Source organism: Rhodococcus sp. NPDC059968 (assembly GCF_042738615.1).
Classification (GTDB): Bacteria; Actinomycetota; Actinomycetes; order Mycobacteriales; family Mycobacteriaceae; genus Rhodococcus_F.
This window is the reverse complement of record NZ_JBHWUE010000069.1, coordinates 1-51099: the sequence shown is the minus strand read 5'-3', so window position 1 is coordinate 51099 and position 51099 is coordinate 1. Positions and strand designations below refer to the sequence as shown.

47 protein-coding genes and 1 pseudogene are annotated in these 51099 nt (G+C 63.6%); 28 read left to right on the top strand and 20 right to left on the bottom strand.

Annotation, left to right across the window (positions count from 1 at the left end):
• Positions 1-189 precede the first annotated feature (189 nt).
• The 4 genes from ACFWAY_RS37940 to ACFWAY_RS37925 all read right to left on the bottom strand — a co-directional run bounded on the left by ACFWAY_RS37940 (position 190) and on the right by ACFWAY_RS37925 (position 4474).
• On the bottom strand, positions 190-1446 hold the full coding sequence (locus ACFWAY_RS37940) for an NAD(P)/FAD-dependent oxidoreductase (RefSeq protein WP_378514189.1): 1257 nt from the start codon (positions 1444-1446) through the stop codon (positions 190-192).
• Between the two features lie 128 nt (positions 1447-1574).
• Positions 1575-2717: a transaldolase gene (tal, locus tag ACFWAY_RS37935; protein ID WP_378514188.1), complete on the bottom strand. Its 1143-nt coding sequence runs from the start codon at positions 2715-2717 to the stop codon at positions 1575-1577.
• Between the two features lie 75 nt (positions 2718-2792).
• Entirely contained in the window at positions 2793-3467 is a 675-nt protein-coding gene (locus ACFWAY_RS37930; RefSeq protein WP_378514187.1) for a hypothetical protein, read from the bottom strand.
• Positions 3468-3763: 296 nt separating this feature from the next.
• Complete coding sequence (locus ACFWAY_RS37925; RefSeq protein ID WP_378514186.1) at positions 3764-4474, bottom strand: helix-turn-helix domain-containing protein; 711 nt, start codon at positions 4472-4474, stop codon at positions 3764-3766.
• 91 nt (positions 4475-4565) lie between these two features.
• Between ACFWAY_RS37925 and ACFWAY_RS37920 the strand changes: the two genes are divergently transcribed.
• Both ACFWAY_RS37920 and folE read left to right on the top strand, forming a co-directional pair.
• The gene (locus ACFWAY_RS37920; RefSeq protein ID WP_378514185.1) at positions 4566-5048 is read left to right on the top strand and encodes a hypothetical protein; all 483 of its coding nucleotides are present in this window, start codon (positions 4566-4568) and stop codon (positions 5046-5048) included.
• 131 nt (positions 5049-5179) lie between these two features.
• On the top strand, positions 5180-5776 hold the full coding sequence (gene folE / locus ACFWAY_RS37915) for a GTP cyclohydrolase I FolE (RefSeq protein WP_378514184.1): 597 nt from the start codon (positions 5180-5182) through the stop codon (positions 5774-5776).
• 132 nt (positions 5777-5908) lie between these two features.
• On the opposite strand, the gene ACFWAY_RS37910 is transcribed toward folE, so the two are convergent.
• Positions 5909-6445, bottom strand: a complete 537-nt coding sequence (locus ACFWAY_RS37910; RefSeq protein ID WP_378514183.1) for a DUF488 family protein — start codon at positions 6443-6445, stop codon at positions 5909-5911.
• Positions 6446-6523: 78 nt separating this feature from the next.
• The gene (locus ACFWAY_RS37905) at positions 6524-7219 is read right to left on the bottom strand and encodes a helix-turn-helix transcriptional regulator (RefSeq protein ID WP_378514182.1); all 696 of its coding nucleotides are present in this window, start codon (positions 7217-7219) and stop codon (positions 6524-6526) included.
• A gap of 60 nt (positions 7220-7279) precedes the next feature.
• Here ACFWAY_RS37905 and fdxA point away from each other — a divergent pair, with 60 nt between their 5' ends.
• From fdxA to ACFWAY_RS37875, 6 genes are all read left to right on the top strand, one after another.
• On the top strand, positions 7280-7663 hold the full coding sequence (fdxA, locus tag ACFWAY_RS37900; RefSeq protein ID WP_378514181.1) for a ferredoxin: 384 nt from the start codon (positions 7280-7282) through the stop codon (positions 7661-7663).
• On the top strand, positions 7660-9408 hold the full coding sequence (gene ctaD / locus ACFWAY_RS37895; RefSeq protein WP_378514180.1) for a cytochrome c oxidase subunit I: 1749 nt from the start codon (positions 7660-7662) through the stop codon (positions 9406-9408). Before fdxA ends, ctaD begins: the two co-directional genes overlap by 4 nt.
• A gap of 182 nt (positions 9409-9590) precedes the next feature.
• Positions 9591-10037 carry a hypothetical protein gene (locus ACFWAY_RS37890; RefSeq protein ID WP_378514179.1) on the top strand — a complete coding sequence of 149 codons (447 nt, stop codon included), beginning with the start codon at positions 9591-9593 and terminating at the stop codon, positions 10035-10037.
• Entirely contained in the window at positions 10025-10693 is a 669-nt protein-coding gene (locus tag ACFWAY_RS37885; RefSeq protein WP_378514178.1) for a group III truncated hemoglobin, read from the top strand. The genes ACFWAY_RS37890 and ACFWAY_RS37885 overlap by 13 nt, the downstream gene beginning before the upstream one ends.
• Positions 10690-11001 carry a dsRBD fold-containing protein gene (locus tag ACFWAY_RS37880; RefSeq protein WP_378514177.1) on the top strand — a complete coding sequence of 104 codons (312 nt, stop codon included), beginning with the start codon at positions 10690-10692 and terminating at the stop codon, positions 10999-11001. Before ACFWAY_RS37885 ends, ACFWAY_RS37880 begins: the two co-directional genes overlap by 4 nt.
• 90 nt (positions 11002-11091) lie before the next feature.
• Positions 11092-11502 carry a DUF952 domain-containing protein gene (locus tag ACFWAY_RS37875; RefSeq protein ID WP_378514176.1) on the top strand — a complete coding sequence of 137 codons (411 nt, stop codon included), beginning with the start codon at positions 11092-11094 and terminating at the stop codon, positions 11500-11502.
• A gap of 328 nt (positions 11503-11830) precedes the next feature.
• On the opposite strand, the gene ACFWAY_RS37870 is transcribed toward ACFWAY_RS37875, so the two are convergent.
• Positions 11831-12526: a helix-turn-helix transcriptional regulator gene (locus ACFWAY_RS37870; RefSeq protein WP_378514194.1), complete on the bottom strand. Its 696-nt coding sequence runs from the start codon at positions 12524-12526 to the stop codon at positions 11831-11833.
• A gap of 157 nt (positions 12527-12683) precedes the next feature.
• On the opposite strand from ACFWAY_RS37870, the pseudogene ACFWAY_RS37865 reads away from it, so the two are divergent.
• From ACFWAY_RS37865 to ACFWAY_RS37855, 3 genes and pseudogenes are all read left to right on the top strand, one after another.
• Positions 12684-13541 (top strand): annotated as a pseudogene (locus ACFWAY_RS37865) (GTP pyrophosphokinase family protein).
• A 159-nt stretch (positions 13542-13700) separates the two neighbouring features.
• Positions 13701-14216, top strand: a complete 516-nt coding sequence (locus ACFWAY_RS37860) for a DUF5994 family protein (protein ID WP_378514193.1) — start codon at positions 13701-13703, stop codon at positions 14214-14216.
• 657 nt (positions 14217-14873) lie between these two features.
• The gene (locus ACFWAY_RS37855; protein ID WP_378514175.1) at positions 14874-15302 is read left to right on the top strand and encodes a hypothetical protein; all 429 of its coding nucleotides are present in this window, start codon (positions 14874-14876) and stop codon (positions 15300-15302) included.
• A 214-nt stretch (positions 15303-15516) separates the two neighbouring features.
• Here ACFWAY_RS37855 and ACFWAY_RS37850 read toward each other — a convergent pair whose 3' ends face one another.
• The 7 genes from ACFWAY_RS37850 to ACFWAY_RS37820 form a co-directional block, all read right to left on the bottom strand.
• Complete coding sequence (locus tag ACFWAY_RS37850; protein WP_378514174.1) at positions 15517-15861, bottom strand: WhiB family transcriptional regulator; 345 nt, start codon at positions 15859-15861, stop codon at positions 15517-15519.
• A 194-nt stretch (positions 15862-16055) separates the two neighbouring features.
• Positions 16056-17249, bottom strand: a complete 1194-nt coding sequence (locus tag ACFWAY_RS37845) for an NADP-dependent malic enzyme (protein ID WP_378514173.1) — start codon at positions 17247-17249, stop codon at positions 16056-16058.
• Positions 17250-17657: 408 nt separating this feature from the next.
• On the bottom strand, positions 17658-17978 hold the full coding sequence (locus ACFWAY_RS37840) for a nuclear transport factor 2 family protein (RefSeq protein ID WP_378514172.1): 321 nt from the start codon (positions 17976-17978) through the stop codon (positions 17658-17660).
• 116 nt (positions 17979-18094) lie between these two features.
• A complete protein-coding gene (locus ACFWAY_RS37835; RefSeq protein ID WP_378514171.1) occupies positions 18095-19219 on the bottom strand; it encodes a maleylacetate reductase in 1125 nt (374 codons plus the stop codon).
• Positions 19220-19604: 385 nt separating this feature from the next.
• Positions 19605-20519, bottom strand: coding sequence for a dioxygenase (locus ACFWAY_RS37830; RefSeq protein ID WP_378514170.1), 915 nt, complete (start codon positions 20517-20519; stop codon positions 19605-19607).
• Between the two features lie 233 nt (positions 20520-20752).
• Positions 20753-22339 carry a 4-nitrophenol 4-monooxygenase/4-nitrocatechol 2-monooxygenase oxygenase component gene (gene npcA, locus ACFWAY_RS37825; RefSeq protein ID WP_378514169.1) on the bottom strand — a complete coding sequence of 529 codons (1587 nt, stop codon included), beginning with the start codon at positions 22337-22339 and terminating at the stop codon, positions 20753-20755.
• Between the two features lie 12 nt (positions 22340-22351).
• Positions 22352-22894, bottom strand: coding sequence for a flavin reductase family protein (locus tag ACFWAY_RS37820; RefSeq protein ID WP_268793176.1), 543 nt, complete (start codon positions 22892-22894; stop codon positions 22352-22354).
• 152 nt (positions 22895-23046) lie between these two features.
• Here ACFWAY_RS37820 and ACFWAY_RS37815 point away from each other — a divergent pair, with 152 nt between their 5' ends.
• From ACFWAY_RS37815 to ACFWAY_RS37765, 11 genes are all read left to right on the top strand, one after another.
• Positions 23047-24069 carry a LysR family transcriptional regulator gene (locus ACFWAY_RS37815; protein WP_378514168.1) on the top strand — a complete coding sequence of 341 codons (1023 nt, stop codon included), beginning with the start codon at positions 23047-23049 and terminating at the stop codon, positions 24067-24069.
• Between the two features lie 310 nt (positions 24070-24379).
• A complete protein-coding gene (locus tag ACFWAY_RS37810) occupies positions 24380-24631 on the top strand; it encodes a ferredoxin (protein ID WP_378514167.1) in 252 nt (83 codons plus the stop codon).
• The gene (locus ACFWAY_RS37805) at positions 24628-25764 is read left to right on the top strand and encodes an NAD(P)/FAD-dependent oxidoreductase (RefSeq protein WP_378514166.1); all 1137 of its coding nucleotides are present in this window, start codon (positions 24628-24630) and stop codon (positions 25762-25764) included. The genes ACFWAY_RS37810 and ACFWAY_RS37805 overlap by 4 nt, the downstream gene beginning before the upstream one ends.
• Entirely contained in the window at positions 25688-26629 is a 942-nt protein-coding gene (locus ACFWAY_RS37800; RefSeq protein WP_378514195.1) for a hypothetical protein, read from the top strand. The genes ACFWAY_RS37805 and ACFWAY_RS37800 overlap by 77 nt, the downstream gene beginning before the upstream one ends.
• A complete protein-coding gene (locus ACFWAY_RS37795; RefSeq protein ID WP_378514192.1) occupies positions 26512-27012 on the top strand; it encodes a cytochrome P450 in 501 nt (166 codons plus the stop codon). Before ACFWAY_RS37800 ends, ACFWAY_RS37795 begins: the two co-directional genes overlap by 118 nt.
• Before the next feature lie 249 nt (positions 27013-27261).
• Positions 27262-27672: an ester cyclase gene (locus ACFWAY_RS37790; protein ID WP_378514165.1), complete on the top strand. Its 411-nt coding sequence runs from the start codon at positions 27262-27264 to the stop codon at positions 27670-27672.
• A gap of 671 nt (positions 27673-28343) precedes the next feature.
• The gene (locus tag ACFWAY_RS37785; protein WP_378514164.1) at positions 28344-28565 is read left to right on the top strand and encodes a hypothetical protein; all 222 of its coding nucleotides are present in this window, start codon (positions 28344-28346) and stop codon (positions 28563-28565) included.
• 25 nt (positions 28566-28590) lie between these two features.
• Entirely contained in the window at positions 28591-29568 is a 978-nt protein-coding gene (locus tag ACFWAY_RS37780) for a nitrilase-related carbon-nitrogen hydrolase (protein ID WP_378514191.1), read from the top strand.
• Positions 29555-30064, top strand: a complete 510-nt coding sequence (locus tag ACFWAY_RS37775) for a DUF302 domain-containing protein (protein ID WP_378514163.1) — start codon at positions 29555-29557, stop codon at positions 30062-30064. Before ACFWAY_RS37780 ends, ACFWAY_RS37775 begins: the two co-directional genes overlap by 14 nt.
• 219 nt (positions 30065-30283) lie before the next feature.
• Positions 30284-30928, top strand: coding sequence for an FMN-dependent NADH-azoreductase (locus ACFWAY_RS37770; protein ID WP_378514162.1), 645 nt, complete (start codon positions 30284-30286; stop codon positions 30926-30928).
• 975 nt (positions 30929-31903) lie between these two features.
• Positions 31904-33142 (top strand): thiolase family protein, encoded by a 1239-nt coding sequence (locus tag ACFWAY_RS37765; RefSeq protein ID WP_378514161.1) that lies wholly within the window; start codon positions 31904-31906, stop codon positions 33140-33142.
• A gap of 7 nt (positions 33143-33149) precedes the next feature.
• Here the strand turns inward: ACFWAY_RS37765 and ACFWAY_RS37760 are convergent, their stop codons facing one another.
• From ACFWAY_RS37760 to ACFWAY_RS37745, 4 genes are all read right to left on the bottom strand, one after another.
• Positions 33150-35498 carry an ATP-binding protein gene (locus ACFWAY_RS37760; RefSeq protein ID WP_378514190.1) on the bottom strand — a complete coding sequence of 783 codons (2349 nt, stop codon included), beginning with the start codon at positions 35496-35498 and terminating at the stop codon, positions 33150-33152.
• Positions 35499-35846: 348 nt separating this feature from the next.
• Positions 35847-36158 (bottom strand): dsRBD fold-containing protein, encoded by a 312-nt coding sequence (locus tag ACFWAY_RS37755; protein WP_378514160.1) that lies wholly within the window; start codon positions 36156-36158, stop codon positions 35847-35849.
• A 636-nt stretch (positions 36159-36794) separates the two neighbouring features.
• Entirely contained in the window at positions 36795-37313 is a 519-nt protein-coding gene (locus tag ACFWAY_RS37750; RefSeq protein ID WP_378514159.1) for a Dps family protein, read from the bottom strand.
• 27 nt (positions 37314-37340) lie between these two features.
• Positions 37341-37808: a hypothetical protein gene (locus tag ACFWAY_RS37745; protein ID WP_378514158.1), complete on the bottom strand. Its 468-nt coding sequence runs from the start codon at positions 37806-37808 to the stop codon at positions 37341-37343.
• Between the two features lie 1370 nt (positions 37809-39178).
• Between ACFWAY_RS37745 and ACFWAY_RS37740 the strand changes: the two genes are divergently transcribed.
• Entirely contained in the window at positions 39179-41980 is a 2802-nt protein-coding gene (locus tag ACFWAY_RS37740; protein ID WP_378514157.1) for an AAA family ATPase, read from the top strand.
• Positions 41981-42892: 912 nt separating this feature from the next.
• Here ACFWAY_RS37740 and ACFWAY_RS37735 read toward each other — a convergent pair.
• Complete coding sequence (locus ACFWAY_RS37735) at positions 42893-43162, bottom strand: hypothetical protein (RefSeq protein ID WP_378514156.1); 270 nt, start codon at positions 43160-43162, stop codon at positions 42893-42895.
• A gap of 172 nt (positions 43163-43334) precedes the next feature.
• Here ACFWAY_RS37735 and ACFWAY_RS37730 point away from each other — a divergent pair, with 172 nt between their 5' ends.
• The 5 genes from ACFWAY_RS37730 to ACFWAY_RS37710 all read left to right on the top strand — a co-directional run bounded on the left by ACFWAY_RS37730 (position 43335) and on the right by ACFWAY_RS37710 (position 49824).
• Complete coding sequence (locus ACFWAY_RS37730) at positions 43335-44750, top strand: aldehyde dehydrogenase family protein (RefSeq protein ID WP_378514155.1); 1416 nt, start codon at positions 43335-43337, stop codon at positions 44748-44750.
• Between the two features lie 1554 nt (positions 44751-46304).
• Complete coding sequence (locus ACFWAY_RS37725) at positions 46305-47258, top strand: sigma-70 family RNA polymerase sigma factor (RefSeq protein WP_378514154.1); 954 nt, start codon at positions 46305-46307, stop codon at positions 47256-47258.
• A 229-nt stretch (positions 47259-47487) separates the two neighbouring features.
• Complete coding sequence (locus ACFWAY_RS37720) at positions 47488-48126, top strand: HD domain-containing protein (protein WP_378514153.1); 639 nt, start codon at positions 47488-47490, stop codon at positions 48124-48126.
• 65 nt (positions 48127-48191) lie between these two features.
• Positions 48192-48872, top strand: a complete 681-nt coding sequence (locus tag ACFWAY_RS37715; protein ID WP_378514152.1) for a glycosyltransferase — start codon at positions 48192-48194, stop codon at positions 48870-48872.
• On the top strand, positions 48823-49824 hold the full coding sequence (locus ACFWAY_RS37710; protein ID WP_378514151.1) for an FHA domain-containing protein: 1002 nt from the start codon (positions 48823-48825) through the stop codon (positions 49822-49824). Before ACFWAY_RS37715 ends, ACFWAY_RS37710 begins: the two co-directional genes overlap by 50 nt.
• Positions 49825-50550: 726 nt before the next feature.
• On the opposite strand, the gene ACFWAY_RS37705 is transcribed toward ACFWAY_RS37710, so the two are convergent.
• The coding region (locus tag ACFWAY_RS37705) for a LuxR C-terminal-related transcriptional regulator (protein ID WP_378514150.1) at positions 50551-51099 on the bottom strand (549 nt) is incomplete at its 5' end.

Here is a 51099-nt window from a genome sequence, read left to right as displayed (position 1 = left end):
GGTACGAGACCCGCTATCGTGAACAGCGTCCCCCGGCTGCCTCAACCCCCGAGGTGGCCTGAACCGGAGTCTCCACTCGATCCAGGGCGATTCAGCCGGGACGAGTTCGAACAGGGCCGTCGACACCACCACCACTGAGACGGGGCGGTGTCTCGGGGGTGCGCGTCCGTGCCTGCTGGGACATGAGCGTCACCGCGCACCTCCGGGCACCCGATCAGCCAGGTACCTCAAGAGCTCGTCCGGGTCGGCCAGTTTCGCCGGGTCGACCCGCTCACCGGAGCGCACCAGCGCCTCGATGGCATCGGTGACACCCCAGGTGTTGACGTTCATGCCAGCCAGCGCCCGCCCGTCCCGCATCCAGAAGGCGATGAACTCGCCGGCGGCCACGTCGCCGCGGAACACGACCGAGTCGTAACTACCGTGCGGGACGTAGCCGGAATACTCCATCCCGCTGTCGTACTGATCGGAGAAGAAGTAGGGCACCTGGTCATAGGCGGTGACACGGCCGCTCATGTTCTCCGCCGCCACCGGTCCCTGGTTGAGGGCGGCCGACCAGTGCTCGAGGCGCAGATGAGTTCCCAACAGCGGGTAGTAGGTGTTGGCGACGTCCCCGGCGGCGAACACGTCGGGGTCGGTCGTGGCCAGGTGTTCGTCGACGACGATCCCGTTGTCGACCGCCAGCCCGGCCGTCTCGGCCAGTGCGGTGTTGGGCACGATACCCACCCCCACGACGATCGCGTCCGCCTCGACCACGGTGCCATCGGTGAGGCGGATTCCGGTGGCCTGGTTGTCCTCACCGACGATCTCGAGCACCCCGGAGTTCAGTCGCAGCTCCACACCGTGGTCGCGGTGCAGGGCGGCGTAGGTTTCGGCGACCTCGGCGCCGAGCACCGCCAGCAACGGCAACTTCGATCTCCCCACCACCGTGACTTCGCAGCCCGCCGCTCGGGCGGCGGCCGCGGTTTCCAAACCGATCCACCCCGCCCCGACGATCGCCACCCGGTCCGCCGCGGCGAACGCGGCCTTCATTGTTTCGCAGTCGGTGACCCGGCGCAGGTAGTGCACCCCGCCCAGATCAGCGCCGGGCACCTGCAGCCGGCGGGGCGACGAACCGGTCGTCAACAGCAACTTGTCGTATCCGCGCCGCTCGACGCCGTCAAGGACCACCTCGTGTTCGGTTAGGTTGAGGGCGGTGACCGGGGTCCCCACCCGCAACTCGATGTCGTGGTCGGTGTACCACCCGGCCGGGTGAAGGTAGATCTTCTCCCGCTCGGTGGTGCCTTGGAGGTAGCCCTTCGACAGTGGGGGTCGGTCGTAAGGGCGGTCGGTCTCGTCGCCGATGAGAACGATCCGTCCGCCGAACCCGCCGGTGCGCAGCGCCTCAGCGGCCTTCGCACCGGCCAGTCCGGCGCCCACGATGACGAATGTCTGCTCTGCAGTGGCCATGTCATGTCCTTCTCTGGTGGGAGGTTTCTCAGGTGTGAGGACCGATTTCATGCGCGCTATGGTTCCTGTTCACCGCACAGCGCCCATATCTCGTAGTGCCGGGTCGCCTCGGCCGGCGCCCGGGGAGGTCATCGTTGCGCCAACTGGTGGGCTTTGGCATGGAGTTCGCTGAGCAGCTCGGCGAACGACCGGTGAAAGGCGGCGACACCCTGGTCTTCGAGGGTGCGGCCGACGTCGTCCATGTCGATGCCCACCGCGGCGAGCTCGCCGAGGACGGCGGCCGCGGCGGCGGGGTCGGTATCGATGGAGCGGGTTAGGGTGCCGTGATCCTCGAATGCCGTGATGGTGGCCTCGGGCAGCGTATTGACGGTGTCCGGGCCGATGAGACTGTCGACGTAGCGGGTGTCCGGGTAATCGGGGTTCTTGGTCGAGGTCGATGCCCACAGTGGCCGTTGCACCCGGGCGCCGCGGGCGGCGAGTGCCTCCCACCGCGCTCCGGTGAAGCGGCCCCGGAAGATCCGGTAGGCGAGGCGGGCCTGGGCGATCGCCGCCCGACCCCGCAACGCCGGGGCCTCGGGGTCGCCGCTGTGCTCGAGACGTCGATCGACCTCCGTATCGACGCGGCTGACGAAGAACGATGCGACGCTGCGCACCGCAGCCAGATCCCCGCCCCGTGCCGCCAGCGTCTCCAGACCCTGCAGGTACGCCTCGATCACCTGTTCGTAGCGGGCGAGGGAGAAGATCAAGGTGATGTTGATGCTGACGCCCTTGCCGATCATGTCCGCGATCGCCGGTATTCCCTCCGCGGTCGCGGGGATCTTCACGAACACGTTCGGTCGGGCGATCCGTTCGTGCAGTCGACCGGCCGCGGCGATGGTGGCGGCGGTGTCCCGTGCGAGTTCCGGGGCGACCTCGATCGAGACGAACCCATCGGTGCCGCCCGAGGTGTCGTAGACGGGCCGCAATATCGCGGCTGCGTCGACGACATCGGCCGCGGCGAGCTCCCAATACGCGTCCTCGACCGCGAGTCCCTCGGCGATGAGTGCCGCGAACTGTGCGTCGTAGGCATCGGAGCCGGCGATGGCCCGCGCGAAGATGGTGGGGTTGGCCGTCACCCCCCGGATCCCGGCGGCCACGAACCCGGCGAGGATGCCATCGCGCAGGTAGGGGCGGGTGAGGTTGTCCAACCAGGGGCTTTGCCCCTGCTCGCGGTACAGGCGATGCAACCGGCTCACCGCTACCCCTACCGGTGGGGGTGGGAATCTGTTCATCGTCAGGCCTCTCGTCGTCCGGGCGTCTCATCCACGCCCACTTCGCTCCCCGCTCTGCGGAGCGTGTGCACCGTGTCACTGCCGGTCGGTCGGTGGTGGCTCTCGTGTGGTGAGAAACTTCGATGGATCGCTGCCCGCCCGGGCCCCGGAGGTGAACCACGCCGCGAAGCCCTGGGGATCGCGGGCCTCGATCTCGTCGAGGTACTGCTGGCGGATCCGGGCCAGTCGCAACCGGTCGGTGACCGACCTGGCGTTCTGCAGCTCCGCGAAACTGGTGCGCCAGCCGCGGCACAACGCATCGCCGGACAATTCCGCACAGCTCGGCGGCGGCGCCGGCAGGGAACCCGGAGCGCTCGCCTCGTCCGGATCACACAGAGCAGAGGGCTGCGGGGAGAGTAACTGCGCCAACGGCGGCCAGCTTCGAAGCCGCCGCGCCACCGGCCGGGCGGTGACCGTCAGCACGAGCACCAGCGGCACGGCCGCCGCGCCGGACAGTGCGATCAGGCCCACAACGCCAATCAGGGCCGCGCCCGCGGTGGCGGCGTGGAGTGCGGCGGTCGGCAGCGATGAACGCGGCGTGGCGGTGGCGGACCTGTCGGCCACCATCGCAGTCAGACCTGCGCCGGTCACTGCCGCCGCGAATGCCGCGGACACGAGGACGTCGGGGTGGACGGTGAAGATCGCGACCGCGAAGCCGACCAACCCCAGTGGCACGGTCACCACCCACCAGAGGATTCGATAGACACCCATGGGATGTGATCCCTTGCAGAGGTATGGTTTTGAGCGATGCGGACCGCACTGGACCCGCGGTGTCACCGAAAAGAAGATGACGAGCGGTGAGCGTCATGGGCCCCCAACGGCGGGGGTTCATGATGCGGTCCCGGTGGTTCGCGGTGTAACGAGGAGCGGCGAGCGCTCCCTGGCACGCAGCGCTTGCGTGGAGCGTCGCGGTCAGCGGTGCGCCGTGATGCCGGGTCGGTTGCGCGCGGGTCCTTCGATCGACGCGCGAGCCGATCCGGCGCCTGTGACATGCCGGTTCGTGTCCGTCAGGGACGGGCGGTGGTGCCCGGGGGCGAGTGCGCATGGGCGGACGCTGCGTGGTGGACCACGACACAGCACCGGTCCGGTCGCGGGTCCAGTTCTGCGTGCGCGTCGTGTTGGGTGCTCCCGGCGATCGCGCCCTCGACGAGGCGTAAATTCAACCCGCACACCACGTCCAGGTGGTCTCGGGCGACATGGTGAAAGGGGCAGTTGCGTAGGTCGATACGGCCGTCGTCGGCGATCTGGGGCAGGTATCCGCAGCCGCGGAGCGCCGCGAGGAGATCTCCCCCGGTGTCGGCGGCGGCCCGCTTGCCGGCGTCGAGCGCGGCCTCGTTCACCGCCGCCCGCACGGTTCCGCTGGTGTCCTGTTCGACCGAGGTGACGAGCAACCGGGCGAGCAGTTCGTAGTCCCGGGGCGGCACGCTGACGGTCATTTCCGTCGTGGCCCGGGTGTAGAGCTTCGCGGGGCGGCCGGCGCCGGGTCCGCCGCGGCCGGCCGGCCGCTGGTAACTGACCGTCAGCAGGTCGGCATCGGCCAGCTTGTCGAGGTGATAGGCCGCGAGGGTCCGGCCGACGTCGACGGCGGCGGCCGCCTGCTCCCGTGAGACCGGTGCGTCGCTTTCGGTCACGTAGTCATACAGCCTGTGCCGCAACGGATCATCGAGGTTGCTCAACGCCGCCAGCACCGCTGGCGCAGCGGATCGCGGAGTGGACATACCCCGACTGTAACACCAAAAAGTATTGACAAATAGGTGTGGAGGGCAGATTCTAAAAATGATTCCTATTACTTTTACAAAGGGGTTTCTGATGACTACTTCCACGCCCGACTCGTCGGCGACCGCACCCACACCCGGCACGGCCCTGCAACGCGCTCGCAGTGACCCCGCCTACGGCGCGTTCCTGTTGCTGCGGATCGGATTCACGGTGCTCCCGATCGTGATGGGCATCGACAAGTTCACGAACGTGCTCACCACCTGGGAGGACTACCTGGCGCCGTGGATCGTTGACCTCAGCCCGTTCAGCGCGCACCAAACCATGCTGGTCGTCGGAGTGATCGAAATCGTCGCCGGCATCGCCGTCGCGATCAAACCACGCTATGCGGCCTACATCGTCGCCGCCTGGCTCGCCGGAATCGTGATCAACCTGCTGAGTTACCCCGGCTTCTACGACGTCGCACTGCGTGACTTCGGACTGATGCTCGCCGCCCTCACCCTCGGCCGGTTGGCCTACGTGTACGACCCGGCCTGGCACCGGCGCACCGTACTCGCCCCGAAACTGAGTGCCGCCTAAGCCGACACCGACGTGCATCCCGTCGTTCCGGGGCGTGCGCCGGTGGCACCCTCATCATTTCGTCCACCCGCCCGAGGCCGCTGCGCTTCGCCGGGTGGACGCCACCCACCACCACTGCGAAGGAACCCGGCATGCCGTCGACCGCGACACTCCACGTTCTCCATCAGGCACCAGGACGAGACCTGGTTGCGGCCGAAGAGGCGGCAGCGGCGTTCCTGGAAGCACTCGGGATCGACCTGGACTCGGAAAGCCTGCGCCAGACGCCCCGGCGCATGGCCCACGGCTACGCCGAACTGTTCACCCCCCGTGCCTTCGATCTGACCACCTTCCCCAACGACGAGGACTACGACGAGCTCGTCCTGGTCCGCAACGTCCCGCTGCGATCGGTGTGCGAGCATCATCTGCTGCCGTTCGCCGGTACCGTGCACATCGGGTATCTGCCCGGCGAACGCATCATCGGATTGTCCAAGCTCGCCCGCGTGGCAGAGCATTTCGCCTGTCGGCCCCAAGTTCAGGAACGGCTCACCAAGCAGATCGCGGGCTGGCTCGACGAACACCTGCATCCTCGGGGTGTCGGGGTGGTCATCGAGGCCGAGCACAGTTGCATGACCCTGCGCGGGGTGCAATCGGTGGGATCGGCCACCGTCACCTCCGCCCTGTCGGGAGCGTTGCGCGATGATCCTCGTTCGCGCCAGGAATTCTTCGCCCTCGCCGGCGTCCACGCCTGACCGGGCGGGATTCGTGCTTCGTCATCCCTTCGGCCGGGCACGCCGAGCGCTTCGCCGCTCCGCGTTGCAGTCTCGGCCCGGCACTGGGCCGGAGAGGAGTCGGGCACGAGTGCGGGCCACCGGGGCTGCCGATCAGGACCGCGCCCGGGGGCGGTCCCAGACCACCTGGCCGTCGGCCCGCACCCGGGCGCCGTCCGCCGGGAGGTGCGGGGTGCGCCGGCCGTCGTGCATGAGGTGCTCGACACTCACCCCGCGCCGCAGAACGACGACGTCGGCGACGAGCCGGCGGTGGCACCGCCACCACACACTCTCACTGCACATCATCGCCGTTCTCTGCCGCGCCGCCCGATCCAACACCTCGGTCAGTGCTACGGCGAACTCGGTGGTGCGGGTGTGTACGGCATAGGCGGCAAACTGATCGACCTGCCACCACGGATCCTCACCCGGCTCGCCGGGCGGCAGGCGGCGGCGACCGCCGAGTCGCGGCTCCACGCGATAGCCGATCCCGGCGTCCGGCAACCAGTGCGTCATCATCTCGCTGCCGACATCGGGATTGCGGCGACTGCCGGGATACCGGCGAATGTCGACCACCGCGTCGACGCCGGCCGCGGTCAGCAGCGTGGTCAGTTCCTCCCGACCGAGCCGGCCGTGCCCCACGGACAGCAACATCGCCTCACCACCTCCACCTGCCGGAGACCACACCGCCCCCGTGCGCGATCGAGGTCGGCGCCGGGCATACTGGGCCGGCTAGCGTCGCGCCAGGTGAGCGACGCAGGTCTGGGGTGTTTCCCACGGGATGAGCCGATTGTCGGTTTCCGGTGCACCGAGCCGGTCGAGGACGCCGCGCATCAGTCCGAGATGCAGCGCGCACACGACGTTCGGGCTCTGCCGGGCGACCGACTCGAACGGGCAGGCATGCAACCGGATTCGCATTTCATCGGATGTGGACTCGAGCTCGGGGTCGAATCCCATCTCCGCGAACAGGGTGGTGAGGGTGCTCGCGGCGTCCTCGATCGATCGGGGTGCCCCGGAGGTGCCGGTGAGGTCGTCGAGCGCCCACGCCCGCCCGGCCGCCTCCGCCCGGCCCACGGGGTCGCCGCCTTCGGCACCGGCCCAGTGCGCCGCCAACACCCGAGCCAACCCCTGGTATCCGGAATCGGCATGGCGGTCCGACCCGAGGGCGGCCAGCGCCCGGTAGAGCCGACGCGGGCGGCCTCGCGCCGGATTCCGCTCGGGCTCGGCCGAGACCAATCCGGCACTGGTCAACGCGTCGAGGTGGAAGCGAACCGTGGTCACGTGCAGCTCGCACAGCGCCGCCAGTTCACCGACGGTCATCGGTGTCGGACTGGCCCGCAAAGCGTCCAGCAACTGGACCCGTCTACGCGAGGCCAACACTGCGTGCGTCCCGGCGCGTCCGGCACCGGTTCCTTTTCGTATCGCCATACTGTATGACTTTAGAGGAAGGGATTCCTCTAAAAAAGGGTTAGCTTCCCGGAGGTGGCCATGACCTATGTGATCGCAGAGCCGTGCATCGATGTGATGGACCGGGCCTGCGTCGAGGAATGCCCGGTGGACTGCATCTACGAGGGCGGCCGGTCGCTGTACATCCATCCCGACGAATGCATCGACTGCGGCGCATGCGAGCCGGTATGCCCGGTGGAGGCCATCTTCTACGAGGACGATCTGCCCGCCCGGTGGGAGGCGTTCACCGACGACAACGCCCGGTTCTTCCACAGTCCGCTCCCCGGCGCGGGTGCCGCACTGGGGATGCCGGGAGGGGCGGGCAAGCTCGGTCCACTCGCCGCCGACACCGAATTAGTCAGTGGGAATCCACATTCGGACCCCGCCGCTACCGGCGAGCCCTCCCACTGCGGCGGTGCATCGTGACTCCCCTCACCGTGGACGTCGCCCCCGCCCGCCCGTACCCACAACGGCGCGGGATCAAGGGATCGTTCCTCTACAAGGCCGCCACCACCACCGACCCCAAGATGCTGGGTCTGATGTACATGGTCACCTCGTTCGTGTTCTTCATGGTCGGCGGGTTGATGGCGCTGCTGATCCGCACCGAACTCGCGGTCCCCGGTCTGCAATTCCTCTCCAACGAGCAGTACAACCAGCTGTTCACGATGCACGGCACCATCATGCTGTTGCTGTACGCGACGCCGATCGTCTTCGGATTCGCGAACTACATTCTGCCGCTGCAGATCGGCGCCCCCGACGTGGCGTTCCCCCGGCTGAACGCGCTGAGCTACTGGCTGTACCTGTTCGGCGCGATCATCACCGTGTCCGGGTTCCTCACCCCGGGAGGGGCCGCGGACTTCGGCTGGACCGGGTATTCCCCCCTGACCAGCGCGGTGCATTCGCCGAGGCTCGGCGGCGACCTGTGGATCACGGGACTGGCGTTGGCCGGTGTGGGCACCATCCTCGGCGGCGTCAACATGATCACCACCGTCATCTGCCTGCGGGCGCCGGGGATGACGATGTTCCGGATGCCGATCTTCACCTGGAACATCTTCATCACCATGATCCTGGTGCTGATCGCCTTCCCGATTCTGGCCGCGGCACTGTTGGGCCTGCTCGTGGATCGGCACCTGGGGGCGCACCTGTTCGATCCGGCCACCGGCGGCGCCCTGCTCTGGCAGCACCTGTTCTGGTTCTTCGGTCACCCCGAGGTGTACATCGTCGCGATCCCGTTCTTCGGCATCGTCTCGGAAATCTTCCCGGTCTTCAGCCGCAAACCGCTCTTCGGCTACACCGGCCTCGTCTACGCGACCATCGCCATCGCCGCACTGTCCACCGCGGTGTGGGCGCACCACATGTTCGCCACCGGCGCCGTTCTGCTGCCGTTCTTCTCGCTGATGAGCTTCTTCATCGCGGTGCCCACCGGGGTGAAGTTCTTCAACTGGATCGGCACGATGTGGAAAGGGCAGCTCACCTTCGAAACCCCCATGCTGTTCTCGCTCGGTTTCCTGGTGACCTTTCTGTTCGGTGGCCTGTCCGGCGTGTTGCTCGCGAGCCCGCCGCTGGACTTCCACGTCACCGACTCCTACTTCCTCGTCGCGCATTTCCACTACGTGCTGTTCGGCACCATCGTGTTCGCCACCTACGCCGGCATCTACTTCTGGTTCCCGAAGATGACCGGACGGCTGATGGATGAACGCCTCGGCAGATGGCACTTCTGGACCACGTTCATCGGCTTCCACACCACCTTCCTGGTCCAACACTGGCTCGGCGCCGAAGGTATGCCCCGCCGCTACGCCGACTACCTCCCCTCGGACGGGTTCACCACCCTCAACACGATCTCGACGATCGGCTCGTTCGTCCTCGGCGGGTCCGTGTTGCCGTTCGTCTGGAATGTTTTCAAGTCCTACCGGTACGGCCAGGTGGTCACGGTCGACGACCCCTGGGGTTACGGGAACTCGCTCGAGTGGGCCACCAGTTGTCCCCCGCCGCGGCACAACTTCACCGAGCTGCCCCGAATCCGTTCCGAGCGCCCCGCGTTCGAATTGCACTACCCCCACATGGTGAAACGGATGCGCGCCGAAACGTACGTCGGCCGACGGCCCAAGTCGGTCACGGTCACCGCGGGCACTGTCCGGGTCCCGAGCGCGAAACGGGCCGGCGATGAGTGACACCGCCGATCGTTCTTACAGTTTCCTGCGGTGTCCCGAAGCCGAGGTGGCCGCGATGCCTGCACGGTCCTGGCCGGTGAACGGCGGCGACCGGCGAATCCCGCGGGGCGACTGCTGCACCCGTCCACCGGAGACCGTCCGTCGAACCCGAACCCGAACCCGCCTGACAAGGGGGGTGGCACATGACTGAGGTGGCGCGCTACACGCAGTTGATCCTGCCGGTGTTCTGGCTCGGGATGGTGGTAGCGATTTCGTTTCTCGAGGCGCCGATCAAATTTCGGGCCCCGGGCGTGACCCTGGCCATCGGGCTCGGGATCGGCCGGAAGGTCTTCCTCGCACTCAATGCGGTGGAGTTGGTTTTGGCACTGGCGCTGTTGGCGTCGTGCGTCGCCGCGCCCCCGGACGCAACCGCGTTGACGGTGCTCGCGCTTGTCACGGTGGTGCTGGTGGTGCAGATCGCGGTGGTCCGCCCGCCCCTGAGTACACGATCGGACCGGATCCTCGCCGGCGAGCACCTGCCACGATCGAGGATGCACCTGGTGTACATCGGACTGGAAGTAGCGAAGGTCGCATTGCTGATCGCGTTGATCTTCCAGCTGTTCCAGGCGGTGGCCTCATGCCTTCATTGACACCAGACGAACACACGCGCACGGATCTGGCCACTCGCACCGACATCGAGGACCTGCTCCGCCGCTTCTACGGGCGCGTGCTCGTCGACGACCTCCTCGCCGATCCGTTCGCCGAGATCCGCGAGAGCGGGCTCGAATCACACCTGCCGATCATGGGCGACTTCTGGGAAACCGTCCTGTTCGGGGCCCGCCTCTACCAGGGCAGCGCCCTGCGGGTGCACCGGAGCGTCCACACCCGGCATCGACTCGAGGCACGGCACTTCCTACGATGGCTCACCCTCTGGTCCACCACGGTCGGGCAGATGTTTCATGGTCCGATCGCCGAACACGCCACAGTCCACGCCACCAGGATCGCCCGGGCGATGCACCGCAACCTGACCGGCACCGACTCCGCCGAACTCGATGCCCTCACCTCCCGACTTCACCATCGGGTCCGCGATGACCACCCATCTGATCGCTGCCCCGGCGGTCACCTCGATGACCGACCGGCGTCTCACCGCCGCGCGCACGGTCAGGCCACGGATTTTACGGAAACCCACCACAATCCGCGCCGAACAGAGCAGACAGTGGCCGAAGACAAGCCCCCCGGGGTCATCAGCGTCGACTCGGATGTGTCCGCGACGGCAGAACACGAAAGGAAAGTGCTTCAACCGTGAACCAGAAGACATGGTCGGTGAACATCGTCATCGACGAGCACAAATCGGCGGAGACCGGCGCCCAGACACGAGCGAGGGCCCGTCTGCGTACCAGCGGCCGGGCCGCCTTCGTGGGAACGGGACTCGCACGGCGCAATCCGCGCCATACCGACGTCCCGGAGGTCAGCGACGACATGGCCGCTGCCCGCGCCCTGGCAGACCTGTCGCATCAACTGTACGAAGCAGCCGCGCAGCGGGAAGCGGTCACGCGCAGCGCGCTTACCTCCGCGCGTGCCGCCGACTTCGGCCGTCGACGTTCCTCCGCCTGAGTCGGCCGCGCACGAAATCCCCTGCCGACCCGGGCGTGGGGCGGCCCGAAACCTGCATTCCCACGGACATTCCTCCACAAGGACATCACGATGAGCGAACAGATCTTTCACATAGCCCTCGCCGACGACTGGGAAGGCGCCGCCCGGTTCGGAGAATACGAAGCGTCCACCCGCGCCCACACACTCGACCAGATCGGATTCATCCACGCCGCGACCGCGGAGCAACTCGAGCACGTCCTCGCCACCGTATACGGTGACGTCAATCTTCCCCTGGCGGTGATTGTGATCGACCAGGACGCACTCCGCGATGCCGGTGTCGACGTTCGATGGGACGAGAGGGCGGGACCGTCGGGTACTCCCGGTCGGTGGGTTCCGCGGATCATGGGAGCGGTGCCGCTGGATCCGGACATCGTTGTGGCGACCATCCCGCTCGAAAAACACGGTGAGAATTGGACCGTCCCCGACCTCTCCGAGTACAGCGTCGGCGAGGCGGCGTCGTAGCAATCCCCCGCCCGTACACCCAGCCCACCGCTGTCGGCACACGGCGGCCGACACGGAGGCCAACTGTGCAGATTCGCGCGCGGCCGCACCGGTAGCGGTGGCGCACAGTGTGGCGCGGGCGTGCACGAGTGCCTCACATCACCGGATGCCGTCGAAAGAAGCCCGGGGCCGACAGATTTCGAGGTGTCGAACATATCCACAGAGTCACTCTCGGAAACAACGTGTCACAGAGCGTTCCGGAGAACGATCGCCACAATCATCCCGGCATCGCCACCCTCCCCCGGCCCAGACCCTGGCACCAGCAGCGCCGCGTTTCGGGCAACCTGACTCACCCCGCCACCAGCCTGGCCACACACAGTTCGGGTTCGACGAACGGCTCGAGGTGAGCCGAGAGGGCCGGTCGCTGCGGCTTTCGGTTTCCCTCGGTCGCTGACGTGTCCAGCAGACCCTGCAGCAACCCCCGATGCACTCCGCACACCACCTCGGGATGCGACCGGGCCAGATCCCGTACCGGGCAGGCGTGCAGGCGAATGATCCGTTCACGTTCGCCTGCGGGGCTGCCGCTGTCCGCCGACGGCGGTGTCGACGGTCCCGCCGCCGAGACCAGCTCGGGGCCGAATCCCATCCGCGCGAAAGCATTCGTGGTGCGCGCCGCCGCGTGATCGAGTGCATCGTCGGCATCCGACTCCGGGGTGTGCCCGCCGTCACCGGTGCCTGCGCTGCGGGAAGCCGCCATCCGCGTGGCCCATTCGTGCCCGGCGTGCTCCGCGCGGCGAGCCCGCGTCTGCACCGTCTGGCCCAGCTCCATCGCGAGGACGTCGGCGAGAGTCCGGTAGTCCACGCGTTCCTCGATCGCCAGATAGCCGGTACGGGGCCGGCCGGCGCCCGGCCTGTTCATTCGGGTGCGCGTGATCGCACCGTCGTCACACAGCGCGTCCAGATGGAACCGCACCGTCGTCACGTGCACACCGATCTGTGATGCCAGCTCGACGGCGTCCACCGCACCCTCGTGCTCACGCACCATCCGAAGAACACGTTCCCGTTGCCGGTTGCGCGGCAGCAAATTTCGCCGCGGCCCCCGGGTATCGCTTTCCTCGTCCACCACGTCACCTTACATTCTACCAATTTAAAGGATATACTTCCGTTAAATACTAACCGCTTCACAACAGCAGAGGTAGGGGATGACGGTCGACACCATCTGCGATTCCGACTTACCGATGACGACGCAGTTCGAGCTCTTCGGTCCCGAATTCACCCAGTTCGTGTTCCCCTACCAATGCGCAATCTCAACGTTGATCACCAAAGTGCAAATCCTGCGAAAGGGTTTCACGCACCTGGATCGGCACTGTCCTGTCGAGCATGTCTCATCACGGGTGAAATCCCCCGACAGCATCATGGCCAAAGCGCAGCGCCTGCGCTGCCCGCTCACGGTCGCCGACATTCGTCAGAACATCCGCGATATCGCCGGAGTCCGCATCACCTGCGGTCTCATCTCGGACACCTACCGCGTTGCGGACCTGATCGGCGGTCAGCCCGGTGTCACTGTGCTCGAGGTCGAAGACTACATCGCGAAGCCGAAATCTAACGGCTACAAGAGTTTGCATGTGGCAGTCGAGATCCCGGTGTTCTTGAGCGACCGGGTCGTCCAAGTGCCAGTCGAGCTGCAGATCCGAACAATCGCCATGGACTTCTGGGCCAGCCTCGAGCACAAGATCTACTACAAGTACTAGCGCTCCGTCCCACGCCGATTGTTGCAGGAGCTGACCGAGGCCGCCGACGTCGCGCACCGACTCGACAGGAAGATGGAGCGGCTGCACAGCGAAGTTGCCGGTCTGAAGTCGGCGGTGGACTCCGACGACGCTCCACTGCGCCTCGGGGCCGTCGACCACGATCATCACGATCGCTCACACTACCGTTGCGGCAAACCCCACAACTCGACCGCCGGGCCGTTCGTGCGATACCCGCCGGATGGTGTGGATGTCTGCCGAAACACCACACATCTCACTGACGCAGTGTTGCAGGGCAACACCCGAGAATGACCCAGCACTGCACCCACAGCATGCCGGCGAAACCCCCACCCGTAAATCCCACGACAACCGTTTCACCAATCATCAACAGGCGGGAGGCCACTCATGTCCACACCAACTTTGCATGTGGATGCCTCGAAGGCGACACCCTCACCCGGTCGAGGACTGCGATTGCGGCTCAAGCCCGCCCAGTCCCGCGGATTCGTACAGGGCGCCTGGTGGCCGCGATCGACTCACCTCACCGATGAACTTCCGGCCCTGCTCGCGGCCCTCTCCCGACGGCTGGATCACATCGACCGGATCATCTACGACGAGAACAGCTGGTCGCCAGCACCGTCGTGTATCAACCACGCAGGCAACACAGTGGCCCTGCGACCCTCCAGCGACCAGTCGAGCAATACACTGGCGATCACCGGCGAGAAGGTCGGACGGCTGGTCCTGCTGGTGGTTCCTCCCTACACCGAACCGGTCTTCGCCTATGCGACCATAATGACGGCGGCGAGTCCGCGCGACGTCTCCACCGCCGACAAACTGCTCGCGATCGGTGCGCGCGAGGCCGAGGATCGCCGGCTGGCACTGCTCGCCCAACACCGCTGGGAGTCCGAAGGCGGAGCACTACGCCACCGTGGAGACAAGTCTGTGCGGCCCCGCAGCACCGGCAAACGCGACGGGGTGCGACGCGGCTGAGTGAGATCCCGCCCAGGGACGCATGGACCACCAGTGCGGCAGCAGCCCGTCGAGCCACACGCGAAACGTTGTCCAATGGAGGCGATGTCCCGCATGCGCTCACCAATCTGCGAGTGGCGACGCGGTCATCTTGTGCCACCATTCTCCTGTTGATAAGCAACTCCACGGCGCAGAGGCGTCCGTACCGCTGAGTGAATTGGACACCTGCTCGCAGGATCGCAAGACGGTGGGCTCAGCGCCTTTTCATGTCCGCGGGTAGTTCGGCGGATTACCGACGGCCACACCGAAGAGGGTGGAACTCCGACCCACACACGCCTCGATGAACCCAAAGTTCGACATCCACAAGATGGCCCACCGTCTGGTGCTGGTGCTGCCTCCTCCAGCGCCACTCCCCCGCCACCAACAGTCGCATAGCCGAGAGGCACTGTCGTTCCGGCCCACTCACACTGCCGAGCACACAGGTGAGACAGCCAGTGCAGGTGTTGCTTGATACAATTGTCGTGCACACCACGGCACGGATACCAACGTCGTTTGCGTGCCGTGGGACGCGAAAAGTCCTCCTCCGATGGGATTCTCACGTCGAGATTCTGTCTCAGTGGAAGTATGACGAGTATGCGAAGACGCTGGCCGGCCGCACCCCCACCCTCGTGGCGCGGGGTGCGTATTGTTCACGGGCGTTCCGTTCTCGCTGCCGGCCTCGGGATCACCGTCGAACTCATCGACCTCCTTCGCTACCCGGCCGGGGTGGAACTGCGTCTTGCCCTCACCGCCTACGGGCACGCGGCCCAGCAGGCACGCTATGAAACACGACCGCTGACCGACCCCGGGGACCCGTCGCCGCGGTGGTCGTTCCTCCGGACGCACGTGCGCGCCGGGGATCTCACGGGCGAGGCCGACCCGTACCAGGCCCCGATCCTGTCGACCGGAACGACGCGGTTACTCGACTTCCGCACCACGCCGCGGTACTGGATAGACGGAATCCCCGCGCCGGTGTTGCTTACGGTGACCGTGGAATGGGCCCGGATCGGTCTGGCGGCAACGTCGTCGACCATCGAGATCGGACCCGTACCCCACGCCCTCCCCTAGTAGGTGCGCCAGGCGGTGTGGAGGCACAGTTGGGAGGTACCGATCCAACGAACAAGTGCGCGTTGCACGTTCGCGGAGGCAGTGGATGCACCGGGATCTCAACTGCCGGAGGCAGCACCACGTGGGGCGGGTCGCCAAGCGCTTTGACCGGCAGATAATGGAACTGTCGCGCGGGTCGTCGGCGAGGGATGGGTCTACAGCAGGTAGCACCGAGTCATGCTTGCCTCACAGGCGCGGTATCGGCGGATGCAATCCGATGGTTTTCCCGCGAGTACCCAGCGCCATCGAGGAGGGCTACGCGTTCGCTCGGAGTAAGGCCACCCCAGATCCCATGCGGCTGCGCTGTCACCAAGGCATATCGACGACACCTGTCCAAGACGAAGCAATGGGAGCAAATCCTGCGTGCCATCCGCTCCCGCGGAAGGCGTGCGGCGGGCGGTTCGTTCTCGGGAGCAAAGAAGTAGTAGTCACCCATAGCTGTGCAGTTGGCAAATTCACGCCATCGGGTGGAGACCGCCCAACGGCGTTGACCGGACGTCGAAGCGACGGTTCGTGCCATGTTTTCCGCCTCGTTGATCTGGATGTGGAGTCGGCTAGGACGACAGGACAGCCAATTCCGCACGACAACCGTGTGACTGCCGAGCGGCCAGAGGTTGTGCCGCCTCTGCGAGTTCGCCGACGGTCTCGTTTCCCGGCCCGCTGGCCGCAAACCGGTATTGACGATGGTTCTGATCCTCCGCGTATGGTCGGCGTTTAGTCGGTGACGCCTTCTGCGTGAGCAGCGGCGGCGACTGCCTCCGCGACAGCGGGGGCGACGCGAGGATCGAGCGGGCTCGGAACGATCTTGTCCACAGCCAACTCGTCACCGACGACCGAGAGGATCGCCTCGGCGGCGGCGAGCTTCATACCTTCGGTGATCCGGCAGGCACCGGCGTCCAGCGCACCACGGAACACCCCGGGGAAGGCCAGCACATTGTTGATCTGGTTCGGGAAATCACTGCGCCCGGTCGCCACGATCGCCGCATGCTTACGGGCGACGTCGGGGTGGATTTCCGGGTCCGGGTTCGACAACGCGAACACGATGGAGTTCTCCGCCATCGTCGCGATCAGCTCCTCCGGCACGGTCCCTGCGGACACCCCGAGGAACACGTCCGCCCCGTCGAGCGCTTCGACGATGCCGCCGCGGCGGCCGGCCGGGTTGGTGCGCGCGGCCAGATCCACCTTGACCTCGTTCAGATCGTGGCGATCCTTGGAGACGATGCCCTTGGAGTCGAGGACCGTCACGTCGGCGATACCCGCGGCGAGCAGGATGTTCGCGCAGGCAACACCGGCGGCGCCGGCACCGGAGATGACCACCCGCAGCTCGGACAGCTCCCGGTTCTGGACCTTGACCGCACCCTTGAGGGCGGCCAGGACGACGATGGCGGTGCCGTGCTGGTCGTCGTGCATGACCGGGCAGTCCAGGGCCTCGATGACCCGCTTCTCGATCTCGAAGCAGCGCGGCGCGGAGATGTCCTCGAGGTTGACCGCACCGAAACTCGGGCGCAGCCGGATCAGGGTTTCGACGATCTCGTCGGGGTCCTTGGTGTCGAGGACCAGCGGGATCGAGTTCAGGCCCGCGAAGTTCTTGAACAGGGCGGACTTGCCCTCCATCACGGGAAGGGAGGCGCGGGGGCCGATGTCCCCGAGGCCGAGCACCGCGGAACCGTCGGAGACGACGACCACGAGGCGGCTGGTCCAGGTGTAACGATCTGCCAGGGTTTCGTCGGCGGCGATGGCGCGGGAGACCTGCGCGACGCCGGGCGTGTAGGCGATGGACAGGGCGCGCTGGGTATCGAGGGCGGTCGTGGTCTCGACCGAGAGCTTCCCCCCGATGTGGCCGGCGAAGATCTCCTCGTCGGTCAGCTCGACCTTCTGCGGTGTGGTGGATTCGGACACGATGGACACGACTACTCCTTGGATATGAGTACTGGCATTTCTGATGGAATCAGCACGGTGCTCGATGCGGAAATGAGTTACACCCCGTTCGAAGAGAACGCGTAAAACCTGTTTTTGCAACTCTTCTCACCCCGACACGAGCTGGTCCGTTGGGTCACCCAAACCTGTCGTTGACAGCCTGCCCAGTGCGAACTGTCACCGGGCCCTGCTTCGGGATTGAAGCCTGGCCAAGTCGCCGTTCATCGGACACTCCGGATCCACAACTGGATGGCACTGCTAACCGGAACCCGCACTAAAGCGATCGGTCCGTCGCGGCCATCACTTGTTCAGTCGACGGATTAAGTTGCTCCGTAGGCGATTTCGGGGTCGGGTGATACGCCAGTAGCTTCCACATGGAATCGATACGGACCCAGACAGCTAGCGATGTGTTGCTGAGCTGCTTCTCGGTGTCCCGATAGTAATCCGGGCATTCATCTTCCCAAGGATGAGCGCGACGTCGTGAACGGTGACGATTCGATCAATCGGGTGCTCGATCGAGTGATAGACGTAGTAGCGCTGGCGCAACTTCGACGTGTAGGACTCCAGTGTGTCGGTGATTCCGCCGGTGTGCGTATACAGGAGATCAGGATGACATATCGCGGCCAACCGATCGACATCACCGGATTGGACCGCGTCGTAACGGTCATCTTCTAGGTCTAGGCGGCGTAGAGCTGTTTCATCCTGATGTCGCCCAAGCATGGGGCCTTCCTCTCGATCAACAATGTGTCGTGATTCCCTGTCCGTCGCGAGAGAATACGGGCGCCGGATAACCGGCTACTACAGCGCGGTCGGACGCATTGCAGGCTCGCTGCTGTTCAACCAGGATGGGGATCTTTGCCCGCCCATGCTGCGTGAAGCAAGGCCTGAAGCGCCTCATGCGTGAGCGACCGCGGGCTCGCGATGTTGTTGTCCAGAGCTGCGGCCGTCACCATCTCGACCTGCTCTTCCCTGACACCGACAGCCCGCAGTCCCGGTGGTGTTCCTACCGCCTGGGCCAGGGACCACACGTCGTGGGCTAACCTGTCGGGCTGTCTACCCATCGCGTCGGCCAGCCTTGCTATCGCGTCGGGTATCGCAGGCTGAAGGTAGCTGATGACGTAGGGCAGGAGGATGGCATGAGTCTCGGCATGCGGCGCGTCCAACATCCCGCCGAGCAAATGACAGAGTGCGTGGTGCAGACTCGTGCCCACAGTGCCGAGCGCAGTGCCGGCGAGACAAGCGGCGACGAGAACCTGACCGCGAGCGGCGACATCCGTTGTGCTGTAAGCCATCGGTAGGTAACGCTGCAAGCGGTAGGCGCCATCGAGGGCCAATGAGTCGGTAATCGGGTCCGCGTTGAGGGACCATATGGCTTCCGCGCAGTGAGCCAGGGCGTTCAGTCCACTAGTTCCCACGATCGACGCGGGTAGCCCTGTCAGCAACTGCGGATCATAGATGACGATCTGCGGCAATGCCGCCTTGTCACGCGCGGTCTTCTTCTCCCTCCCCGTGGTGAGTCCGTATATTGGTGTCATCTCGCTGCCTGAGTATGTGGTCGGGACGACAACGAGCGGAAGTGCAGTGCGGACGGCGACCGCTTTGCCCAATCCGATAGTGCTACCTCCACCAATGGCCACCAGAACGTCGACGTCAGCACTCGCTGCGGATGCAGCACAACGGTCCGCGAGCTCAACAGGGACGTGTTGTCTAACTTCAGTCCATTCGAGAGCCAGCAGGCACCCCAGGGCATCTCGACTCCTCTGCGCGAGAACGATCTGATTCGACGACACGATCAACATCGCTCTACGGAAGCGCGCGTTGTCTAGTTCATGAGCTAGATCGTCAAGTGCGCCTTCGCCAAAGAGAAGCCGGCCCGGCAGGCTCGTTCTGGCGAACGACTTCGGCATGGGTATCTTCAGATCTGGCGCATCACCGAATGGGATGGTATCAGTTGAACGCATATACAAACTCCTCTCGTAGCTGCACATCCATTGGCAGTCATCGATTTTGTTAAATGCACATGCAGCCGCTCTTCCCCCTCGCCGGAACCGAATCGAAGTCGATAGCAACCCCGAACGTTCTCCGGATTCTCAACATTCCGATCGGCGTGCTGCGCTCGATTCGAGCATTCCCGAGTCGCCTCGGACACTTTCACTCACCTCGTGGATCACGATATAGCTACCAAACGAAACACCCGCTAGCGCGAGTACAAATGCATACAGTTTATTAATCATTATTGCCCCTCTAAGTCCATCAAAGCCGCCCAGACCGGCAACCCAAGCATATCCGTAGAATGCAAGTTGCGAGCCCGGCACCGAAATTGCGCAGGTATTGCGGTTTGCATCGTCAAACCGCGCCGATCCGTGTGCCCGAATCATTTTCGTACTCCGGGCTCAGAACTAGCTGCACTCTCGCTACTGGTGATTCAATTTCGACCTCAAATTGGGAGGCCTCCTCGTCCGTTGCTCGCGCAAATTCCCCGACAAGCGATTCCTTGACTGCGAAGACAGCATCTGAGTCAAGATATGGACTGTCGGGAACGAAGACGTGCGTAGTGAGTTCGCGAAATCCGCCGGCATGGGCTATCAGGTGAATGTGGCCCGGCCTGAACGGATGCCTATTCGTTGCGGATAGAAGCTTCCCCACTGGTCCGTCAGTCGGTATCGGGTAGTGGCTGGGCGTAACGGTGAAAAACCAGAATCGGCCTTGCCTGTCCGCCGTGAACAACCCCCGCCCATTGCCTGCCGGTTGAAGGTCAGGTTGCTGGACGTCGTAGAAACCTTGTTCATTGCATTGCCACACATCGACTGTGGCATATGGGATCGGCGTACCAGTAACGGCACGTACCGATCCAGTGACCAGCAGCGGTGTGCCTGAACCCAGCATGTCAATCGACTCACCCAGCTTCCGGACTGGAGATTCAGTCATGTGAAAGGGACCGAGCACTGTACTGTCTGTCGCACCGGGCGAATCCAAGTCGTTGATCGTCTCGACGAGCATTGATATCCCGAGCACGTCGGACAACAGTACGAATTCTTGGCGGACTGCATTACATTTCTGACCAACCTCCGTGAGAAAGTCAATCCCCTCCTGCCATTCCACGAGGGTCGGTTCGATCTCACGGACAAATCCATGCAGGTGTCGAACGAGCGATGAAATGATTTCCTTGAGTCGGCTATCTGATGTGCCGGCGAATGATTGCATGACCGTCTCGGTCAACACCTGGGGGCTAAATGAATTGCCGCTATCCTGCATCGTCATACCGCTACTCCTCCGCCTGGCCACAAGCCGCGACCCTCAGATCTACACCGCAAAAATAGAAAGTTGGATGCCGGACAATAGTTTGTCGTTAACCGCATGATGTGTGCTTCGACCCAAAGCATTGGGCCACGTGCGAGATCGATTCCAACCCAGCTAAGGTCCCCGGTCTTCCTTCACGTACCGATTAGCTGCCGGGCCGAGAAATACTCCAGCCCGGCAGCCCCCAACTACGATCAGACCTTTTCAGCAGCCTTGTAGTAGCCGTCGCGGACGTCCTGCTCCCGCGCGTACTCGGGTTGGTACGCAACGGACGCCCAGTTGGACTTCTGCTCCACCTCGGCCGCCCGAGCGGCGAGCGCCTCGGTGTCGCCGAAGCCGAGAACCTGTCGCGCAAGGTCGGTCAACGGGCCGTCGACCTGGTACTCGGTGCGCTGCATCGTCAGCAACCGCACGAGGTAGAGCGGGGTACCGTTGAACTTCTCGAACATCTCATGCCGCGCACCCCACTGGGTGAGATACCTTTCACTGATCTGCCGGAAGATTGCCACGCGATCCCGCGCGCTGATCGACGTGCCACGCAGCGCCTCCTCCAACCGAGGTCCGAGGAATGGATGATCGAAGTCGGCCTTCGTCGGTGACATCACGACACCGCGACCGCAGAACTCGATCAGCTGATTGACGGCGTTGTGGATGTTCTCGAGGTAGTGGGCGCGTCCGAGGTCGACGTAGATGTTGTTGGGTTTGTACAACCCGCCCGCGGTGGTGAAGCCGGTTTCCTCGGCGGCAATGGCGAATGCCTTGCAGGTCTCCCGGAAGCGGACGAGATCGGCAAGCTGCGATTGCACGATCGGGTTGTTGTTTGTTCCCAGCGCGTTGGTCAGGAGGAGGGCGAGACCGACGATCAGTTCGGCATGGACCGCGTGCCGGATCTGGGTCTCGATGTGGACCCAGTCGAACTGTCGTTGCGGGTACCACTTTGCGTGGTCTGGGTTGCCGATGTGCTGAACGTTCTCCCACGGGATAAAGACGTCGTCGAAGTACGCCATACCGTCGAGTTCGTCACCGATGGTCGACAGTGGGTGATCGTAGGGGTCTGCATCCGGGGTGGCGTTCGATTGGCGACACACCAGCGAGAGCCCTGGGGTGTTCACCGGGACAATCGCGTACACAGTTTGATCCGAGGTCTGTCCCGGCCGCCACAGGTTGCCGACGAGCAACTCGTTGACGAAGGGAAGTGAGGTTCCCATCGCCTTCCAGCCTCGGACGACGATGCCCTTGTCGTTCTGCTCCCTGATGCTCAACATCGGAGTCTCGCCGAGGGCATCGTCACGTCCCCGGTCGTACTGCACATCCACGAACATCGGCGATAGAGCCACATCGTGCGAGGTGACACGCGCCCACTGTGCCCGGATGTTGTCGGCGAACGGGATCTTGCGCCCGTCAGCGACAATCGCGTTGTCCTCCCAGGGTTCCGGGTCGTCGATCTGGGCGTACATCACGACGTTCATTCCGGCCGGTGGCCGCGTGAAGATACCTCCCTTGAAGTGCCGGAACCAGAATTCGTGATAGGCGCGGCGACGGGCGGCGTCGGCTTTTGTCCGGGGCAGGAACCAGTGCATCGACTTTCGCACACCGTCGTCGTCGACGAAGGTCAAGACATCCTGGTGTTCCGGAGCGAGGTGCAAGTCGTAGTACTCAGCGATCGCCTTCGCGTACCCGCTGGTCTTGGGGTGAGTTGTAACGTCGTCGATCAATTCACCTCCGACGTAGACCTGGCGTCCGTCCTGGAGTGACTCCAGATACTGTTTTCCTGTCCTCATTCGAGGAACCTCCTATTTGTGGGAAACTGAGTTTTCGGCTTGTGTGCGAAGCCAGGACGATTTTTCGAACGGCACGAAGCTGCCGAATCGGCCCCTGAAGTACGACAGCGGACTCCCTGTGCCAGCCTGAGCCTCGAGAACTTTGCCGACGAAGATCCTGTGTGTCCCGCCCTCAACCTCGTCGATAACTTCGCATGTGAGATGAGCAAGCGCCTCCGCCAGGCGCGGGCCATGTGGTCCCTCTACAACCTCGACATCGCGGAATTTGTCAGCTCCAGGGGTCGCGAAGGTATGTGCGATCGAATCCTGACCCTCCCCGAGAATATTGATGGTGAACCGGCGAGAGTTGAGAATTCCCGCGTGCGTGCCCAGTCGCTGGTTCACACAAGCGAGCACCAGGGGAGGATCTGCGCAGAGGGAAGATACGGCGCTGATCGTCGCCCCATATCGAATGCCCGCGTGTTCAGTTGTCACGATCGTGACACCACTCGCGAAATGTCCTACGACGTTACGGAACTCTTTTTGGTCCAGGGGTTGAACGACATTGTGTTCCATGTGGTCCTCCCACATCGGGCACGATCCGCCGGCTGGTCGGTTAGGTTGATGCAAAGACCGTCAGGGCTCGTGCAAATACGTGGATGGCAGAGGGATTGGTTCAGTCCGCCAATGTCATTCGAAGCGAGTCGCTCGCCTGACACCAAAACCATATGGCGCGAACCACACGCGGTCTAACAGATGTCACGGATGCGATCCATCGGCGGGAGCGATACAATAGTTCAGTGCAGGACCTCCGAGGTATTGATTTGAATCTCCTGGTAGACCTCGACGCCCTGTTGAACACTCGAAGTGTCACAGAGGCTGCGAGACGGCTGAGCCTCAGCCAATCCGCTATGAGTGGTTCCCTCGCGCGCCTCCGCCGATTGTTCGACGATCCGCTCATGGTCAAGAGCGGCCGAGGCTTGACGCTAACGAGTCGCGCGGAAGCTCTGATCCCGTCCGTGCAAGAGGCTTTGATATCCATCGGGGTGGTCTTCGACAACGAGAAAGATACATTCGTTCCGTCGACCGCTACGAGGTACTTCTCGATCAGCGCATCGGACTACGCCACCGCCGTCGTGCTCGGTCCGCTTATTAGGACGCTGTCGGCAGAGGCACCTAACGTCACCATCAATGTGCTTCCGCGTACTGCAGATGTGCAAACGTTCGTCCGGCTAGATCGCGCGGACCTGATCATTGAACCGCGGGAGACGATGGGTCCAACGTCGCTACCAAGCACTCCCCTGTTCACCGATCGGTGGTTGTGCATGTTGGACGGTGAAATGCATGACCCATCGGTTATCGACGATTTCGATCTTGACTACTACCTGACTTTGCCTCATATGGTCTATTCGATCGGTAACGAACGACAGCTCAACCTGGCCGATCGGCATCTAGCCAACCTCGGCATCGAACGACGGGTGGAATTGACGATCGAGAGCTTCCTCATGGCGCCGCTCTTGATCCGGGGCACCTCGCTCGCCTGCCTCGTATTGGAGCGATCAACCGCGATGCAACGGATGGACGGTCTGAAGCTAGTCGAGCCTCCAATATCCGTTCCAGATATCCACGAGGAAATCTACTGGAATCCCCGCCACACGAATGATCCAGGCCATCGCTGGTTGAGGGCCCGTGTGGCAGCGACCGCCGCAGCCCTTGAACCGGTATCGCGCACGGAGGGCGACGGCCTCTGAGACTCCGAGCACGCGTTAGAACAGCCCTCGCTCGACGAGGGGATCGATCCGAATTATTCAGGTGCTCAGTAACTCACCCGCGAACACATCGCCGTCGTCGATGGTTCACATCCGTGACATCTGTTGGACGATGCGCATTTCATCACCATAAGCTTGTGGCGTCGGACACAAGAGGCGATCTCGGACTCCGGTGACACAGAGGAATCGATTTCGAGGCAGTGGCGTCGTGTCGGCATCTGAAAGCGTGACCGGTCAGTCCGCGATTGCGTCGATAGTCCTTGCTCATACGAGCCGGGACCTCCAACGGGTCATGCCCGTCGACCAACCGGACAACAAGAGCATGACACGCGCACGGATCAGGAGTAACCAAATGGAGTTGTCTCTCCACCCAGGACGATGCGAGGGCTACGGATTGTGCGAAGAAGCCGCCCCGCGCATCTACCACCTCCCAGATGAGGACGATGTCGAGATCCTGCAACCACAGGTGCCCAGTGAACTTGAGCGCGAGGCCTCCGCGGGTGCGCGAGTGTGCCCGGTCGCCGCGATCCTAGTCAGCCGATGAGCCCAGCCGGTGTTGTCGTGGTCGGAGCTTCCGCGGCAGGAATCGCAGCAGCAGAAGCTGCCAGACGCGCCGGATTCGATGGGCCGATCACGATTATCGGAGATGAGCCTCACCCACCGTATACACGCCCGGCCCTGTCAAAAGCACTGCTTTGCGGGACTGAGCCGGCTGAGTCGGTTCATCTTCCGAGGCCGGAGGATGGTATCGACTTCCTGCCCGGTCGCGCGATCGGACTGGACATCAAACGAAAGCGCGTAACCCTTTCGGGCGGGGGTGCACTCGAATACTCAGGTGTGGTTATTGCAAGTGGAGCCCGCGCGCGTCAGCTACGCCCCGACGGTGCGGGTGAAACGGTACTGCGATCCCTGGATGATGCAGTCCGACTGCGTGAGGAGATGAGGGGGGCGCACTCGGCGCTCGTGATCGGCGGGGGGTTCGTGGGGACTGAAGTCGCATCTGCGTGCGTTGCAGCGGGACTCGAGACCACCGTGGTGAGCCGGCACGACACGCTTGTCCCCCACCTTGGGGCCGATCTCTCCGACCTTATTACCCGGGCTGCGATCAACGCCGGGGTCGTTCTAGAACTTGCGCCGCAGCAGATTCGGCTTACTGGTCCAGATCGCGTAACGGGTCTGGCCTTATCGGACCATTTAACCTTGGAAGCCGATGTCGTCATTACCGCTGTCGGGTGCCGACCGAACATAGAGTGGCTTTCCGACTCGGGTCTCGACCTTATCGACGGCGTCGTCGTTGATAAATATTGCCGGGCAACCGCCGAAGTCGTCGCCGCGGGTGACGTCACACGCGTGCGAGGTGCACGTGTCCTGGCGCCACGTACACCCTTCTGGACGGCAGCCCTCGAGCAAGCCCGGATTGCCGGCCAGTCCCTTGTCTGCGGTACCTCGGCGAGCCCCTATGTTTCGGCCCCCTTCTACTGGACAGAGGCATTCGGACTGGCGATTACCATCTCCGGCCCCATCCCTGCCTCCGGCGAATGTGAAACGCTCGCCGGCGATCTACGAGCCGGCACCGGCCTGTTCCGCTGGCGGAGCCAGCATGGGGTCACTGTTGCCGCCGTCAACCACAGGATCGCCGTTCGTAAACTGCGGGCATTATCTCGCGAAAGCGATTGAAACGGAAAGACTTTCCCTACCAGATCCCGATTCCTCCTCGACGAAAGGGTTTCCCGTGGCCACTAGCCAAACCCAAACCTCGCTGGTGCCGCACAGCGATATCGACCTCTTCACCGACGAAGTCCTAGCGAATCCGTACGAGCTCTACCGCGAGCTTCGCGAGATCGCGCCCCTCGTCTACCTACCCAAGTACGAGATGTACGTGCTGACGCGCTACGAGCAGGTCCGGGCTGCCCTCGATGATTGGCAGACGTTTTCCTCCGCGAAGGGCGTCGGGCTCAACCCATCCATCAACGGTGCGATGGCCGGCACCATCATCAATTCGGATCCTCCGGGACACACCCAACTCAGGAACGTGCTGAAGGAGCGGCTCGCCCCACGCGCCCTCTCCGCTCTGCGCCCCGCAATCGAAGCGAAAGCAGACAAGCACATCGAGGGGTTGCTCGCACTCGGCAACTTCGATGCGGTCCTAGACCTCGCTCGAACCTTTCCGATCTCGGTCGTCCTCGAAATGCTTGGTTTCCCCGAGGAAGGGCGAGACGAACTATTGCGATGGGGTTCTGCCACCTTCAACGCAATGGGCCCTGACAACGCGCGTAGCACGGAAACCTGCCGATCGCCGGTGAGATGTTCAACTGGCTTGCGGAGAAGTGCACAGCCGACCGCATGGCCCCTGGCGGTTTGGCGACCACCATTCACGAGGCTGCAGCCCGAGGCGATATCCCACAGGAGGCAGTTGTCCCACTCATGGCCGGATATTCAATCCCGGCGTTCGATACCACAATTAGCGCCATCGGAAGTGCAATCTGGCTATTTGCTCAGCACCCCGAGCAGTGGGATCTCGTTCGCGCGGACCCCAGTTTGATCCCGAACGCATTCAACGAGGTACTGCGCCTGGAGTCACCCGCCCAAATGTTCGCACGTGTGACCACCAAGCCTTATGCCACCGACGGCCTTGTGCTCGAGCCACAGTCTCGCGTCCTGCTCATGTTCGCGTCGGCCAACCGCGACGAACGGCAGTACACGGACCCCGACGTATTCGACGTACGACGCAATGCGAGTGATCATGTCGCATTCGGATACGGTATCCATGGTTGCCCAGGTCAAGGGCTGGCCAAGCTCGAGGGTAACGCAGTCTTGGGCGCGCTGGCACGGACTGTGGCCCGATTCGAAATACAGGGTGAGCCTGAACGCGAGTTGAACAATGTGACCCGCGGATTGTCCTCGCTACCAGTCAAAGTCATCTGACCAGAGCCGCATCAGCAACGAGTGTTGGGGCACCTCCAGGACGGGGATCAAAACGCCTGCCCTGGAGTCCCCATTCCGCAATCGCGGTAGCAAGACGTGGACAAAACGCCCTGCTGAGCTCACACCAATCACCATTAGCAGTGCCCAAGCATTTGACCTGCCCGGGTCGTTTCTGCGCCGACACTCCGCAACAAAGATGATGCAGACTTCCCGTCTCAGATAGCTTTATCCCAAAGGAGATACGCCCCAATGGGTTCAACCCTTCAGCTCGTCACCAGCCTCTACCAGGCCTACAACGACCATCGGTCCGACGAAGTGGCGAAACTCTACGCCACAGCCTGCCGACACCGAGATATCGCGGCCGGCGCGGAGCACGACAGCCCGGCGCAGATCGCGGCTGGCATCACCTGGCTGTTCGAAGCGCTACCCGACGTGCACTGGGCGTGCGACACGATTCTAGTGGATGGCAACCGGGCTGCGATTACGTACGAGCTGACCGGTCACCTACACGGCCGCTTTGGCTCGTACCAGCCAACTGGACAAAGCTTGCGGCTAGCGGGCGTCCAAATCGTGGAAGTCAGCAACGATGCCATTACTTCCAGTACCGACTATTGGGATGGTGGCGCCCTGCACCGTCAGCTCAGCGCAGCAGCCAACTAGGCCGGGTGGCCTTCGCATCCTGTCTCGGTCGTGTTCCGGATCACCTCATCGACGCCGAGAATGGCCTTCGTGTGCCATCGGTCGGTGTGGCAAGTAGCAGAGAGTATGTCGGACCTTCATGTGTGCAGCGGCAATGCGGCTGCCGGGGTCCATGAGTCTCCGCTACGAGCTCGAGCAGGCCAATTAAACACGCGCGTATCCAAAACTACGCTGTGCAACACAATTCAAGAATTCTTAGTCTGACCCATGGGTGCCCATTAACACCCTGAGCTATCCCGAAAGCGCCGACACCACACTGCCCGGGACATGCCATCACCCCAGCTCACAGGCTCACACCCGGCGGAGGGCGCGACCAGCAAATGTCCTGCCGGACCACATTACCTCCGGAGACGGCTGCGATGGCCGGACTTCGCCAGCCCGACCAGGATGACCAGTGGCGGACTCCCACAATCACCCCGCCGGTAGCTGGACACTCCAGCGATCACGCCCGTGCAGTCATGAACCGAGCGCGCCTCGCCGTCGCCGCCTCTGACTTTCGGACCCTTCTCACCCGCGCAGCTCATTGCGCGCACGCGCGAGTGGCACGGCTGCTGAACCCCTCCTGTTCATCGTCGAAGACGAGCTCGCTAGCCGCACGTTGACGTTGTGGGCATCGCGATCAGCATTTCGTGGTGCCGATGGACGTCACCTGGGTGTCGGCTGCCGACCCGCAGATTCGCGACCTCTCCGTGGTCACTGTCCCGGCCATCACCGTCCGTGTGCGGCCGCTTGCACATACCAGGGTGGCGACCACGGACTTCAAGGGCGCGACGGACAGGCCCGACGCGCGACGGTGGTTGCAGTGGAATCGCCAGATGGCACTCCAACTAAGAGCAGAGGAAACGAGAGCATGAACACCACACGTGTCGGGTGGTCGAAATGACCATCGTAAGAGCAGCTGCAGTACAAATCAGTCCGGTGCTCTACAGCCGCGACGGAACCGTGGAGAAGGTGGTGGGCAAGATCGCCGACCTGGGGCGCCGTGGCGTGCAATTTGCCACATTCCCTGAGTCGGTGGTCCCGTACTACCCGTATTTCTCGTTCGTACAGCGACCGTTCGAAATTGGTGTCGAGCAACTCAGGTTGCTCGATCAGGCGGTGACCATACCGTCGGCCGTCACACACGTCATCGCTGACGCGGCGAGAGAAGCGGGAATGGTGGTGTCCATCGGGGTGAATGAGCGGGATGGTGGCACCCTGTTCAACACACAACTGCTGTTCGACGCCGACGGCACCCTGATTCAGCGTCGGCGCAAGATAGCACCTACCTACCACGAACGGATGATCTGGGGACAGGGCGACGGTTCTGGACTGCGGGCCGTTGACAGCGCGGTCGGGCGCATCGGCCAGTTGGCCTGTTGGGAGCATTACAACCCGCTGGCCCGCTACGCCCTCATCGCCGACAGGGAGCAGATTCACTCGGGAATGTTCCCGGGCTCATTCGGTGGCCCGCTTTTCGCCGAGCAGACCGAGGTCAGCGTGCGCAATCACGCACTCGAATCGGCCAGCTTCTTCGTCAATGCCACCGCCTGGCTCGATCCCGGTCAGCAGGCCCAGATCATGGCGGACACCGGGTCCCCGATCGGCCCGATATCCGGTGGCTGCTTCACCGCGATCGTGTCACCAATGGGCGAATTACTCGGTGAGCCGGTGCGTTCCGGCGAGGGAGAGGTAATCGCTGATCTCGACTTCTCGTTGATCGACCGGCGAAAGGCGAAGATGGATGCCAGGGGACACTACAGCCGCCCCGAACTGCTCAGCCTGCTGGTTGATCACACGGCGACCGCTCATGTGCACGAGCGAGTTGGACACCAAGAGCCAGACGCCGCCGCGGATGCCGATCATGCCCGCCTCTGATCCCCTCGAAATCCCGTTTCTTGGCGTCCGTTTACGATTCGACAGCACAAAGAGATTCGATGATCTCGTCGATGCGCTGCTTGCCGACGTCAGCGACAAGCCAGTACCTATCGACGACATCGCAGCACGATTCGAGACCTGGGAATCGTATGAACACGAGGTGCAATCACACGTCGGCCCGAGTGGCTTCATGCTGTTCGCGCTGTGGAACCATGGTGGTTGGATCAAGAAGGCAGGTCTCGGAAGAAAAGTCTTACGGATCGTGATCGGCAACCCGCTGATCGCGATCACCATGCTGCGCCACGACGTGACGGCGGGCCTCTTCGCTCCGGTTGAACTCCTGCTCACCGAAGAACAGCACGGCCGAAGCGCCCTAACCTATATTCGCCCGTCATCGCTCATGGTTGTCGAACCGAATCGACCGCTTCGCACGGCCGCCAAGGAGTTAGACGCCAAACTGGCGACGCTGGCCGCGAAGGTGACGGCGGCAGATTGAGGACGGTTGCTCGACATCGGGACTGCCCGGGCAGATCCTCAAAGCTCGTTCATTGCCATTACGCGGTGCAGAGTGCCGGCCGAAAGGGATCTGGCCGCGATACGGCCCTGGGTCATTCGCCCGACTCCGTGCAAAAGAAGGCCCGGCGAACTCACCGGCCCCTGCACGATTTGTAATCAACAAACTATTTGCATCTTACGACAAGGAAGTGTGTCCCTCATGGCTCACCTTTTGCACATCGATTCGAGCATCTCCGGGCCCGCGTCTGTCAGCCGCGCCCTGACCGCACGCGCGGCCGCTGCCTGGAAGGCGGCGCATCCCGACGGGACAGTCACCTATCGCGACCTCGGCGCGAGTCCACTACCTCACCTCAACACCGCATCGGCGCTGGCAGGGATGACACCCGCAGCTGAGCGCCGTCCCGAACAATCGGCGGCATGGGCAGTGTCCGAGCTGGTCGTAGAGGAAGTCCGTGAGGCGACCACGATCATCTTGGGCTTGCCGCTCTACAACTATGGGCCGCCCAGCAGCGTGAAGGCGTGGGTCGACTACTTAATCGCCCCGGGGCTCTCGCTGGACGCGCACACTCACGCCCCACTGCTCGGGGGCCGGGAAATGCTGGTGCTTGCCACCCGGGGCGGCGGCTTCGGCCCTGGCACTCCCCGCGACGGTTGGGACCACGCGCAGCCTTGGCTCCCGCATGGACTGGCCATGACTGGCCTCGAACCGGAGTTCATCACCACCGAGCTCATCCTTGCACCTGTCACACCTAGTATGGAGCACCTCGTCCCCCTGGCGAAGAAAAGCCGCGCCGCTGCCGAGCGCGCCATCGATCAACGGTGGATACCCTCGCTCGCGCGATAACCCAGCTGGATGTGACCACTTGCGTAGGGGAGTCTTGGTCCTCCACTGCATGGAAACATCCCTCGATAACCAAGCTTCTGTTCAGCTTCTGCACAGGTTAGCCATGCTCATCACCACTCCATCGTCTCGATCGCCCTTCCAGCTCTGTTACTCGTCTCCGGCAGCGAAAACTACGCGCCGCCCTCCCCAAAATGGCCGCCCTGAACCAGGGTGCCCAACCCCCGCTATCTCCGCATCGTGCGTGCCTCTTGGCTGTCACCGAATTTTCCAGTTCAGTGGGCCAGTTCCAGGTTGTTCGGTAGCCGATGGGAGTGTTTGCAGGTGGGGTTATCGCCAACTTCATCGGTGCACCCTTCGCGCACGTCCGGGCTGGAGAATACAAACTTGGGCGCGGCTTATGCTTCTGATGCTCGTGACAGCCGCCCTCGACGTGCAGTCGATTTTCGCATTCGCGGGGCCACGTGCCGCCGTCCCAGCAGTGCTAACGCGTTGCTCGACCCGGAGCGCTATCTCCCCGAAGTCCGGATATGCATGCAACGCCACGCAGCAAGACATCGCCTCTTGCCTGTGGAGGGTCACACCGGGCCAGGACCGAACTCCCAGAGCGGAAACACGAGTTACCACGAAAAGGACGAAACAGATCGTCGATGATCAGGACCACCTGAGCGGACGCCCACCACTCAGAACATTTTGCAGTTGAAGGCATTCGTATTGTTCTCCGCCACCACTATCAATGTAATTACGTTGCCGGGCAACGCGTTTAGCGAATCATTACATGGCGCCCCCGGCGGGGAGCTCACCATCATGATTGTGTTATTTACGGCAGCCATGCTCGCATTATCTTATAATGGTTCATGGACAACCTTCGGGCCGCTAGAGTCCACGATGGACCAGCGCGCTCGAAATAGTTGTTTCGGGCGGCACACCGCTCCATTGATCAGGTAACGCGCGCCCTTCCACGGGTTAGGAGTCGGTATGACTGATGCGTTTCTTCTAGGTGGTGTTCGGACACCGGTGGGGCGGTACGGTGGCTCGCTCTCGCACGTTCGCACCGATGATCTGCTCGGCCGAACCATGGTCGCGGCGTGCGAGCGCACCAGTGTGCCGCTCGACAAGATCGAAGATATCGTGGCCGGTTGCGTGAACCCCGCCCACGAGGGGATGGGCGACATCGCACGCTGGTCTGCCCTCGCCGCGGGTTTCCCGGACTCCGTCCCAGCGATCACGGTCAACCGCTTCTGCGCGTCCTCGCTGTCCGCAGCGATCTCGATCGCCCACGCCATCCGCAGCGACGAGATGGGAATCGGACTCGCCGGCGGGGTCGAATCGATGTCTCGTTCGGGATGGGCATTGATGAAGGGGGACGCGCCATTCATGCCACGGGGGCCGGTCTTCATGCTCGATACGATGTGGGCCGGCGCGGGCGGTCCTCCCAACCCGACACTCCTCGCACGCAACGCCTACATCGAGATGATGCAGACTGCGCAGAACGTCGCTGACCGCTACAACCTGACGCGTGAAGAAATCGATGCCTTCGCACTACGATCACACCAACACGCCGCCGCCGCCCGAGATTCGGGCCGCCTCGCGATGGAGATCGAACCGGTCGAGATTCCTGCCAGCCGCAAAGTGCCGGCGAGTCGGTTCGAGCACGACGAGAGTATTCGGGGAGACACCACCGCCGAGAAACTCGCAGCGCTCGGCCCGCAACCGAATACCACCCAGATGACGGCCGGTAACTCGTCCCCGCTCAACGACGGGGCGAGCGCGGTCGTCCTCGCCGGCAGGGCCGCCGCGGAACAACTCGGCGTCGAACCGCTGGCTCGGGTGGTGGCGTCGGCGACGTACGCTCTCGATCCGCAGATCATGGGGATAGCGCCGGCGTTCGCGATCCCGAAGGCCCTCGCACGGGCGGGCCTGAATCCCGGCGACATCGGCGTGTGGGAGATTCACGAGGCATACTCCGCGCAAGCCCTCGGAGTGCTCCGAGAGCTACCGAATCAGCTCGACGGCTTCGAAGTTCCCGATGAGCGCCTGAATCCGAACGGCGGCGCCGTCGCGATCGGTCACCCGTTCGGATCGTCCGGCACCAGATACGTCCTCACCCTCGCGACCGAACTCCGGCTCCGCGAAGCCCGCTACGGCGTGCTCGGGGTGTGCGTCGGATCGGGCCAGGGAGTCGCCCTCGTGCTGGAGAACCCCAGGATCGCTTGACCGATCATCAGACTGTGGGGCTTGCTGAGCCCGTACGCTCGGTCTCCCCATGCTCGACGACCCAGGCAGCGATCTGTGCACGCGATGTGAAGCCGAGCTTGGCGAGGACGTGCTCCACATGCCCCTGCGCGGTGCGCTGCGAGATCACCAACTGGGCGGCGATCGCCTTGTTCGTCAGGCCCTCGGCGACCAAACCGGCGACCTGCCGCTCGCGTTTGGTTAACCCGGTCGCGGTGTCGGCGCGAGTCCGCGATGCCGTCCGGCGCTCGTCGAGCGCGTAGGCGAGCGCGTTCTCGAATGTCATGGCTTCGCCGTGCCGCACCTCCTCGTCAAACACTTGCACCCCCAGCGCGCGACGGGCTTGCCGCACACATTCGTCGTGGTAAGTGAGCAGGGTCGGGACGGCGATCGGGGCGCCGACCACAGTCTGTGACAGCGCGGCGGCGGCGCCCAGCAGGACGGCGGCCCGCCGACCGAGGTGGTCGGCCGCGGCGATCCATGCCAGCGCCTCCAGAGACATGGCCGCATTGAGTCGATCATCCACCACCCGTGCAAGCCGCACGCTTTGCTCGAGCAGCCTGGAGGCGTGCATGTGGTCGGTCTGCCATACCGCAAGCGCGAACGCCCACAGGGAGCACGCCCGTTGCACTGACTCGCCGTAAAGTTCCGTGATCGCGAGGACCTCCTCCTTACACGCGATCGCCCGGGCCATATCGCCGAGCAGTCCACTGGCTAGCTCCAACCCGACGAGATCCTCGATCAGCCGCATCAGGTCGCCCTCTGCGCGAAACCCCTCGAGGGCGGCTTCGAAACAGGCGACGGCGCGTGGCAGATCGCCGCCGAAGAGCGCTTGGAGTCCGTCGGCGTGCGTGACGATGGCCCGCACCCCCGTGCCTCCCAGGTGCGCGGCGAGGGTCTCACTCTCCTCGACAAGCACCGCGCCCATCCGGAGGTCGCCGTGAATTGCGGCCAGCGCAGCGTTGGCGGACAACGCCTTGATCCGCTCTGTGGTGGGTTGGCCGCTGTGATGGGCTAGCACCCGATCGAGCCAGCATCGGCCCTCACTAAGCAGACCGTGAGTGAGCCAGAGCGTGTGTAGGGCGGCGGCGATCTGCAGGCCGGCCTCAGCCTCGTCTTCGCCTGGTTCGGTCACGCAGAACTGCAGAGCGTCGCGCATATTCGGCTGTTCTCGCTCCAGCCGGGTGATCCACGCGAGCTGGTGTGGGCCGATCCACTCCTCCTCTGCCTTCTTAACCAACTGCAGGCACCAATCGCGGTGCCGCCGGCGCAAGGCCGCCTCCTCCCCCATCTCCCGCAGCTTCTGATATCCGTACTCGCGCAGGCTCTCGAGTAGCCGGTACCGCGCTACGGTCCCGACCACTTCCCTGATCAGGATCGACTGGTCGAGCAGACGAGCCACTACGTCCAACACCTCTTCCTGCACGAGGAGCCCGGCGGCGAGACACTCCGCAGCATCGAGCTCGAAGCCGCCGGCGAACACCGACAGCCGTGCCCACAGCTGCTGTTCCACCGGTTCACACAGGTCGTAGCTCCAGTCGATGGACAGCTTCAGGGTCTGTTGGCGGGCCGGCGCACCGCGGCTGCCCGCGGTGAGCAGCCGATAGCGATCGGTCAGTCGATCCAAAATCTGTTGCGGGGTCAGGACCCGCAGGCGGGCCGCCGCCAACTCGATGGCCAGTGGCAGCCCGTCCAGGCGCTGGCAGATCTTGGTGATCGTGACCCGGTCGGCCTCGGAGAACACGAATCCTGGTGCCGCGGTCTCGGCCCGCTGCGCGAACAGCGTGACAGCGTCGTACTCGGCCAACCCCTGCAACGATGGCGGCCGGTCCGGATCGGAGACTGTCAGGGGCGGCACCCGCATCACAGCTTCTCCGCCGATGCCCAGCGGTTCGCGGCTCGTTGCCAGGACACGCAGCCCAGGGCACTGCCGCAGCAACGTCTCGGCCAGCACCGCGGCCGCCTCCACCAGGTGCTCGCAATTGTCCAGCACGAGCAGCACCCGCCGGTCGGCGAGATGCTCAGCCAACAACTCCGGCGCCGGGTTGGAGGACTGTTCTCGCAACCCCAACGCGGCGACGACGGTGTCCGCCAACAGGTCCGGATCGTTCAGCTCCCCCAGCTCGATGAGCCACACCCCGTCGTCGAAAGCGCGACGCACGTTCGCGGCCACACGCACAGCCAGTCGTGTCTTGCCGACACCACCAACGCCCGTCAGTGTCACCAGACGAGCGAGCGACAGCAGCCGCTTCGCCTCCGTCAATTCACGGCGGCGACCCACGAAACTCGTCAACTCGACGGGCAGATTTCCCATCTTGCCTTGGACGATAGGAAGCATCACATTATCACTCTCTGTTAGCCAGAGTAACGATCACAGCATCACCGGGCCCATTCGACCGAAACTGCTCGACCTCGATGCGAGGCCGCAGTCCGCAACTTCGGTGGTGGAATATCGATCTCTCGCTACCGCGCCCCAGAACACGGAGCCTCACCGGTCCATATCCTTCGGAGCCGGATTCCACTGTCCACGTGTGCCCTCGGCGTCGCCGCGCATTCTGGGGAGACCCGCATCGAGCACGCCAGAATGTCCCCAACAATCGGGAACGATTCATGCCGACTCTGTATTGACACAGCGAGTCGTGATCCCGGCGGTTGTGTGCGAACAGGTCGTGCAGCGCGAGTCACCTCAGGTCGAGGAGCCTGGGCGGCCGAAGTCGGCAAGGCGCGCAGAGCTGAGCACGCTCCGCGTGACCCCTTCCCGTTCCGCGGCTGCTTCGTACAGTTGATGCGACAGGTCAGCCAGGGCGCGGGCAACGGCCATATCTTCGCTGACTTCTGAAACATCAGTATGTCGCGGATTTCGTCTTGCGAGCCCCACCGCTACGAATGTGGTCCGGTCACTGGCACGTAGAAGGGCGCGCGCTCGCGTCTCGGTGCCGGTCTCGTCGGATTTGTGCTCGTCGATGACTATGTCCACTGACCAGGTCTTCTCGTTCATTGATGACCCAATTCCTTTCGTACTCTGCACCGGGACACATCCGAGTCGGTGCCGGTGACCGTGTTGAGCTTCCCTGCGGCCACTTACGCTTCTGTTCGTAGCGGACTGTGACGGCTTCCCCGAAGTCCGGCCGCGCCTTGCTCGGTGCGTTGAGACCGCTCCCTCAACCGACGTCACCGCTTGCAGAGCGATCAGGTGTGTGGTGATCACCGATCCGATTGACCTCGGGTGGTGAGGCATTGAGCTGAACTGTGTCGTGTTCGGCGGTCGGACGATCGAACCATCTGCCGGACCCTGGCGGATCACAGAGGAGAAGCCAGCCCACCGAGTGCAATCCCCAAGCCGACACTGGCCGGTACATCCTCGCAGCGGTTCTTTGGTAGGGAGCCCACCACGATCAGGTCAAAGTCGTTGCCCATCGCTGGGTCCTCGAGGTCAACGAGTAAACCAGCCCGAGCCGTAGTCGCAACATTCCGTGCGACCGCGCTCATGTTGATCCGGTCCCTTGGGTCCAACCCATGGCAGACTCGGTTCGCACTCCCGGTCCTCTGCCGGGCTTGCAACCGGGACACCATGGGCACAACATCAATTCGGTCTGCAAGAACACGTGATCGTGGTTGCTCCCGCCGGTCGTCCTCAGAGTTCCGTGTCAATCCACGTTCGCCGCCATGGTGTGTGGTTTTCGGACTTGAGCATCCAAGCAGCCTTTTCCAGATCGTTGATAATGCGATGCAGGAGGTCGGCGCTGGTGGGGTCGGCAGCGTTGACCTCGTCGTGAACTGAGCGGATGGTGTCGACTACGGCGTCGACACGGGTGCCTACGTGGTCGACCGCATTGGTGGTGCTCAGCTCGGTGGGAGGGATGGCGGGCAAAGTCGTGGACGCCGCGATGGTGTCGGATCGTCCGTCGGGTACCGCGTCGAGGGCGCGCATCCGTTCAGCGATCGTGTCGCTGGCTTCGCGGGCAGTATCTACGATTTCGTCAAGTTGCAGGTGCAGGTCGCGGAAGTTGGTGCCGACCAGATTCCAGTGGGCTTGTTTGCTTTGCAGTTGAAGTTCGATGAGATCAACGAGGACCTTCTGCAGGTTCTTAGGCAGTCCGGGCGGGGCTTTGAACTCCCGCACCTCCTCGGTCCGACGGCGTGTAGTAATCATGACTTGTCCTTTCTTCTTGCGCCCCGACTACGAGAGGTCGGCCGCGCTCGTGTCCTGGTAGCGGGCCTCCACGGCCTTGATGGTCTGCCCAAATTGCTTTGCCAGGACGCGCCTGCCGCCGGCACCGAGCACGAGGGCAAGGAGGCGTCCTCTGAAGTTCTTTCCCTCGCGGACCACGACGGCGTCCACGTCGGTCGTCCCGCTGGGATTGCGAGTGAGAGTGTAGGTGTGGCCTGAATTGCCGCCCCATATGTTGGAATCGGTGGTAATCATCAGAATTCGGTATGAGTCGGACCAGTTGTAATGTAGCCGTTCCCAGATGCCGTGGGATCCTTCGGTGACGTCGACGTGATCAGGTCCTTGGCTGTACACGCGGAGGTATTCGTCGGTGCTGTTGGCGAAGATAGTCGAGCGGCCGGGTCCGAAGTCGGTGAAGGCGGCGAGGATCTGTGCGGGCGTGGCAGTGGTGGTCTGGTGAAGGTGAATCGTGGTCATGGTGTTCGCCTTTGATATGTGAAGCGGTGTGCTGGTGTTATCACATTTGGGCCCGTCGCGGGAAGAGGAAGAGCCGTGCCGTCGAGATAGCGCCAAACGAGTAGGGTCGCCGTGGTCGCCTACATGCGGGTCGCCCGATTCCGGCCGGCTCTGTGGCCACCCGTCGTGGGTGCGACTAACAACGCGTTGCGGCGTCGCCAGAGAGAGGCACGGCAAGGTGCATACGAAAACCGGCCCTTTCGGAAGTACCGGCCTGTGCAGGCCGGAATCGCGGTAGTCGGCAGCGTCAGTTTCTCGTCGGTTAGGTAGCTGGCCTCACAGGTGTCCGGGGAGACAGTAACTTTGGGGAGAGACGTCGGGGCACAGACCCCACGGGAACGGGTTGAACCTGTGACGTTCTGTTGGGCCTCCGCGGTCGTGACCGAATGGGTTGTGGCCGAACGGGTTGGGGCCGAGGCGGTGAGGAGCGACAGGGTGGTGGGGATGATGAGGGAACGAGTTGTGGATCGACGACTGGTGGACTAACGACTGACTGTCGACAGCGTCCGCGGGATCTGCCGCCGCCGCGCCGGCGCCGACCCCTCCGATGACCGTGATGGCCGCGACCGCGGTTAGTGCGCTACGAACAAGGTTCTTCATGTCGAACTCATTTCTGTGTTGGCCCCGGCCTTGAGTGCCGAGAATGACAGTCGGCAAGCAGGATTCGGATTGCCGTTGTTTTCCGAGGTCAGCGAAGCCGATGCAGGGAGGTCATGCGGCTCGCGTTTCGAGGTGACCAATACATCGCGGATGTGGCTCGGAACAGAGCAAACGATCTATACCCTCAGCGGTCTCAAGCCATGTGCCGGAGAGACTGCCCCAGCCCGGAAACAAAAAGCCACCGCAAGAACACTGGGGTATCGCAAACGACAACGCGAGGGCCGCGGCCGGTTAGCTACTTCGAGCGCCCTCGCCGATGCCGGTACGTCCAGATCGTGTCACCGGTGGCGAGGTACGCTGTGACCGCTGCCTGGCCGTGCCGATTAAGCGTTGCCAGGCCGGCAATGACGACAATCGCCATGGTGAAACCTTCCTGTTCTATCACCGGTCTGGTCCGGTGTTATCAGCTATGACCGAACAGCCTCACCGCTTGTGACAGGACGATCCGTTTCGAGTTTCGAGTCCGCAATTGCCCCTGATTTGATTGACTCCTCCGGCGGGAGCGGAATCGGAGGCATCTCCCCCCCCGGTGCCGGCCACTACTGCGCCGCCGCCTGCTCCGCGCGGGTCCCCACAGAACCTGTTCTGTACGGCCCGATTCTGAACTCGACGTGTTCAACCCCCGACCACCCGCGGTCACGCGTAAAATACGCGACGAGGTGGCAGTGCAGATGTCGAACAATGAACCGGGGCTGCACCTGCGTGGTCGACGAAGCGAATGCGCGGCGCTGGATCGGCTGGTGGCGGGTGTGCAGACCGGCGAGAGTCAGGTGCTGGTCTTACGCGGCGAGACCGGTGTCGGCAAGACCGCGATGTTGGAATATCTGGCAGAGCACGCGGAAGGGTGTCGCGTCGCTCGAGCGGCGGGCGTTGAGTCCGAGATGGAACTCGCGTTCGCTGGGTTGCAGCAGCTTTGCGCACCATTATTGGACCATCTAGATCATCTCCCTATCCCACAGCGCGATGCGCTGGCCGTGGCGCTCGGCCTCAGCACCGGGGACCCGCCGGACCGCTTCCTGGTTGGGCTGGCGGTGCTCAGTCTGCTGGCCGAGGCCGCCGAGAAGCAACCGATCGTGTGCCTCGTCGATGATGCGCAATGGCTTGATCGCGTATCCGCGCAAACGTTCGTCTTCGTTGCCCGCCGTCTCCTCGCGGAGCGGGTCGCACTCGTGTTCGCCGTGCGCGGGACTCGCGACGACCGCGCTTTCATGGGGCTGCAGGAGCTCACAGTCCAGGGCTTACGCGACGACGATGCTCGTGCGTTACTTGACTCGGCGATACCCGGTCGACTGGACGAGCACGTGAGAGACCGGATCATCGCCGAAACGCACGGCAACCCGCTCGCCCTGCTGGAGTTGCCTCAGGGGCTGACCGCTGCGGAGTTGGCGGGCGGGTTCAGCAGTCCCGACGCGCAGCCCCTGGCGAGCCAAATAGAGCAAAGCTTCCTGCGGCGCGTCCAGTCGCTTCCGGCCCAAACGCAACAACTACTTCTCACCGCCGCGGCGGAGCCAGTGGGCGATGTTCCACTGCTGAGACGCGCAGCCGAGAGGCTCGGGATCGGAGCCGATGCAGCAACGCCAGCCGAAGCCGCGGGACTGATCGAACTCGGCGTCCGAGTGCGTTTCCACCATCCGCTGGTGCGCTCAGCGGCATACCGCGCGGCAGGCTTGGGTGACCGCCAGGCGGTGCATCGTGCCCTGGCCGAAGCGACCGATCCTGAATCCGATCCCGACCGCCGAGCGTGGCATCGCGCGCACGCGGCGATAGGCCCCGATGAGGCGGTTGCCAGCGAGCTGGAGCGATCTGCCACCCGGGCACAAGGCCGCGGCGGCGTCGCAGCGGCGGCGGCATTCTTAGAGCGAGCAACCGCGTTGACACCTGATCCGGCACGACGGGGAAGGCGAGCCTTCGCCGCCGCACAAGCCAAGTTCGAGGCGGCAGCGCCCGATGCGGCATACGACCTTCTCGCAACAGCAGAATTGAGCCCGTTGAACGATCTTCAGCGCGCCCGACTGGCGCGGTTACGAGCCCGGATGGCATTCACCCGCAGACGCGGGAGTGACGCGACGCCACTACTTCTCGATGCAGCCAAGCAACTCGAGGGTCTCGATGACGAATTGGCACATGAGACATACCTCGAAGCGCTCGGAGCGGCGATCTTCGCCAGCCGGCTCGGAGGTGAGCGCGGAGTTCGAGAGGCAGCCCAGGCAGCGCTTGCCGCACCATCGGGACCGCTGCCAGCGCGGCCGCTCGACCTTCTCCTCAATGGGCTCGCCACGCGGTTCACCGAGGGCTACCCGGCCGGAGCACCCATCCTGCGGCGCGGACTGAAGTCCTTTCGGCAAGAGGTACTCCTCACCGACGACGACATCAGACGGTGGCTCTGGCTGGCATGCCCCATAGCGCAGTCGGTCGCACACGAGCTGTGGGACGACGAGGCATGGCATGAACTGGCCACTCGCGCTGTCCAGCTTGCCCGCGATACAGGCGCACTCGGAGTCCTTCCAGTAGCGCTCATCTACCGCGCAAGCGTGCATCTGCACGCCGGTGAGTTCGCCTCTGCATCCGCCCTGATCGAGGAGGCCGATGCGCTCACGGAGGCGAACGGCTACGCGCGCGTGAAGTACACGTCGCTGGTGCTGGCCGCCTGGCGCGGCGACGACACTCAGGCCGTCAAGATGATCGAGGCCGGCGTCGAGAACGCGACCGCCAGGGGCGAGGGCAGGATCATTGGGATGGCCGGGTACGTCACCGCGGTCCTCTACAACGGTCGCGGACGCTACCCGGACGCCCTCGACGGTGCCCGACGAGCATGCGAACATGAGGATCTTGGCTTCTTCGGGTGGTCCCTCGTCGAGCTCGTCGAGGCGGCCGTCAGAAGCGGCGCCCACGAGGCGGCCGTCGATACCCTGCGACGCCTCGAGGAACGAACACTCCCCTCCGGCACCGACTGGGCCCGGGGCATCCTGGCCAGATCGAGGGCGCTACTGGCCAGCGGCAAGGCTGCAGACTCCCTGTACCGCGAGTCAATCGAACGGCTCGAACGCACCCGGATCGTCGTTCATCTCGCCCGCGCCCACCTGCTGTATGGCGAATGGCTTCGCCGCGAAAATCGGCGCCTCGACGCGCGCGAGCACTTACGCATCTCCTACGAGATGCTCAGCCGCATGGGCGCCGAAGCGTTCGCCGAGCGCGCCCGACGCGAACTTCAGGCAACCGGCGAGACGGTACGTAGTCGCACGGTTGAAGCACGTGATGCCCTCACTGCCCAGGAGACGCAGATCGCCCGTCTCGCTGGTGACGGACTAACGAATCCGGAAATCGGAGCGCAGCTGTTCATCAGCCCACACACGGTCGAATGGCACCTACGCAAAGTGTTCGCCAAACTCGGCATCCGTTCCCGCAAACAGATCCGCGGGACGCTACCCGACGACGCAGGGCAGGCAGTCGGGGGTGACCCACCCGATTCTTGACGGTGACACAACCCCGGAAGCGTCTTCCGAGGGCGCCCGGCGCCGGGCCTCCAGCTGGCCACAGACAAGGCGGTGCAACGCACGTTTGAGACACGTAGGGTCCTCACCGCTCGCGAGATGACGTCTGCCGCCGAGGCCGCCGCTACACACTGCCGACAACCTACCCTTGCTGTGGGCGTGGATGTTTCCATTTCTGCGACGGTAAAGACGGTAAAGATGAGAGCGAAGTGACGTTTTGATTCCGCCGCCGCGCAAGGCGCACGCTCGCCCTCAGTGGATACTGTCGACCTCATGCATCTCCGACAGACCGATCCGACCGATCATTCGGCTGGTGTGGGCAGCGCGTCGAATAGGCCGTGCGGCGGAAGGGCCAAATGTCGCAGCAGCCGACGGACCATTCGGCCGTGCCAGTTGGGAATCAAGACCGCATATTCGGCTCGGCCGTACGCGCAGGTTCTCATGGCCGGGAGTGTGCACGCCTATCGGCGAGATCCACAGCTGCTGTGCGTAACCACTACGGGTCGTAGACGAGTGCGCAGAGTTCCGATGCCTACAGTTCGACCTTCGCTTGGGAGCGGCCGCTCCTCCCCGTCAGACCACAATCGATCCCCGCCTTCACCTGGTGGCCTCAAGTCTCGACGATCACCATCCCCAGGTGGCCACAACCATGCACCAGGGTGCCGACCACGGACTTCAAGGGCGCGATGGGCAGGCCTGAAGCGCGACTGTAGTTGCAGTGACATTGCCAGATGGCGCACGCAACACAGGAGCAGAGGAGTCGAGAGGATGGACACGAAGCTGTTCGACACGCAAAAGCAGACTCCGATCCAGGAGGCGATCGGGGAAACGCAGACGTGTACGGCGAGCCGGTCGTATCCGAGATCCGTAAGCTGCACGATCTTCGCCCGGCGATCACCGGGTTGGCCGGTCGGCCGGTCGGCCGGTCGGCTCGACAAACCCGGCCGCCCCCAGCTCATCGATCAGCCGAGTCATGCTGCTCTGCGGAAATGCCATATGGGTTGCCAGCTCGGTGAGCCGTCGGGAGCGCTGGGAAGTTCGTCGCAGACGGACCACCACCTCGAACCCAAAGTGCGGATCGCCGCTGCCCGCCTCGATATCGGCGGCGATCGCACGCCACAGGTTCCCCGCTTCTTCGATAACCGCCCCGAGGGTCTCGACCACGTCGCGTTCGCACAACCCTGTCACCAACCCAGGATGCCGACATGAGGCCCTGCGCAATTTCCATCCATATGGAACCCCCTATGGATTCATGTCGACACGACCCCATACGGATTCATGTTGACTCCTTAGCGGCTATAAACCACGCCGCGCCTTGCATTGAAAGGAATGAACAATGACGATCACCATCGCGGCGCCAAGCACGTCCGACACCCTGGACTTCACCTCGCTGTTCCGCACTCAGAAGGACCGCTTCGCCTCTGATGCCACCAAGTCACTGGACTGGCGGCTCAAGCAGCTGACCCGTCTCGAACGCCTGATCACCGAGAACCAGGATGCACTCACTGCTGCCCTGGCGGCCGACTTCAAGACCGCCAACTTCGAGATCGCATTCGAGTTCGGTGCCGCGCTCGGCGCGATCGCTGACGCGAAAGCAAATCTCGCCCAGTGGATGGAGCCCACCGACGCACCGTTGCCGGCAACCTTCGCCAAACAGGGTTACAAGGGCAAAGTCTTCCATGACCCCTACGGCGTCACCCTGCTCATCGCCCCCTTCAACGCACCTCTCGCTCTGGTCGTCGCACCTCTGGTATCAATCGTGGCCGGCGGAAACCCTGCGATCGTGAAGCCTTCCGAGGTCAGCAGCCACACAGCTGACACGCTCAGCGAGCTCTTCCCGCACTACTTCGAGCCGGAAGACGTCGCACTCGTGCGCGGAGACCGCACCGTCGTCTCGGCGCTACTGGAGCTGCCGTTCGACTTCATCTTCTTCACCGGCAGTGTGCCGGTCGGCAAGATCGTGATGCGCGCGGCCGCGGAGCACCTCACGCCAGTGCTCCTCGAACTCGGCGGGCATAACCCCTCGATCGTGGACCAGACCGCGAACCTGGCCGATGCCGCACGCAAGCTCGTCTGGGGAGCCATGGCGTTCGGAGGGCAATGGTGCGTCTCCCCCGGCTATGTCTATGTGCACGAATCCGTCGCCGACGAATTCGTGGCCGAGACAACGAAAGCCGTCCGAGAGTTCTACGGCACGGATCCGAAGGCGAACCCCGACCTGTCGCTCATCGCCGCCCAGAAAGACGTCGTGCGGCTTGCCGGCCTCATCGACCCGGCAAAGGTCGCCATCGGCGGCGAGATCGACGTCGAGGGTCGCTATGTCGCGCCCACGATTCTCTATCCGATCCAGGAAAGCGACAAGGTGATGGAGGCAGAGATCTTCGGTCCGATCCTCCCCGTCCTGCGCTACAGCGACCTCGATGAGGTTGTGAAGTCGATCAAGGTGAGGCCGTCGGGCCTCACCGCCTACATTTTCAGCCAAGACAAGGAGCGGATCTCGTCGCTACTGACCTCACTGCCCTTCGGAGGCGGCGCGGTCAATCAGACGATGTTGCATCTGATGTTCCCCAGCCTTCCCTTCGGAGGCGTCGGCGGCTCGGGCATCGGCCAGTATCTGGGCAAAGCAGGCTTCGACAACCTCACCCACAACAAGTCGGTGCTATTCTCGCCCGCCGACGAGTCCATCGACGTGGTCTTCCCGCCCTACAGCGAGAGCTCGCCAGCAGAGTTCACGCAGCTACTCAGCAAGTAATCAGCGACCGCTATCGAACACCATGCTGCAGGCGCAGGTCGGCGATACGGGCGACTCAGAAGAATGAATCCACACGACGGAGAACTGGCCAGAGTATGTGCACCACTGCGATTACGTGGTGCGGAAGCGCTCACACTGGTGGCCAGGGAACACATCCACGATCTGAACGTGGCTTATCCGTGACAGCCTCGTGGGTTATGGCACTGACGAAGTTGCGTTGGAAAATGAGGTAACGGATAGCGACCGGCCCGATTGAGATTAGGTTCGCGACTGACAGATCCAGTGGAGCCAGGAGCGCGGAAACCCCCGCGCTTTGCTCGGCGTTGTGCTCATCGTTCTCGCTGTGACCCGTTCAAGGTTGACGATGGGTATGGCCACACAGCGACAGTCATAGCCGTGGATGCCCGGCCATCTGGCGTGAATTGTGAATGCGTTTCACACCCGGATGTCGCATATGGAAACCGACGACGCTCTCACCCTTACTGCGCGAAAGAAGTTCGGCTCCGCCAGGAACGTACACGGAGCAGACATCTTCGGTCCAGAGGCACCCAGCGCCTATCTACTCAGGGGAACGTACACGCCTCGCGAGTGGTTACTCGTCGTGCCCGGCACCGAGCGTTCACACACGCTAACGATCGCGGAAGCTCGGCGCCGCCCGGTGCGTACCAGCCGAGACGGACTTCAGTAGGGAGTTTCCTCGGCAGGCGAGATGAGGACGGATGTGGCAGTAGCTCCGGGCGACAACACCCGGACTCACGACCACTACCCCAAAGACTCTCTACCATGCGGAAATTACTCACACAGGCGTCATCGTGCCCCGAAGCGAGGAGCACCCGTCCTGTCGGCTGCTCGAAACGGTGCACCTGCGACCTGCGTCCCCGGGGTGAGGCGAGTGAACGATTCCTCACCGATCACATCAAGCCAAGCACGCCGCCCGTGCCGTGCCTCGACCTCGACCTCGACCTCGACGAGCGGTAGAAGGGGTCGGGATCGTTGTCGTTGTAGCCCATGACAATCTCGGGCCCTGGTGGCAACCGCGGTGCGCCGGGTCCGCTCCAGACGGGGCAACGGCCGTAGGCGTACACGAAGAAACCGAAGGGCTGGGCGGCGGCTAGCACGGTGATGCCGAGCGGCAAAAGTACCGCCGGCAGTCAGGGGCGGGCAGAACAGCGCGCGGAGCGCCATGACGAGGACTGCGACAGGGAACGCGACTCACACGAATGTCCAGCGAGGGTCACCACACACCCTCGTCGTAAACCCTTTGAGCCCTAGTACATGAGCATGTCAGCCGGGCCGATCGAGGCTCCCGCCCAACCCCGGACCGACCACCCGCTCAGCGCCCATGAATAGCGCCGCATCCTCCTAACCTGTGAGCCATGAAGGCGACACCGATGTGGCCGCAACTCAGTTCGCGCCACCAATGATCCGACCGGTTTCCGCCCACCAGGGTGCCGACCACGGACTCCAAGGGCGCGATGGGTAGGCCCGAAGCGCGACTGTAGTTGCAGAGACATTGCCAGATGGCACCACACAGGAGCAGAGGGAGTCGAGACCATGGACGCGAAGCTGTTGGACACGTACACAGACGACGGCGAGCGAGCGATCAGCGACCTTGATCAGGCTGCTTCGGCCTTCCTCAGCGTTCGACCTCGACTCTTTGGGATCGCATATCGAATCCTCGGAAGCGCGAGCGACGCCGAAGACATCGTTCAGGAGGTCTGGCTTCGGTGGCAAGGCACCGACCGCACGGTGGTCATCAATCCGTCGGCGTTCCTGGCGACAACGACGACCAGGCTCGCCATCACACTCGCCCAATCCGCCAGGAAACGGCATGAGATATACGACCTCCATAGGCTCCCTGAGCCGGTGGACCCCCACGTCGACCCGGCGACAGGACCTGAACTCCGTGAGGAAGTCCAATCGGCGCTACTGATACTGGAGGACCTAACACCCTCGGAACGGGCCGCTTATCTTCTCCGGGAGGCCTTCGACTACCCATACCGGAAAATCTCAGAAGTTCTTCAACTCGGTGTGGCCAACGCGAGACAACTCGTCAGACGTGCCCGTAAACGTATCGCGGCGCGACGTGAGCTCCGTGGGCACCGGGCTGCAATGAATCTGGTAGCGCATCGACGCCTAGTACGGGCGTTCCTTTCCGCATCACAAGCCGGAAACTTCGCCGACCTCGAGGAGCTCCTCGCCAAGGATGTCGTCGATCCATCCAGGCCGGGCATGGAATCTCAGAAGCCCATGAGGTCGATGAGGTCGATGGCAGACCGTGAGTTCTGGAGACACGTCCAACAAGACACCGATGACGAGCTACAGGCGGATATCGACAACCCGGCTCGGACACCGGAGCAGCACGATGCACTGGTACATGCCCTTCTCGCCCGCAAAGATGCGCACGAGGCAGCTGAGAGGCTGGCCGACAATCACGAGCGCTGGCCATGGGTCCGCCCGAACTATTTCGACACCGATATTGATTTCGCCACCGCTGCTGTTGTTTGACGAAGGACACCCGCAGGAGAGCAGGGTGCGAGAGTGCGAACCGCGCGGACGGCCTCGTCACCGACCGGGTTCACGCTGTGGCCAAACACCATCCGCTCCGGCGCCGCCGATCCCGACAGCGAATCATCGGCGAACTGGAAAGCCGGCTCCTTACGAGTCGCCGCCGCAGAGCGCATTATCGACCTTGAGACCGAGTTCCGTTTACTACCAACACTTTTAGGGAATCATCATGACCGAGGTGATAGCCGGTATCGCAATTCCCGATTCATCCCTGGCGAACGATGCGACCGAACTCGTACGCGAAGCGGCGCCGCCGCTGCTGTTTCACCATTCGCGTCGCGTCTTCCTGTTCGGATCGCTCCATGGTCGGCGACTGGGGCGAACAGCCGATCCGGAACTGCTGTATGTCGGCGCGATGTTCCATGATCTCGGCCTGACGGAGACCTTCCGCGGCGACACCCAGCGATTCGAGCTCGATGGAGCTGACGAAGCCGAACGGTTTCTCACCAGCCGCGGGATCCTCGCCGCCGACGTACGAACCGTATGGGAGGCAATCGCGCTGCACACCACGCCGGAAGTGCCGTACCGGCTGGCGCCGGAGATTGCACTGGTCACCGCCGGCGTGGAGACCGATGTCCTCGGAATAGGCCGAGGCGACCCCCACGAAGCGCTCCTCGCCGAGATCACTCAGGCGCACCCGCGTCCCAACTTCAAAAAGAAGATCCTGCATGCCTTCACCGACGGCTTCAGGCATCGCCCAGACAGTACCTTCGGCACCGTCAATGCGGACGTGCTCGAGCACTTCGTTCCCGGCTTCCACCACATTGATTTCGTCGACATCATCGAGAACTCCAGCTGGCCCGAATAGGTCGGTCACGACCAGACCCACGATTTGCCGACAGGTGCGAATCATTGACAACGAGGAAACAGAGAATGACCGACACACACTCCCATTCCAGAAGCATCGAGGCCGGGACGCCGACCCATGACCAGCACCGCCCACTCGACCATCCGAAGCTCGACCAGTTGCCGGCCGGACTCGCGGACCTCCCGACCATCGTCGCGTTAGGCCCGTTCGACGACCCCGAGCCTGCCGAGCAACTGGCCGCGGCGTTCACCGTGGTGCGGCAGGTTCGGGAGGCGCAGCTCCTACTCGTCGGGACCGGTGCGCAACGCGGCGCCGTCGTGCGGCGAGCGGCCGCGAATAACGTCGAGACCGATGTTCACCTGATCGAGGACCCCTCCGAGCAGCAGTGGACCGACCTTCTTGTCGCCGCAGACTTCGTCGTGCCGAGCAGCACCTCGGATGTGACGACGCTACTGGATGTCTTAGCCGTCGGCCGTGCAGTGGTCATCCCCGAACACCCCGCCACCGTGGGGCTGATTCTACCCACCAGCGCGGGACTGGTCTACCGTCGCGGCGATGTGTACGGGATGGCCCAGGCAATGCTGCGGCTCCTCACCACACCCGAACTCCGGAACGGTATGGCCACACGCGCCCGTGACGCCGCGACGCGATCGCGGACCGAAACAGAAACAAAATATCGGCGAATGAGCAGCGCTCATGCCGCTCGGCGATTCAGGATTCCGCGGGGTAGTCATGAACCGAATTGAGGAAACCTGCCTGTCCTACATCGATGAACAGGGAACTAGCCGAGTGTGGATGCTGTCCGCGGCCGCTGGGCGGATGACAGTAGGACGCTCTCACCGATCCGACCTCGTATTGAGTTGGGACCCTATGGTGTCGCGGTTACACGCGGTCATCGAATGGACGGGCACGCACTGGGACGTCATAGATGACGGATTATCCCGCAACGGCACCTTCGTCAACGGCAAACGACTGACCGGACGAAGACACCTTCGATCGGGTGACATCATCTCGATCGGCGCTACCGAGGTGACCTTCCACGGCCAAGACAGGCCCGGCTGCGGGGAGACAGAGGAGCGGGTATTCACCACGGCCCTCGCGGAGCACCGCATCATCTTCGACGTAGAGGCAGCCCACGCATACCTTTTCGCCCTGGCGGGCGCCGCGCCCGCGCAAAACACCATGAGCGTGACCGGGGGTCAACGGTGGTGTACCGACGAGCGACTGTTGGAGGAGGCGCACGACTTTGCTGATCGCGCTCGCGGATCGTTGCCCGGAGACGCTGGGGAACGCGACTACTACGCGTTCACACTGAACTCGACGGGTGATCTGCTCGCGAATCTGGCCCGGTCGATGATGATTATCCACGAAGCCGACGCGGCCGGCGCCCTGCCCGCCTCCATCGCATTTCGCGGCCTCGCGCACAAGTACACAAGCGCAGTGCGGGAGCTGAGCAAGGCACCCGTAGTGAAACCCTTCCGGTTCTCGAAAGCGGGATACAGCGGCGGGTACCTGATCATCGGCAGCGACGTGATCGAGGACGTATCAATGATGTTCGAGGCGGTCGGGTCCCTGCTGCTCGACCACAGCTATCGGCCGGAGCGCGCCCTACGCGGTGCAGACCCTCTGCTAGTGGCCACGAAAGCCATCGCCCGCGCCTCCGCCCTACGAGCGCCTCGACCCTCGGGCCGGGCTTGAGTTGTCCGTCCTCCGTTGGTTTCGGCGGTAAATCAGCACCGCCGTAGGTGAGAATTGCTTCAGGTCAGTGACCGTGACGGATCTAGTCATAGCGCACGACGCTCTCCATCATGGCCGGCACCGCGCCCATTCAAGACACCGTCCGTCTCATCGAGGATCAGCTGTGCACCGACGAGCGCTCAAGCCGGACGCGCATGATCTAGCCGATCGCGCTTACCGGTCGATCTGGGCGCGGCTGTCCGGGACTACTGAGCGTTCCCGCTGATCTCGACGGTGATCGGGTCGAGAAAGTGTTTCTGTCGATGATAGTTATTCAGGGGGACGCCGACGCGACCGGCGCTATGTCCGTCGCGCTCCCCTTCAGCGGCATCGCGCACAGATTCACAAGAGCCGTACGCGAGTGGGGCACTTGCAGTGGACCCCCGTTGCTGGACTCGCCGCCTGGCTTGATCGGCTACGTGTTCATCGTAAGCGACGTGATCAACAACATAGCAGCGCTTTTCGAGGCTGTCGCTTCACAATGCACGACCACGGGTACGGGCCAATACGCCTCCTGCTCGGCGGGACCCCGACCCCTAGCCACGAAAGCGATCGCCCGCGCCTGCGCACTACGGAGCACAAGGCGCTAGGCCAGAGGCGGCCACCCGACATCGGTCAGATGACAGAATCCCCTCGGAAAGCCTTGCCGGATCGCACTCTCTTGAGTGGTCGAGGCGTCGTCGATCGTTACGTCGGCAGCGCCGCGTTTCCGTTGCTGGCTAGCATGTTACGAAGCTCTCTGCGTGAGCCGATGCCCAGCTTCGTGTACACCTTGCGCAGGTGCCACTCGACGGTGCGAGAGCTGATGAACAGCTGGCCGCCGATCTCCGGATTGGTATACCCGTCGCAAGCCAGCCTGGCGATTTGGCCCTCCTGCGCCGTAAGCTCGCCGAAGGTATCGACTGTGCGCTTGCGTGCGGTCTCGCCGGTGGCCAGAAGCTCGCGGCGCGCACGCTCGGCGAAGCCGTCTGCCCCGATGTGGCTGAACATCTCGTGAGCGGCACGCAGGTGTTCGCGTGAGGCCGAGCGATGGTTCTCACGACGCAACCACTCGCCGTACAGGAGGCGTGCGCGGAAGAGATGAACAACAATTCGGCTGCGGGTGAGCCGCTCGATCGCCTCGCGGTAGAGGGCATCGGCGGCGTCGCCGTCGCTCAGTAGCGCGCGCGAGCGGGCCTCGATCCCTAGTGCCCACTCGGTGCCGCTGGCCCGTGTCCGCTCCTCGAGCCTCTCCAG

Coding starts and splice junctions, on each gene's coding strand:
- ACFWAY_RS37940 (WP_378514189.1), bottom strand. CDS start 1,446: ATGGCCACTGCAGAGCAGACATTCGTCATCGTGGGCGCCGGACTGGCC.
- tal (WP_378514188.1), bottom strand. CDS start 2,717: ATGAACAGATTCCCACCCCCACCGGTAGGGGTAGCGGTGAGCCGGTTG.
- ACFWAY_RS37930 (WP_378514187.1), bottom strand. CDS start 3,467: ATGGGTGTCTATCGAATCCTCTGGTGGGTGGTGACCGTGCCACTGGGG.
- ACFWAY_RS37925 (WP_378514186.1), bottom strand. CDS start 4,474: ATGTCCACTCCGCGATCCGCTGCGCCAGCGGTGCTGGCGGCGTTGAGC.
- ACFWAY_RS37920 (WP_378514185.1), top strand. CDS start 4,566: ATGACTACTTCCACGCCCGACTCGTCGGCGACCGCACCCACACCCGGC.
- folE (WP_378514184.1), top strand. CDS start 5,180: ATGCCGTCGACCGCGACACTCCACGTTCTCCATCAGGCACCAGGACGA.
- ACFWAY_RS37910 (WP_378514183.1), bottom strand. CDS start 6,445: ATGTTGCTGTCCGTGGGGCACGGCCGGCTCGGTCGGGAGGAACTGACC.
- ACFWAY_RS37905 (WP_378514182.1), bottom strand. CDS start 7,219: ATGGCGATACGAAAAGGAACCGGTGCCGGACGCGCCGGGACGCACGCA.
- fdxA (WP_378514181.1), top strand. CDS start 7,280: ATGACCTATGTGATCGCAGAGCCGTGCATCGATGTGATGGACCGGGCC.
- ACFWAY_RS37890 (WP_378514179.1), top strand. CDS start 9,591: ATGACTGAGGTGGCGCGCTACACGCAGTTGATCCTGCCGGTGTTCTGG.
- ACFWAY_RS37885 (WP_378514178.1), top strand. CDS start 10,025: ATGCCTTCATTGACACCAGACGAACACACGCGCACGGATCTGGCCACT.
- ACFWAY_RS37875 (WP_378514176.1), top strand. CDS start 11,092: ATGAGCGAACAGATCTTTCACATAGCCCTCGCCGACGACTGGGAAGGC.
- ACFWAY_RS37870 (WP_378514194.1), bottom strand. CDS start 12,526: ATGGTGCGTGAGCACGAGGGTGCGGTGGACGCCGTCGAGCTGGCATCA.
- ACFWAY_RS37850 (WP_378514174.1), bottom strand. CDS start 15,861: ATGGCACGAACCGTCGCTTCGACGTCCGGTCAACGCCGTTGGGCGGTC.
- ACFWAY_RS37840 (WP_378514172.1), bottom strand. CDS start 17,978: ATGCTTGGGCGACATCAGGATGAAACAGCTCTACGCCGCCTAGACCTA.
- ACFWAY_RS37835 (WP_378514171.1), bottom strand. CDS start 19,219: ATGCGTTCAACTGATACCATCCCATTCGGTGATGCGCCAGATCTGAAG.
- ACFWAY_RS37830 (WP_378514170.1), bottom strand. CDS start 20,519: ATGACGATGCAGGATAGCGGCAATTCATTTAGCCCCCAGGTGTTGACC.
- npcA (WP_378514169.1), bottom strand. CDS start 22,339: ATGAGGACAGGAAAACAGTATCTGGAGTCACTCCAGGACGGACGCCAG.
- ACFWAY_RS37820 (WP_268793176.1), bottom strand. CDS start 22,894: ATGGAACACAATGTCGTTCAACCCCTGGACCAAAAAGAGTTCCGTAAC.
- ACFWAY_RS37815 (WP_378514168.1), top strand. CDS start 23,047: ATGGCGCGAACCACACGCGGTCTAACAGATGTCACGGATGCGATCCAT.
- ACFWAY_RS37810 (WP_378514167.1), top strand. CDS start 24,380: ATGCCCGTCGACCAACCGGACAACAAGAGCATGACACGCGCACGGATC.
- ACFWAY_RS37805 (WP_378514166.1), top strand. CDS start 24,628: ATGAGCCCAGCCGGTGTTGTCGTGGTCGGAGCTTCCGCGGCAGGAATC.
- ACFWAY_RS37800 (WP_378514195.1), top strand. CDS start 25,688: ATGGGGTCACTGTTGCCGCCGTCAACCACAGGATCGCCGTTCGTAAAC.
- ACFWAY_RS37795 (WP_378514192.1), top strand. CDS start 26,512: ATGGCCGGATATTCAATCCCGGCGTTCGATACCACAATTAGCGCCATC.
- ACFWAY_RS37790 (WP_378514165.1), top strand. CDS start 27,262: ATGGGTTCAACCCTTCAGCTCGTCACCAGCCTCTACCAGGCCTACAAC.
- ACFWAY_RS37780 (WP_378514191.1), top strand. CDS start 28,591: ATGACCATCGTAAGAGCAGCTGCAGTACAAATCAGTCCGGTGCTCTAC.
- ACFWAY_RS37775 (WP_378514163.1), top strand. CDS start 29,555: ATGCCCGCCTCTGATCCCCTCGAAATCCCGTTTCTTGGCGTCCGTTTA.
- ACFWAY_RS37770 (WP_378514162.1), top strand. CDS start 30,284: ATGGCTCACCTTTTGCACATCGATTCGAGCATCTCCGGGCCCGCGTCT.
- ACFWAY_RS37765 (WP_378514161.1), top strand. CDS start 31,904: ATGACTGATGCGTTTCTTCTAGGTGGTGTTCGGACACCGGTGGGGCGG.
- ACFWAY_RS37760 (WP_378514190.1), bottom strand. CDS start 35,498: ATGCTTCCTATCGTCCAAGGCAAGATGGGAAATCTGCCCGTCGAGTTG.
- ACFWAY_RS37755 (WP_378514160.1), bottom strand. CDS start 36,158: ATGAACGAGAAGACCTGGTCAGTGGACATAGTCATCGACGAGCACAAA.
- ACFWAY_RS37750 (WP_378514159.1), bottom strand. CDS start 37,313: ATGATTACTACACGCCGTCGGACCGAGGAGGTGCGGGAGTTCAAAGCC.
- ACFWAY_RS37745 (WP_378514158.1), bottom strand. CDS start 37,808: ATGACCACGATTCACCTTCACCAGACCACCACTGCCACGCCCGCACAG.
- ACFWAY_RS37740 (WP_378514157.1), top strand. CDS start 39,179: ATGTCGAACAATGAACCGGGGCTGCACCTGCGTGGTCGACGAAGCGAA.
- ACFWAY_RS37730 (WP_378514155.1), top strand. CDS start 43,335: ATGACGATCACCATCGCGGCGCCAAGCACGTCCGACACCCTGGACTTC.
- ACFWAY_RS37725 (WP_378514154.1), top strand. CDS start 46,305: ATGGACGCGAAGCTGTTGGACACGTACACAGACGACGGCGAGCGAGCG.
- ACFWAY_RS37720 (WP_378514153.1), top strand. CDS start 47,488: ATGACCGAGGTGATAGCCGGTATCGCAATTCCCGATTCATCCCTGGCG.
- ACFWAY_RS37715 (WP_378514152.1), top strand. CDS start 48,192: ATGACCGACACACACTCCCATTCCAGAAGCATCGAGGCCGGGACGCCG.
- ACFWAY_RS37710 (WP_378514151.1), top strand. CDS start 48,823: ATGCCGCTCGGCGATTCAGGATTCCGCGGGGTAGTCATGAACCGAATT.